The organism is Tetzosporium hominis (genome assembly GCF_002265435.1).
Lineage (GTDB): Bacteria > Bacillota > Bacilli > Bacillales_A > Planococcaceae > Chryseomicrobium > Chryseomicrobium hominis.
The window spans coordinates 287,299-344,969 of record NZ_NOKQ01000134.1 but is presented as its reverse complement, the minus strand read 5'-3'; the positions used below and the strand labels follow the sequence as shown (position 1 = coordinate 344,969).

Genomic DNA, 57,671 nt, shown 5'->3' with positions numbered 1-57,671 from the left:
TTCATGACGCTCTTGTTCTATTAAGACAAGGGTGACATCTTCCATACCTATCTTTTGATAGTCTCGGGCAAGAAGGCGAACCCCTTTACCATAATTTCCAACGGGATCGTCAGTTCCTGCAATGAGTAAAATCGGTAAGTCTTTCCGGACGCGTTCCAGTTCTTTTTTAGAATGAATCGTCTGAAGACCGTCTAGTAAATCGACATAGAGCTGATTTGTAGGAACAAATCCGCAAAAAGGGTCTTCCTCGTAAGCTCGGACCGTTTCTGTGTCCGTTGACAACCAGTCAAATTTAGTAGAAGGCGAAGTAATTCGTTTGTTGTAACTACCAAACGTCAACTTGTTCAGTAAGTCACCTTGCTCTGTTGCACCGCCTCCTCTTGATTTCCACGAGGCAATACGACTTCCGATTTTGCCCATAAATCCTGGGTCTCCACCTGTTCCAACCAAAATAAGTTGGTCTACTACTTGAGGGTACTTTTGCACGTAACGTCTAGCAAGAAAGGAACCCATACTATGTCCAAGTAAGATGACTTTCTTGTCACTTCGATCACCAGTGTGCAAATGAATCAATTCATTACAATCGTCAACTACTCGTTCAAATCCTAGTTCGTCTGCAAAATAACCAAGCTTTCCAGCCTGCATCCCTGTTTCCCCGTGCCCCCGGTGGTCAGGAACAACGACTTCGTAGCCTTTGTCACCTAAAAATTGTGCAAAATCATCGTAACGTCCTCCATGCTCTGCAAGTCCATGAAGAATAAAGACAATAACTTGTGCATCTGGTTTTGGATACACTCTAGCAAATAAAGATGTTCCGTCGGTCATCTCTAACCATTTCGTCTCCATCAACTCTCCCCCTTGGCATCTTGAATCAATCGAAGCAATTCTTGTTGTTGCTGGTTCTTTTGTTCTTCCGAAAGATTTAATTCTTGAGTAAGGATTGCACTTACATCATTCCAAGTATACTCAACATGCGCAATATCAAAATAGAGAGCTCCTGTGCGACGAACGAAGAAATCTGCTAGACTCGTGACCATCTCGTTGTGAATCGTGTAGTACAGGAGGAGTCGGTCTTTAATGTTCAGTGTAGGAGCTTCCCATTTCTCGACATAGGAAAGGTAGCCAATTGCAGATTCCACATTCTTACCTAAGAACCTTACAGCTTGTTTTGCTTCCGTCAACGAAAGTCCATAATAGATCAATTGTTTGGATCTTTCATATAAGTATTCATCAAAATCTAATAACCCAAAGTCTCCTCCTGATAGTGGTAGCTGCTTCGTTGGAGAAGGGGGAAGTTCACGGTCAAAGTTTTTTGCAATCGTGTCGATGACATCCTCAGCCATTTTGCGGTATCCAGTTAGCTTCCCACCAGCAATAGTAACGAGCCCAGAACTTGAAACCCAAATTTCATCTTTACGTGAGATTTCGGAAGCGGACTTCCCATCCTCAGAAATCAGAGGACGTACACCAGCCCAAGTGGACTCTACGTCATCTGCAGTGAGCCCGACAGAAGGGAACAGACCATTCACCGCATCTACGAGGTAAGCAATATCTTCTTTCGTAGCGACTGGGTGCACTGGGTCTTGATCGTAAAATGTGTCCGTTGTTCCCACATACGCTTTCCCATCACGTGGTACAGCAAAAATCATCCGGCCGTCTGGCACATCGAAGTAGACCGCTTGTTGGAGTGGGAATTTCTTTTGATCCACGACGATGTGAACACCTTTAGTCAGTTGTAGGTGTTTATTATTATCGATTACATCCTTTTCACGAACTTCATCGACCCAAGGACCAGCCGCATTGATTATAGTTTTAGCATGAATGTCAAACAGTTCATGGGTCATTTGATCAAGTGCTTGAACGCCTATGACTTTTTCGTCTGCATAAATAAATTCATCTGCTTTGACGTAGTTCAGACAAACGGCACCGAGTTCAATCGCTTTCTTCAAAACTTCGATTGTCAAACGTGCATCATCTGTTCGGTATTCTACATAATAGCCGCCGCCTTTTAATCCTTTTGGCTTAAGCAACGGTTCAAGACCGAGCACTTCTTGCTTCGAGAGCATTTCACGGCGCTCATCTTTTTTAACGCCAGCCAAGAAATCATACACTTTTAAGCCTAGAGAAGTGGATAACGGTCCAAATGTGCCATCTTTATAAAAAGGCAGCATCATCCATTCGGGTGTTGTGACATGTTTGGCATTTTGATAAACGATGTCTCGTTCTTTCCCAACTTCACTGACCATCTGTACTTCAAACTGCTTTAAATAACGCAAGCCACCGTGAACCAATTTCGTTGATCGAGAAGATGTACCGCCTGCAAAGTCTTGCATCTCGATAAGTGCTACGGTCAACCCTCGGGAAATAGCATCAAGCGCAATGCCCGCTCCAGTAATCCCTCCGCCAATCACCAATACATCAAACTCATAACTGTCGAGAGTGTCTTTTAAGTAAGCTCTGTCTAAATACGATTTCATACCGGATCCGTCCCTTCGTTCGGTTTAAAAGCACGTGCAGCTGATACGGCCATATGCCAGCCTTTATAAAGCGCGTCACTAGTTTTTGTTTGCATGTTTGGCGTATAGGTGTGAGAAGTGACGTGGAGGTCGGAAAGTTCTTCTAATGATTCCCAGAAACCAACCCCAAGTCCTGCTAGATACGCTGCGCCAAGAGCCGTCGTTTCATTCAGACCTGCTTTTTCTACATCTGCTTGCAAAATATCCGACTGGAACTGCATCAAAAATGCGTTATCGACAGCCCCACCGTCTACACGTAAGGATTCAATTTCCATACCAGCCGCTTGCTGCATTGCAACTAAGACATCTTTCGTCTGATAAGCAAGTGACTCAAGAACCGCTCTTACAAAATGCTCTTTTTCTGTCCCTCTCGTTAATCCGAAAATGGCACCTCGTGTATCTGAATCCCAATAAGGTGTTCCAAGACCAACAAATGCGGGTACCACATAAACGCCTTCAGTCGAATTGACGCGCGTCGCGTAACTTTCAGAATCAGAGGCGTTGCGTAACATGCGCAGACCGTCTCGAAGCCACTGGATGGCCGACCCCGCAACGAATACGCTGCCTTCTAAAGCGTAGTGCACTTTACCATCAATACCCCAAGCAATCGTAGTCAGGAGACCGTCATCTGATTCAACAGCGTCTTGTCCTGTATTGAGTAGCATGAAGCAACCCGTACCATAAGTATTCTTAGCCATTCCTTTTTCGAAACAAGCTTGTCCAAAGAGAGCGGCTTGCTGGTCCCCTGCTGAACCAGTAATCGGAATCTCTTTTCCAAAGAATACCGATGGGTCTGTTGCTGCAATAGATCCTGAACAGTCTACCACTTCTGCTAACATCGAAGAAGGAATGTTCATTTTTTCAAGCAACTCATCGTCCCACTTTAAATCGTGGATATTATAGAGTAGCGTTCGAGAGGCATTGGAATAATCGGTAACGTGAGTCTTGTTTCCGCTTAGCTTCCAGATCAACCAACTTTCAATTGTACCGAACAGCAATTCACCATTTTCAGCCGCTTGGCGTGCGCCTTCTACCTCATCTAAAATCCAGGCAATTTTACTTGCAGAGAAATACGGGTCTAGACGAAGGCCCGTTTTTTTTCTAACTACTTCTTCATACCCTTTATCTTTCCACTGTCTAATGATGCCAGTCGTTTGACGAGATTGCCAGACGATGGCATGGTAAATTGGCTTACCTGTCTTTTTGTTCCAGACAACGGTCGTTTCCCTTTGATTGGTGATTCCAATAGCTTTTACTTGCTCAGGCTGAGCATTTGCTTCCGTCAGGACACCTGCGATACAAGACAAGACAGTACCCCAAATTTCTTGTGCGTCGTGCTCGACCCATCCGGATTTAGGAAAATGCTGCGTAAACTCTTTTTGAGAGGTATGTACCGGCTTCCCTTTTTGGTCGAATAAGATCGCTCGAGAACTTGTTGTTCCCTGGTCAATTGCTAAAATATAGTCCATGTCAACACTCCTTTACATGACGCGTTTGAACATCTTTTCTACTTCATAGCTTGAAAAATGAATGACGACAGGGCGCCCGTGCGGACACGTATAGGGCTGTTCACATTCACGAAGATCGTTTACTAATACGTCCATTTGCTCTTTAGACAAATAATGATTTGCTTTAATAGACAATTTACAGCTCATTAAAATAGCCGCTTCTTCTCGTAACTTCGCGATATCTAGTTGTTTTTTATCAAGGACTAGCTGCAACAGCGTCTCTACGATTTGTCGTTCTTGATTTTTAGGATACCATGAAGGATGCTCGCGAATGATGAAACTTGAATTTCCAAATTCCTCGAGTACAACCCCTACTTCTTCTAGCTCAGCTAGTCTTTCTTTAATTCTAAGCGCCTCGTCGAGCGTAAAGTGAAACGTCAAAGGTAACAATAACAGCTGACGCTCTTCATGATTTACTTCCCCTACTTTCGTACGGTAAAACTCATACTTGATACGTTCTTGAGCGGCATGTTGATCAATCAGGTAAAACCCATCTGCTGTTTGTCCGACAATATAAGTTCCGTGAATCTGTCCGACAATATCCATTTCCGGTAATTCAGGTACTTCTGGTCTTTCTGGTTCTTGATGAACCGGCTCTTTAATTTGCATGTCATTGCCTAAATCAACCGGTGGCTCAAGTACCCACTCTTCATGAATGACTTCTTGGTTTGAAATAGGAACTGATTGTGTGAATTCTTTCGTGAACAACTGCGGTTGTTCTGATGTGTGTACTTTTTTGGGTGCTTGAACTTTCGGAATTTCTTGACGAGCGCGAATCGCCTCTCGAATAGTCTTTGTAACAAACAATTCGAGTTCCTTCTCTTTACTGATCCGGATCTGATGCTTTGCAGGATGCACATTGACATCGGATAACAACGGATCTAACTCAATTGAAAGCAATGTAATCGGGAACCGTCCTATTGGCAAATACGTATGATAAGCTTCTTCAATTGCACGGTTTAATCCAAAGTGTTTGACCCATCTTCCGTTTACGAGCACGGTCAAGTAGTTTTTTGATGCACGAGTGATAGATGGTTGACTCGTCAGTCCCGAAATTTTGAAATCTTCATTTTCCGCTTCGAAAGCGACTAATTGTTTAGCGGTTGCTGTACCGTAAATGGCAGCTGCCACTTGTTGCAAACTACCCCTCCCCGAAGTTTGGAGCAGTGTTTGTCCATTATGAATCAGCGTAAATGCAATATTTGGGTAACTCAGTGCCAGACGGTTGATCAAATCAATGGAATGCCCAAGTTCGGTTTGAATAGATTTGACGTGTTTCAAACGAGCAGGAGTGTTAAAGAACAGCTGCTCTACTTTAATTATAGTGCCTTTACGTAACGGACCGTCTTGTAAAAGTATCCGTTTGCCGCCTTCCATCGTAAGAACCGTCCCTTGATCCATTCCGGTAGATGTTTGCATCCAGATCTTTGACACTGCAGCGATACTTGCTAATGCCTCGCCGCGAAATCCTAACGAGCGAATTCGAAACAGCTCATGTTCACTGGATAGTTTAGAAGTCGCGTGACGGGAAAACGACAGTTCTGCATCTTCTCGAACCATCCCGTCTCCGTTATCAGTCACTTCAATTTTTTGCAATCCCGCTTCCACTAGCTCGATTTGAATAGATGTGCTGTTCGCGTCAATTGCATTTTCTACGAGCTCTTTAACAACACTTGCTGGACGCTCCACAACTTCGCCCGCAGCAATTTTATTGGAAAGCAATTCATCCATTACTTTGATTTTGGCCATGAATGAATCACTCCTTTTTCGCGTCTTTTTGAAGTTGATACAGGGTATTAAGTGCCTCTAGAGGCGTCATTTCTAGTACATGCAACTCTTTTAACTGATCTAGTACAGGATGAGTCCCTTCAACTACAGCGACTGGTGTCGAATCCACTTTCTGAACCGGTGAAGACGTCTCGAAATCAAAAATTGATAACTGCCTGTCTTCCTGCTCCTCGTAATCGTCTAGAAGTTGTTGGGCCCTCTCGATAATCGCTTGCGGAAGTTCGGCGAGCTCTGCCACATGGATTCCATAACTTTTATCTGCAGCTCCGTCTTTCACCTTGTGTAAAAACACCACTTTACGGTCTTGTTCAGAAGCTGCCACATGAACATTTTTGAGTCTGTCTAGGCGCCCTTCTAATTCCGTCAATTCATGATAATGCGTAGAAAATAGAGTGTTCGCTCCAATATGGTCATGAATGTATTCCATCATAGCTTGAGCTAAACTCATTCCATCATAAGTAGATGTTCCTCGCCCAATCTCATCAAATAACAACAAACTCTTCGAAGTAGCTCCGATAATAGCATTGCGAGATTCAACCATCTCGAGCATGAATGTACTTTGTCCTCCTGCTAAATCATCAGCCGCTCCAATACGTGTAAAGATTTTATCTGTAATCGGAAGTCTCGCTGACTCAGCGGGTACATAGCTTCCCATTTGTGCCATGATCAATGTAATGGCGATCTGTCGCATATACGTACTCTTACCAGACATATTGGGTCCTGTAATCAATAACATATTTTTATCGTTCGTTAACACGCAGTCATTGGCCACATAGTGATGGTTGTTCATCATCTTCTCTACTACTGGATGACGACCTTCTCGAATCTCCATATGTTGTCCCTCTGAAAATTCTGGTCGTGTCAGTTGATAGCGATTCGCGCAAGTAGCAAAGGCTTGTAGAACATCTAATTCACTCAGTGCATCTGCAAGTTTCTGCAGAGAAGAGATATGTGTTTGAAGTTCTTTACGAAGGTCTTCAAATAACGCAGTTTCTAATACGAGCGCTTCTTCTTGAGCATTCAGAATCAAGGTTTCTTTTTCTTTTAACTCTTCGGTAATAAATCGTTCAGCATTAGCAAGCGTTTGTTTTCGAATGTAGCGAGAATCATCCGCCAGATGCACCATTGATTTGGTTAACTCAATGTAATAGCCAAAAATTCGGTTGTAGCCGATTTTCAAATTTTTGGCACCCGTCTTTTGCCGTTCGCTCTGTTCGAGTTCCGCTAACCAGTCTTTACCATTTGTATCTAAGTAGCGCAGTTCATCAAGCTTTTCTGAATACCCTGCTCGGATGACGCCTCCTTCCTTTAACGTAAGAGGCGGGGAGTCCGCAAGTGCTCGCTCAAGAAGCTCTCGGCAAGCTATAGGATCTTCTAGACGTTTTCCAAAACTAGTTAGTGCTGGATGTGCTGCTTGTAACAGAAGTTCTTTTAGGAGCGGCACCTGTTGCAGGGTTCGGCGTAACTGGGCCGCATCTTTTCCTGTCAAAGTGGCAAAACTGACTTTTCCTAAAAGACGTTCCATATCATAGACTTGCGTGAGTGCTTCTTTGATTTCTTCATGTAGTAAGAATTCACTGAGAAACGCATCGACATAATCGAGACGCTGTTCAATAAGGGTTTTGTCAGCTAGTGGTTGGTGAATCCACTGCTTTAATTTGCGAGAACCCATGGCTGTCTTGGTCTCATCTAAGAACCAGCTTAAAGTTCCTTTTTGTTCTCCTGTGCGAATGGATTGGATGAGCTCTAGATTTCGTTTTGAAGCACTGTCAATACTTAAATATGCCGTCTCTTCGTAATGAGAAAACGGTTGAATATGGGAAAGTGTACGTTTTTGTGTCGCTTGCAAATACGCTAGTAGCAACTCGCTTGCTTCGTTTGTTACGAGTTCTGAATTTAGCAAGTGTTCTTGTGTATAGACAGATAAATGAATGTCATACAACTCGCTTAACTCTTCTAATAGTAAAAAATCCTGCTCAGCAACAACTAACTCTTTAATATTCAGTTCCTGCGCTTTTGCAATTAAACTCTTTGCGTCATTTTGAATTGACGTAGAGCGAGCCTCTCCTGTAGCCAGATCAACATATGCAAGTTGTGTCGGCCCTCCTAAGAGCGCTGCTCCTATGTAATGGTTGGTAGAAGAAGAGATCGTCTTCCCTTCTAAAAGTGTTCCCGGAGTAATCACTTGAACTACTTCTCTTTTGACAATTCCTTTCGTGAGTTTCGGATTTTCTACTTGTTCACAAATAGCTACGCGATGTCCTTTGCTTACTAAAGTCTCTATGTATCCAGCGGCTGAGTGATAAGGCACTCCACACATAGGAATTCGCTCCTTAGCACCGGCATCTTTTCCAGTCAGCGTAATTTCTAAAATGGCTGCTGCTCGTTTCGCATCTTCAAAAAAGAGTTCATAAAAATCCCCTAATCGAAAAAATAGGAACTCGTTCGGATAACCTTCTTTTATAGTTAAGTATTGTTGCATCATCGGTGTATACGTCATCGTTCATTACCGCCTTTAATTTCTATCAATGTAGTGTTAGTATAGCAGACTTTCAGGAGTCATTAAAAAAGGAACCTATTGCTAGGTCCATTAAAAAGGTGAAGAACTTTCATCTGGCTCATGTCGTTGGAATGTCTCCACACAAATGGACGTCTCACCTATTACTTCTACATGCATACAATGCACAGTTTCCACACATACCTCCTCTCTAGCACTATATGCAAGAAAGCAAAAAACGTGCACCTCAATTGAGGTACACGTTTTGAATTATGCTTGTACTGGTTTTTGTTCGAACTTGTCTTTTGTCATGAACTGAATCGCCAGTAAAATAATGAACAACACCAATCCGATAGTATCAGAAAGGCCTTCTGGGTAAATCAATAAGAGTCCTGTTGCAATCGCAATTAAACGCTCATACCAGAATACTTTTCTGTACCAGAAACCAATGATACCTGCTCCGATAGCAATCATACCCGAAATAGCTGTAAATAGTACCCACGCCACTTCAAGAGGCGTCGTATCAATCATCAACAGTTCCGGTGAGAATACGATCATGTACGGAATGATGAAAGCGGCGATAGCAAGCTTCGCTGCCGTCACACCTGTCTTAATTGGATCTCCACCCGATACGCCAGATGCTGCGAATGCAGCAAGTGCTACTGGAGGTGTGATGTCTGCAACAATTCCAAAGTAGAATACGAAGAAGTGAGCAGATAATGCAATCGCCAATGGAACAGCTGCTCCAGCCGGCTCACCAACCATAAGAAGCGTGATGATTGCTGGTGCTGCAATTGTTGACGTGATGACATAGTTCGCTGTAGTAGGTGATCCCATACCAAGAACAAGAGAAGCAAACATAGTAAATACTAAAGTAAGAAGTACACTTCCTCCAGCAGCATCGATCAAACCATTTGCAAGACCTAGTCCTAGACCGGTTTTCACAACTACCCCTACAATCATACCTGCTGCTGCAGTTGCAGCAGCTACAGCAAGCGCTGTGCGCGCCCCGTCAACCAAAGCATCGACAATATCTCTAAAACTCATACGAGTTTCTTTGTTTAAAGCACTTAATACTACTGCAAGTACAATACCCCAAAGAGCTGCTTGCATTGTTGGAATCCCAACGAAAAGCATTACGATGATGGCTAAGATCGGCACTAATAAGTAAATCTTTTTCAACACTTCTTTTCGGTCTGGCATTTCTTCAGGCGGGAGCCCTTTAAGTCCAACCCGTTTTGCTTCAAAGTGCGTCATGATCCAAATTCCTGAGAAGTAAAGAACAGCTGGAATAGCTGCGGCTTGTGCAATTTCCCAGTAAGAGACACCGCCAATAAATTCAACCATTAGGAATGCTGCAGCACCCATGATCGGTGGCATGATTTGTCCGCCTGTAGAAGCCGCGGCTTCTACACCACCAGCGAATTCTTTGCGGTACCCTAGTTTTTTCATCATAGGAATCGTATACGAACCAGATGTTACTACATTTGCTACAGATGAACCTGAAATCGTCCCTTGTAACGCACTGGAGAAAATAGCTACTTTTGCTGGTCCCCCAGTTAGACGACCTGCAATTGTAACGGCCAAATCATTAAAATACTGTCCAACTCCGGTCTTCACCAAGAATGCTCCGAAAAGTAAGAACACGAAGATAAAGGTTGCAGATACACTAATAGGAGTTCCTAAGATACCATCTGTTGTAAAGAACATAACTTGAACAATCGTATCGATATCTTGACCACGGTGAGCTAAGAACCCTGGGAAATAACGACCATAGTATGCATACACGAGGAAGACAGCAGCAATGATCGTGATTGGTAATCCAACAGCACGTCGTGCAGCTTCAAGTGTTAAAACAATAGCCAATGCACCTACAATTAAGTCAACAGTAGAAAGGCTACCTGCTCTAAAGACAATCTCATCGTAGAAAATTGGCCAGTAAAGTCCTACCCCAATTGATAACAATGCAAAAATGTAATCATACCAAGGTATCGAGGGTTTATGTACCCAAATTCTTCGAGCTGGGAAGAGCAAGAAGATTAAAGAGAGCGCAAATCCAAGGTGAATGGAACGCTGGATGTATGCTGTGAATTGTCCATTAATCGCTGTGTATAATTGGAATAACGTAAACGCTAACAAACCGAAATACACTACTTTGCGCATGACGCCTTGATGGTTACGAGTATTTGATTCCGGATCATACTTTGATAAAATGGCTTTTTGTTGTTCTTCAGAAAGTTGTTCTGTTGATTCAATTTCTGGTTTCTGTTTGTTTTCTTCCATCCATCTTTTCTCCTTTCAAACTATCAATCCAAGAGTACGTATCAATTTGTACTCGAAACGAACGGCCTGTTGGCAATTCCTTCTTCAAATCGAAGATTGTATTATCGTATCCTACTTCAAGTTTTTTGTGAATGGATGAATTATACAATGTAAAAAAATCTGTGTATGAATCGAATGTAGTCAAGACCCATTTCCCATCGATTTGTTCAAATGTTTGGTTTTCTTCTGCTGCTCCTGGCATCCCAATCGCTAAGTCTTCATAAATCATTTGGTAGAACTGGATCTGTTCAGAATCTGTTACTTTGTATATCTCTGTAACATCTGAAAGATGAATAGAATGAGTAAATGTTACAGAAAATTCTTCTTCAGAAATTAAAGGGATATAATACGTGCTTCCTTTTGTTGGCCGAGATTGCTCCAATTCAATAACGCGTTGATAAGGAACAAACGCCAAAAGAAGGAACAAGATACTAATAGGAAGCAGATAAATGCCCGTCTTCATGCTATTCCCTACCTTTAGGGACATAAGCCCAAATCCAAAACTAGTTTTCGAGTTTCGGCTTATGGCCTAGTCTCAAGAGATGGAAAAAGCAATGGTCGAGACCATTGCTTTTATCACTTATTTCTCGTCGAAGTAACGCTGAGCTCCAGGGTGAACATCGATGCCGATTCCGTCAAGAGCCGTTTCCGCTTTGATGTATTCGCCTTTCGCGTGTGTGATTTGGTCTGTGTTGTCATAAATAGCTTTTGTAATTTCGTAAACAAGATCTTCTGGAAGATCTTTTGTTACAGCTAACATAGCAAGTACAGATACAGTTGGCACGTCTTCAGTTAAACCATAAGTCCCGCTTGGTACTTTATCTTCAGCATAATATGGATATTTTTCAATCAATTCAGCTGCTTTTTCAGGTGCTACTGGAACGATATTTACTTCAGCAACTGCATTTAATGCTTCTACAGCTGCCGTAGGTGTTCCAGAAGTAATGAATGCTGCATCAATTTGACCTGATTGTAAGCTCTCTTGAGATTCACCGAAGTCTAACGCTTGAGCATCGATATCATCCATTGTCATTCCGTGGATCTCAAGGATTTGCTCAGCATTTGCATAAGTACCTGAACCTGGTGCTCCAACTGAAACTTTTTTACCTTTTAAATCTTCTACAGAAGCAATTCCTTTGTCAGCTAGAGTAACAATTTGGATTGTCTCAGGATAAAGTGCCCCGATAGCTGCGATGTTTTCAATTGCTCCGTCTTCAAACATGAAAGTTCCTTCTGTTGCATAGAAAGCCACGTCTGTCTGTACGAAAGCGATTTCAGCATTGCCGTCTTTTAAAGCCGTCATGTTCGCTGCCGATGCTTGAGAAGATTCTGCTGTAGTTTTGATTCCAGTTTCATCTGTAATCAAGTTTGCAAACGTACCACCAAGCGGATAGTATGTACCCTGTGTTCCGCCGGTTACGATGCTAAGAAAATCGTAATCTTCTTTAGATGTTTCTCCAGAAGATTCTCCTCCGCCTTCTCCGCCTCCACAAGCTGCCAGCAATAATGCTGAAGCTGCGAAAGTAGTTCCTAGAAACTTCAACTTTTTGTTCATCTTGTTTCCTCCCTTTTCTCGAATAGGTTTTGGACCCGCTTTCATTTTACCATAAAAAAAAGGCAGTGTGTCGAACTAACTAAGACACACTACCTAAGCTATTAAGAACAGCTTCCAGGTTTAGCATTTTTAACGGCTGAACCCGTTTCTCCACGAAGCAAGTCGCCGCCTGTAGATTCAATGATTTCATTCGTTACTTTATTAGAAATAGAGTGAGCTACCAATTGAAGGAGGTTGTTAACATCTCCTTGAGATTGTTTAAACTCTTGAACGATTGGAAGTTCATCGATTTCCGCTTCAATAGCAGCAATCTTTGACTCAACCAGTTTCAATGCTTTTTCTTTCCCTAAGTGCTGGAAGTTTACAGCTTGTTTTTGAAGACTCTTCAAGCTTGCAATCTTCTCTTTAACTTTTTGATTGGCATTGATCTGCGCTTCTGCACGTTTGAAGAATTCAACTTCTTCTGTTTGCGCAATCATAGAAGCAATCTCATGTGCTTTTTCAATGATCTGTTGTTTTGTATATTGACTCATACGAGTTCCACCTTTTCTGTTTTTGCCAGTTCAACGAATTCACCATTTAGCGACCACGTTTTAGCATCTGTAATTTTAACAAGGACTAGTTTTCCAATCAACTCTTTTGGACCGGTGAAGTTGACTAACTTACTTTTTCGAGTATATCCAGCTAGAACATCCGGATTTTTTTTACTCTCACCTTCAACCAAAACTTCTACAATCTCACCTTGATGTTTCAGCATGGCTTGCGCAGACAATTCATTGACAACTGCATTCAAGCGCTGAAGGCGTTCTTTCTTCACTTCCATTGGCACATTATCTATCATCTTCGCTGCAGGGGTTCCTTCTCGTGGTGAGTAGATATATGTGTATGCCAGTTCGAAGCCTACTTCTTTATAAAGAGAAAGTGTTTCTTCAAACTGTTCTTCTGTTTCATTAGGGAAACCTACAATGATATCGGTAGATAATGATAGGTTTGGAATACGTTCTCTCATTCGACGTACCAGATCCAAATACTGCTCGCGTGTGTATTTGCGCGCCATGATTTTCAAAATGTCTGATGAACCAGATTGAACAGGCAAATGGATATGTTCCACAAGGTTGCCACCTTTTGCGAGCACATCAATCAAATGATCATCAAAATCACGAGGGTGACTCGTTGTAAATCGAATGCGCGGGATGTCAATCTTATGAAGATCATTCATTAAGTCACCAAAGCGATACTCGAGATCTTCAAAATCTTTGCCATAAGCATTAACATTCTGACCAAGCAAAGTGATTTCCTGATACCCTGCTGCCGCAAGCTCTCGAACTTCTTGGATAATATCTTCTGGTCGTCTGCTGCGTTCCTTACCGCGTGTGTACGGAACGATACAATATGTGCAAAACTTGTCACAACCGTACATGATATTGACCCAAGCCTTGATCTGACCTTTACGGTTCCGTGGAAGATTCTCAATCACATCTCCCTCTTTAGACCATACTTCGATGACCATCTCTTTAGAAAGATACGCTTCATTTAAAATGTGTGGCAGGCGGTGAATATTATGCGTTCCAAAGATCATATCTACTTGATCATATGTCTTTAAGATTTTCTTCACCACAGCTTCTTCTTGAGACATACAGCCGCAAACCCCGATTAAAATATCTGGATTTTGACGTTTCAACTTTTTGAAATGCCCCAGTTCACCGAACACTTTATTTTCAGCATTTTCACGAATGGCACATGTGTTTAGCAGCAACACATTCGCTTCTTCTACATTATCCGTAGGCTCATAGCCTAGACTCAAGAATATTCCAGCCATTACTTCCGTATCGTGTTCGTTCATTTGACAACCGTAAGTACGAATGTAAAACTTGCGGTTTTGCCCCATACCTTTGAATTGTTCGTCAATGGCGAAGTCTGTGTGATATGAAATCGATTCCTTGCCCCTTTTCTTTGCATCTTTCAAAGAAGGAGGTTGGTAAACCGTTTGGAAATACTGACTATAATCCTTTTCAGGTTTAGCTGATGGGTTAATTTGAGAGCTATGTAACCGTGATTCTTCGTTCATGGATACGGCCTCTCCTTTCTAAACAGTTTCATCCTCTCATTATACCGAAAAAGAATAGGGGTGCCTACTTTGTTCACAGGTTTGTGCGGAGTTAAAAAAAGACCGCTCGTTAGGAGCGGCCTGTGATGTTATAGAAATTCAGCTTGTAACGCTTCGAATTGCTCACGAGACATCGTCAAGTTCTCTTCTACAAGAGGGGTCGTTGCATAATTGTTTAACTGATGTTGATAAGAAGCTGTTTCTTTGTCTTGATAAATGATGCCTGTAACAAGTCCTTCAGTTTCCATCACGACTTGCATCGCCTGTTCACGGTTTGTTGAATCATAGTCTTCTCGCTCAGAAAGCTTGACTAGGTTTTCTTTAAACCAATCGTATGTGTTGATCTTGTTGTAAGTCACACAAGGACTGAATACATTGATGAACGAGAATCCTTTATGTTGAATACCCGCTTCGATAATCGCTGTCAATTCCTTGATATCTGAAGAGAAGCCTTGAGCAACGAACGTAGCACCAGCTGATAAAGCCATCTCCATAGGTTTTAACGACGGTTCGATTGCTCCGCCTGGAGTTGATTTTGTTTTAAAACCTGCTGCTGAACGTGGAGACGTTTGACCTTTTGTCAGACCATAAATCTGATTATCCATGACCACATACGTCACATCGATGTTTCGACGAATGGAATGAATCGTGTGCCCCATCCCAATAGCAAACCCATCGCCGTCACCACCAGAAGCGATAACATGAAGATCACGGTTGGCCATTTTTAATCCTTGTGCAATAGGTAATGCGCGTCCGTGAATTCCGTGGAAGCCGTAAGAATTGATGTATCCTGAAATCCGACCAGAACATCCAATTCCGGAAACGACTGCTAGTTCATGCGGTTCAATACCGACGTTAGCAGCTGCACGCTGAATGGCAGCCTGAACAGAGAAATCGCCACAACCTGGGCACCAGTTCGGTTTCACATTATTCCGAAAATCTTTAAATGTAGCCATTTAGAGCATCTCCTTCACTTGGTTCTCCAATTGACGAGGTAGGAATGGCGTCCCGTCATAACGTAATACATTTTTAATCTTTTGGTGGCCTCCTACGTTCATCTTCACAATAGAAGCGAGTTGACCTGTTGCGTTGTTTTCTACAACCAATACTTGTTTAGCTGAATCTACTAAAGCTTGCATCTCTTCTACTGGGAATGGATGCACTAACCGAATATGTGCATGGTTCGTTGTAATCCCTTGACCATTTAATGATTCTTGAAGTTCTTCTAACACTCCACGAGTTGAGTTAAAACCAACCAGCAATACATCTGGTTGTTCGTATGGTGTATTTTTATAGACAGGTTCTTGGAACTGAATCGTTTGCAGTTTACGCATCCGTTTGTCCATCTGATGTTTGCGGTTCCCTGCTGCTTCAGAAGGCTTACCTGTCTCATCATGTTCAACACCTGTGACGTGGTGAATGGCATTCTTCATCCCAGGCAATACACGTGGTGAAACGCCATCTTCTGTTACTTCGTAACGTTTGAAATATGACTTGTCTTCATTTTCCGGAACAGCGTCTCCAGAAAGCAACTTTCCACGAGTCACTTGAATCGAATCGTAATCAAAAGGCTCTACCGTTTGTTTACCTAAAGAAAGTTGAAGATCCGAGAGCAAGATGACCGGACACTGCAATTCTTCTGCTATATTGAAAGCTTGAATCGTATCATAGAATGCTTCTTTTCCTGTACTTGGTGCGATGACCACTTTTGGAATGTCTCCATGAGTTCCGTAAATCATCTGCATTAAATCAGATTGTTCTTGTTTAGTCGGAAGGCCTGTTGAAGGTCCTCCACGTTGTGTGTCGACTACTACTAGAGGTTGCTCTGTCATACCGGATAATCCGATTGCTTCCATCATCAATGACAATCCAGGTCCTGCTGAAGCTGTAAATGCACGAACACCACCATAGTTTGACCCAATGGCCATGGTAGCTGCTGCAATTTCATCTTCTGTTTGGATAACCGTGCCTCCGAATAGCGGTAATTTCTTGATCAGGTATTCCATGATTTCAGACGCTGGTGTGATTGGATAGGCAGCCATGAAACGAACGCCTGCTGCAAGAGCACCTAATGCGATTGCATCATTCCCAATCATATAAAGGCGACGCTTTCCATCAGCTGGTTGTAAAACGTAAGCTCCTGATTTTTCAGGTGCCATCTCTTCAAGCTTCGCATACCCCTGCTCGATGGCTAACATGTTTTTAGCTACGACTTCTTCACCTTTTTTAGAGAAGATTTCTTTTACAACGTCTTCAAATACAGCAACATCCAGTTTCAGTAAAGCTGCTGATGCTCCAATAGCTACCATGTTCTTCATAAGAGATGTGCCTAATTCAGAAGCAATCTCCGTAAAAGGAATGGCAATCACAGGAGCTAAAGAATCTTCCGGTTGTTCGGGACTGAACTTAGCATCCGCTAAAATGATGCCACTTGATGTCAGTTCTTTATAATTTAAATCAATCGTTTCTTGATCAAATGCAATCAGAATATCTAAGTCGTCCGCAATAGTACGCACTTCTGTAGGACGAACTGTAATTTTGTTATTCGTATGTCCACCTTTGATTCGGGATGAAAAGTGGCGGTATCCGTACAAATAATAACCAAGGCGATTCATCGCCATTGAGAATATTTCTCCTGTACTTTCAATACCTTCCCCTTGTTGCCCTCCAACTTTCCAAGCGAGCTGCTGCAACATGTTAATCTCTCCTTAATGGTTACATGATTTAATCCTTCATTAGTTTATCACGAAGCGTTTGTTTCCTCTATGTATAGTAGCTTAAAACAGTGAATTTCAGTCTAATGGCGGATAAAAAGCAGAGGGAAATCCCTCTGCTAAGGTCATTTATTCTTCTTTTCCACGAGCAACTTGAGCGCCGTGCGTTCTTCTCCACCAATTTCGATACCTGCAAAAGCAGGTCGACAGGATAAGTCTTGTCCGCTTGGTGCAACAAATCCACGGGCAATTGCAATGGCTTTCACAGCTTGATTCAAAGCTCGTGCCCCCACTGCTTGCATTTCAGCGTAGCCTTTTTCACGGATGACTGCCACTAGAACTCCCGCCACCAAATTCGGATTTGATCGTGATGAAACTTTGAGTGAATCCATTTTTCGTTTCCTTCTTTCCAAGCTTTGGACATGGTCCATACTGCAAGGTAAGCGGAAACTTCAAACTCTATACTACTGAACAAACGGCTGGTCGTCATTGATATAGATACGTTCTTGATGAATGGCTTTTCCAGCTTGGTTCAATTCCACAAAATAGCCACTTAAAACCGCACGTCCTGTTTTCGGAACTTCAAATCGAGCCGGTAGGTTGGTTTTAAACTTATAGAGAACATTTTCTTTGCCCATGCCTAAAACGCCGTCATAAGGACCTGTCATACCGACGTCCGTAATGTAGGCAGTTCCGCCTGGGAGAATCCGATTGTCTGCAGTTTGGACATGTGTGTGCGTACCTACCACGGCAGAAGCACGACCGTCTAAGTGCCATCCAAATGCGATTTTTTCACTCGTTGCTTCCGCATGAAAATCAACAAAGATATACGGACTGATTTTTTGTGCTTCTTCTATCATCTCGTCTACTTTTTTAAATGGACAATCGTGTGGAGGCAAGAAGACGCGACCATGCAAATTCATGACAGTAAGTTGTTTACCGTTCTTAGTAATGGTCACAGATCCTTTTCCGGGAGCATCTTCTGAAAAGTTGGCAGGGCGAATCAAGTAATCGGCATCATCTATAAAGTCGAAGATTTCTTTCTGATCCCATGTATGGTTCCCCATCGTGATCACATCCACACCCATAAATAACAGATCATCGTAAATCTTCTTTGTTATTCCACGACCAGCAGCTGCATTTTCACCATTTACGATTACAGCATCTGGTTTGTATTTTGATTTTAATCGTGGCAAATACGATTGTAGGGCGTCGCGTCCGATAGACCCGACGATGTCCCCAATAAATAATAGTTTCATGCAATTCCTACTCTCTAACATGATAAAACCATACGCAGGATGGCCTGCGTATGGTCCTTATTTGGCATATTCAACAGAACGCGTTTCGCGAATGACTGTCACTTTAATATGACCTGGATAATTTAACTCTTCTTCAATTCGTTTTCGAATATCTCGAGCCAGACGATGTGCCGAAATATCATCGATAATATCTGGTTTAACGATGATTCGAATTTCGCGTCCTGCTTGAACAGCGAAGGACTTTTCTACACCATCGTAAGATTCAGAGATTTCTTCTAACTTTTGAAGACGTTTAATGTAATTTTCGAGTGTCTCACTTCGTGCACCTGGACGTGCCGCAGATAAGGCATCAGCAGCAGCTACTAATACTGCGATGACAGACGTTGGCTCAGTGTCTCCGTGGTGAGAAGCGATACTGTTGATGACGACTGGGTGCTCTTTGTACTTCGTTGCAAGCTCTACCCCAATTTCCACGTGGCTACCTTCCACTTCATGGTCGATAGCTTTCCCAATATCATGAAGAAGACCTGCTCGGCGAGCCAGTGTTACATCTTCGCCAAGCTCAGCAGCAAGTAATCCTGCCAAGAAGGCAACTTCAGTAGAATGTTTCAAAACATTTTGTCCGTAACTTGTACGGTAACGAAGACGACCTAAAATTTTAATCAGATCCGGGTGAAGGTTATGAATACCAACATCAAATGAAGTTTGTTCTCCCACTTCACGGATGTACTCATCGACTTCACGACGAGACTTATCTACCATCTCTTCAATACGAGCTGGGTGAATCCGTCCGTCTTGGACTAATTTTTCTAGAGCTAGTCTTGCTGTTTCACGTCGTATAGGATCAAATCCGGATAGGATAACCGCTTCTGGAGTATCATCGATAATTAAATCGATTCCTGTCAGAGTTTCAATTGTCCGGATATTTCGGCCTTCACGACCGATGATACGACCTTTCATTTCATCATTCGGAAGATTTACTACTGAAACGGTCGTTTCAGCCACATGATCGGCAGCAAAACGTTGAAGAGCTAACGATAAGATTTCTCTAGAACGTTTATCCGCTTCTTCTTTTGCACGCGTTTCAAATTCCTTCGTCATTACAGCAATATCAGTGGATAGTTCGTTTTCTACTTCACGTAAAATCAATGTACGTGCTTCTTCACGAGTTAAAGCGGAAATACGCTCCAACTGATGTTGTTGTTCTTGCACCAGCTCTTCCACTTTACTTTCTTTTTGTTCAATATGCTGTTGTCTTTCCGCCAACGCTTCTTCTTTACGTTCTAAACTGTTTTCTCGCTTATCGAGTGTTTCATCTTTACGATCAAGATTCTCTTCTCGTTGGACGAGTCGATTTTCTTGTTTTTGCAGTTCAGCACGTCGTTCACGAATGTCGGCTTCTGCTTCTGTGCGCAATGTGTGTACTTCATCTTTTGCTTCTAGAAGTGCTTCTTTTTTAAGTGCTTCCGCTTCACGCTTTGCTTCTTCTAGAATCAGTTCAGAGGACTGTTTGGCTCCAGTGACCTTGGAATCATTAAGTTTTTTAAGATACCAATACCCAACAACGGCACCGACAAATAGACCAAGCAAAGCGGAGATGATGATTTCAATCATGCAGACACCCCCTCTTGCTATTTGATGTTTCAGTCGGCTGACACTTGTCTGCCTGTTTTTACGTTTTGCATGAAAATAAGAGAAAATACAAATTCATTGTATCGATATAAAAAATCACTGTCAAGTTGATGGAAAAAAGCGCACGTCAAAAGACGTGCGCCAGTTGTCTTACTCCTCGTCTGCAAGCAGGTCAAATTCTTCCTCTTCTTCTTCATGTGCAGCAATTGTGTAAGAGCTCGCTGCCATTCCAAGAGATTGACGAATCTGAGAAGCAATTGTATGTTTAATAGCTTCATTTTCTTTTAAGAATTGTTTTGCATTTTCACGACCTTGACCTAAGCGGTCATCGTTATAAGCGTACCAAGAACCACTTTTTTGAACGATATCCAGATCAGATCCCATATCGATGATTTCTCCTTCTTGAGAAATCCCTTCTCCGTACATGATATCAACTTCAGCTGTACGGAATGGTGGTGCGACTTTATTTTTCACAACTTTAATCTTCGTTTTGTTCCCCATAATGTCCGTGCCTTGTTTAATAGCTTCTGCACGACGCACTTCAAGACGAATCGTACTATAGAACTTTAGTGCGCGTCCCCCAGGAGTTACTTCTGGGTTCCCGAACATAACACCGACTTTTTCACGAATCTGGTTGATGAAGATAGCAATAGTATTTGATTTGTTGATAGCACCTGATAATTTACGTAGCGCTTGAGACATCAAACGAGCTTGAAGACCAACGTGAGAATCTCCCATTTCCCCTTCAATTTCCGCTTTTGGTACTAATGCCGCCACAGAGTCAATTACAAGAATATCAACAGCACCACTACGAACTAATGCTTCTGCGATTTCAAGAGCTTGTTCCCCTGTATCTGGTTGAGAAAGTAGTAACTCATCAATGTTGACGCCTAATTTTTGAGCATAAACAGGATCTAGTGCGTGCTCGGCATCGATAAATGCTGCTGTACCACCAGATGCTTGTGCTTCTGCAATGGCATGAAGAGCAACAGTTGTTTTACCTGAGCTTTCTGGTCCATATATTTCAACAATACGGCCGCGTGGATATCCGCCCACACCAAGTGCTGCATCCAGCGCTAATGAACCACTTGAAGATGTCTGGATTTCACGATCCGTCTTCTCACCAAGTTTCATAACGGAACCTTTACCGAATTGTTTTTCTATTTGTTTGAGAGCCATATCTAAGGCTGCTTTACGATCTGCCAAATGAAATTCCTCCTAAGAAATCAAATGTTGTTTCTATACTTACTATACTCTTTTAATGAGAAAAATACAAGCAAAAAGCGAACGTTTATTCGTATTTTTTCAAACAACTCGATTTTACCAAAATGGAGTTTTGTGCAAAGAAAAACTCATGGACACGTCTGTCCATGAGTTAGTTTTAGACATCGATTTGATTGTGTTCTCGCAGCAATTGTAATAAGTAGTGAATCGTGAACTTAACTGCGCGTATCCGGTTCGTATTACGCATACCCGACAGATGCAGCTCGTAGCTATACGTATTACCTTGAAATGCAATTCCGATCCACACCGTGCCTGCAGGCTGTCCACCATGTTCGTCAGGACCCGCAGCTCCAGTAATACCGACACCAATATCTGTCTTGAATAGAGCTTGAATCTTCCGTGCCATATCTTCAGCACATTGACTACTTACAACAGAGTGCTCATCAATAATCACTGGGTCGACACCAAGTTGATTAATCTTGACGTCTTCGTTGTATGCGACGATTCCGCCAACAAGTGTTTGGGCCATACCAGGAATCGTAGCAAGCTCTGCTTGAAAGAGACCTGCCGTCATACTTTCAGCTGCAGCAATCTTCAAATTTTGATTGATTAGCATCTCTTTCAACTTCAGTGGAAGTGAGTCATTGTTATAGCCATAAACGTATTTTCCAACGCGATTCAATATTTCTGCTTGTACTTTTTGAATCGCTTTCCATGCTTCTTCCTCAGTTTCTCCAGTAGCCGTCAAACGAATGGTAACTTCTCCGTCTGACGCAAGAGGTGCGATTGTAGGATTTGTTTGCTGATCAATCAAATCCTCTAAACGAGTCTCAAGTTCTGCTTCTCCAATTCCATAGAAACGAATGACATGAGAATAGATCATGCGATTATTCAACACTTGTTTGGCAATGAGCGGTTTCGCTTCATACTGAAACATAGGTTCTAATTCTTTTGGAGGTCCAGGCAAAAGGATATAAGTATGTTTGTCTTTTTTATAGTACATTCCCGGAGCCATACCATTATGATTCTTTAAAACCGTGGCGCCTTCAAACACAAGAGCTTGCTGCTTATTGTTTTCTGTCATTGGACGTTTTCGCTGTGCAAAGAACTCTTCAATGAACTGAAGCGCGTCTGCATCGAGTACAAGTGATGTTCCTAGATGCTCTGCAATGGTTTGTTTCGTCAAGTCATCCTTTGTCGGACCAAGTCCTCCTGAAAACAATAAAATATCCGCACGTCTCTCTGCTATTTGTATTGCATCTAATAGCCGTCCTTTATTGTCTCCCACCACAGTATGATAGTGGATGTTGATTCCCATCTCCGCTAATTGACTGGATAAGAACTGGGCATTGGTATTGACGATTTGACCTAGTAATAATTCGGATCCTACTGCAATAATTTCAGCGCGCATGTGTATCTCTCCTTACTTGGAGTCGAGTAAAACACGACGATTTAAATAGAAGTAATCATAACCTGACCAAACTGTAAATACAAGACAGACATACAGCATGATTGTAGCGAATGGGAAACCAATTAGGGCAAATCCAATGTTTCCTAAAAGCAATGCCGAAATCGCAACAGTCTGTGTCCACATTTTAATTTTACCTAGTTGATTGGCTGCCACGACTTCTCCACCACCAGCTAAAATCAAACGTAGGCCTGTGACTGCAAATTCACGACTAATAATTATTATGACGACCCATGCTGGAGCCATATCAAATTCTACAAGAAGAATTAAGGCTGCTGAAACTAATAGTTTATCGGCAAGCGGATCTAAAAATTTCCCCATATTCGTTACAAGATTGTGCTTACGTGCAATATAGCCATCAATAAAGTCTGTGATGGATGCAAAGATGAAAATAATGGCACCGATCAAATGACCCACAGGAAGTGTAGCCCCTAGTAAAGAAAGTTCTCCAAACCCGAAGTCCACCAGCATAAACAACATAAAAATAGGAATTAAAAAAATGCGAAATAAAGAAATCTTATTCGGTAAATTCATAATCATCGCTCCTTTCTATAAGAAAAACAGGCCTTGTCCAAAACGGACAAGGCGTTTATTCAGTCGTCCAATTGAAATATAAGTTTTCTGTCACACGACCAGTTTGGTAGTTCACGGGTACATCATTGATGCTTACTGAAGCAGCCGAAGTCACACCAATTCGCACACGATAACTTCCCTCTTCAGGAAGAGGGAAAGATACGTCACCGTCAGCCGCATTATATACTCGTGCGACCGGTAACAATTCTTGACCAGCTGCATTTTGAATTGACAACCAAGAGTCTCCCGTAAAGGTGATATTTACTGTTACTCCGTCTGTTCCGGACACGTCATAATAGGAATCTTCTCCACTTATACCTGATTCGGTAACCACAACCTCATCTTCCGGTTCCTCTTCTGTTTCTTCTTCTGATGTGGTCTCATCTGCTTCTTCATCCTCAGCAGGAGCAGCAGGTTCTGGATCCTGTGTCTCAATGATAATCTCCGTTTCTCCTCCATCTTCAACTGGAGGATCTACTGGTGCTCTTTGGGACAGCACGTAAGCAATTGCAAGAATCGCAATGACAAAAAGTGCTACTAGAATCATCGGGAATATTTCCATTAAACGGTTGCCACCACTAACCCCCCCGCCTAAACGGTAGTTACGTGACCGCGATGCGGTAGAAGCAGCTAATGGTGGAGAACTTGTTCGGGTAGCTGCGGGAATTTCATTTTTATACTGCTCTAGTAATTCATCACCATGCAAACCGACTGCATCTGCATATTGCCGAATGAATGCGCGGACATAAAAGGGTCCCGGCATCGCTTCATAATTTCCTTCTTCAATTCCGTGTAAGTAACGCTTTTGAATCTTAGTTAAAGCTTGTATATCATCAATAGATAAGTTTTTTTCAGTTCTCGCTTGACGAAGACGAGCACCTAATTCTGACACAGCATTCACCTGCCTTCTTTAAAATTCAAATCCGCCAAATCCTCCGAACCCACCGAAATCATTATTTCCATGATTCTTTTCCATCATTTCATATGTGATTTCTTCATCCGGTGTATGACGCAGCTCTATAATATAATCAAAATCATCAATCGAATATTCCGAGTGTTGCACAAACATATCGGGGTGTTCAACCACTTTAATGGTCGGCATACGCATCATTTCTTTAACCAACTGATGATGTCGCTCATCAGAAGACTTGCGTGTGACGATTCCGTCTAAAATGAAGATGTTTTGCTGACTGAACTCGTCTCCCATCAGTTGATTTCGCACGGTCTGTTTGATCATCGTGGAAGAAAGAAAAATCCACTTCTTGTTCGCACAAACACTTGCAGCCACGACGGACTCTGTCTTTCCGACACGGGGCATCCCACGAATCCCAATCAACTTATGTCCGTCCTGCTTAAAGATTTCTGCCATGAAATCGACTAGAAGACCCAAGTCGTCTCGAACAAACCGGAACGTTTTGCGGTCATCTAAATCTCGTTGTATGTAGCGACCGTGACGCACAGCCAAACGGTCTCGCAATTTCGGCTCACGGTATTTTGTCAGTTGGATGGTTTCCATAGTTGAGATAATATGTTCAAAGCGATCAATGCTCGCTTTAGACTGAGCATTTAACAGCATGCCCCGACGCCCTTCATCCACTCCATTGATTGTAACGATGGTAATCCGCAACATCCCTAATAGCGAGGCGATGTCTCCTAATAGACCCGGCCTGTTGATTTGAATCTCGTATTCAAAGAACCACTCCGTCGTCATTGACCTTCCCCCTCATCTACTTCTTTATGATAACGAATTTTTTACTATACGAAAAGAATCATCCTATTAAATTCCATCCACCATCCACTGCAATCTGTTGTCCCGTAATAAAACGACTATCTTCTCCCACTAAAAAACAGACAGCATGCGCAATCGCATCAGGGTGCCCTTTTCGTTTAAGAGGAATAGAAGCAATCGTCACTTTTTCATCTTCTTCTGTTAAATGACCGTGTATCCCTGAATCAATAAAACCCGCTTGCACGCTATTTACTCGCACGGGAAGTGTTGCCCATTCCCTCGCTAAACTTTTAACCAAACCGTTTTGAGCGGCTTTTGCCGTACTGTAAGCTACTTCCCAGGAGGCGCCTTTATCTCCAAAAATGGATCCAATAAAAACGATACTGGAGTCCTTCAATTTAGGATAAAGAGCCTGTAACAATTTCTGTGGCGCTAAAATATAAGTTTCAAGTAGAGCACTGCTTTCCTTTAGTGAAGTTTCAATCCACTCTTTATAAAGAGTACCTCCGTGAGCAAACACAATTGCATCCAGTTCAAACACAAAAGAAACATCCATCTCAGCTTTTGTACTCATTTCAAAAGAATGCAACGAGAAATGCTGAGCTGGATAGAATTCTCTCAGTTCTTGCAAAAGAACCTTTCCTTTATCATGCGAGCGGTTGCAATGCAGATAGATATTCCAACCTTCTTTAGCCAAACGTCTAGCTGTTGACGAACCAATCGCTCCAGTGGCTCCGACAATCAAAGCAAATTTACTTTGTGCCATTTGTAGGTCGGATTACAAATTGAGTTTGGGCAGTCTCCACTTGCAGTTGTTCATAGACTTTTTTCAAGTCATCCATAGTCAATGTCTCGACGACAGGAAGTACTTGGAATAGTTCCATATCATTGAAGCGATATCGAGTGAATTGGTTGGCAATATATTCAATAGAATTAAGCGAACGTAAAAACATTCCGATTTTCCGTTTCTTAGCTCGCTCCAGCTGCTGTTGTAAAGACGTATAGTCTTCAAAAGGAGTTGCAAGCTGTTGTTTGATTGCTGCAATCAACTCTTCAGGTCGATCGGTATCTGAACCAATCATAGAAAACCCGTAAGTATTCTCTAATGAGAAGTCCGCAGAGTATGACTCATCAATCAAGCCTTGTTCATAAGTGGATTCAAAGAACGCAGACGAGCGACCAAACACGCTGTCTAGAATCGTTTGCATAGCGAGTTCATAGCGCAACATTTCTTCTCCAGCTAACTGATGCACAGGTGCTTTGATTCCGAATAAAACTTTCGGTTGTACGACATCCATGCTCATTTCACGGTAAGGTGTTGCTACTGTATCTGGTTCTGAAGGTACTAAATGAATAACGTCTGGCTTGTCTTGGAACTGCTTTTTCTGTTGATTGTCTTTGACCAGTTCAATGAATGCTTGTGGATCCACAGCTCCTACAGCAAAGAGAACCATATTCGACGGATGGTAGAATGTCTCGTGACATGTATAGAGGTGCTCCGCCGTAATGTCTTGAATCGATTCAACAGTTCCCGCAATATCGATTTTTACAGGGTGATCATGATACATATTTTCAATTGTACCAAAATACAATCGCCAATCTGGCATATCATCATACATTGTAATCTCTTGCGCGATGATTCCTTTTTCTTTGTTCACAGTAGCTTCAGTAAAATAAGGTATCTGTACAAAATCTAAAAGAGTCTGCGTATGCGTGAAGATGTTATCCGTCGCAGAAAATAAATAAGACGTGCGTGTGAATGACGTGAACGCATTTGCGGACGCTCCTGCTTCACTAAACTTTTGGAACACATCGCCATCTTCTTTTTCAAACATCTTATGCTCTAAAAAGTGCGCAATCCCGTCAGGAACTAATACCTCTTCTTTACCAGGAGGAATGAAATGGTTGTCGATAGAACCATATTTTGTCGTGAATGTAACATACGTTTTAGAAAATCCAGACTTCGGAAGTACATAGACTTCTAAACCATTTTCCAGTTTTTCATGATAAAGTGTTTCTTTTAGCTGGTCATAAGTGATTTTATGCATGTTGCTCCTCCTTTGTAGTGAGGAAGTAAGTGTGAATCTTCTGCACGGAATGAGCGAGTTGTTGAACATCTTGTTTTGAAATAGTCTCCCATTTCTTTGCCCACCCATCCAAAGTAAAGTCTGGATCGATTTCTTGGTAGGACTCATATACTTCAATCAACCCACGTGCAGAATCTTTAATCTCCATGAGCTGATTCTTTAACATAGACTTTGTTTGAAGAAACTCTCTATCAGAAATGTTGCCATTTTTTATTTCCTCTAGTTGCTGATCGATAAGAGATTCTGCTTTGTTTTTCTGCGCCGGGTCTATTCCACTCACAGCAAACAGCAAACCGTAGGATGAAGCAAACGAACTCGATGCATAATAAGCAAGACTTTCTTTTTCGCGGACGTTCGTAAAGAGCTTCGAGTGTGGATAGGCTCCTAAAATCCCATTAAGTATTTGCATAATAGGAAACTCAGGTGATTGTGCAGTGACAGGTGTTTCATAAGCTATATGCAATTTCGCTTGTTTCATATCCATGTACTCTACTGTTTCTTCAAAAGAAGAAGTCTCAGGCTGAATAACACCACGATCTGTGATTTCGCGTCCCTCAAAACCAAAGTACGAAGTGACCAAGTCGCTATAGTTAAAAGTATCGATATCTCCTACAACATAAATCGAGATTTCATCATTTGCAATCATAGAGTGATAGGCTTCAATTACTTGTTCTAAAGTGACTTCTTGTACTAGCTCTTTGTCACCCGTAGCCGATATGGAAGCGGGGTGATGTGGGCGAATCAATTCCATCAGACGGTGTTGGGCATAACGAGACTTGTCTTCATAAAGTGACTCGATTCTTGTCTGTACTTGTTTCTTTTCTCGATCAAAGATACGAGCATCAAAAGTAGCAGTAGTAAGAAGTGGCTTAAATAACACGGCTTGGATTAGCTCCAAAACTTCTTCTGTCAAGTTATGCTCAGCTAAATATGCGTCGTTCACAAAGTCCGCATTTAAATAGACCGTATGACGATCGGCACGCTTCATTGTATCGAGATAGATCGAAGTACCATAAAGTTCGTCGAGTTTCTGTCGGAATGCACTGTTCGTAGGTGTAAGCTGGTTGCTGAACTGTAATAGGTTGGAGAGCACAGTACGGACTCCTGCATTTTCCTCGGTAAGTTGCGTTGTAAATTTAATAGAAAGTGTAATGGTTTTAAATTGCTTGGTAGGCAATGTATAAAGACGCACACCAGGTGCGAGTTGTTGTATCGTAAACAAAATAAAGGCCCCTTTCTCTACCGTTTAGTGTACCACTATCATGTGCATACGACTATCGTTTCAGTATGAAAAAAAGGCCTCCAAATGGAGACCTTTTTGAGAATTAGCGTTTTCCTTTGATGTACGGCTGTCCGATAGCCTTTGGTGCACTTGCTTTTCCAATAAATCCAGCAAGAGCAAGAATCGTCAACACATACGGTAAGATGTCTAAGTAGACCGTTGGTACTTGGTCGATGAAGTCGATAGAACCTCCGACAATCTTTAAAGATTGAGCGAGTCCGAAGAACAACGCTGCACCCATCGCACCCAGTGGATGCCATTTACCAAAGATCATAGCTGCTAAGGCCATGAAACCTTGTCCGTTGATTGTAGAGTGTGAGAACTCGTATGAGATCGATTGAGCATATGCCGCTCCACCAATCCCTGCCAGCATACCAGACAACACAACGGCAATATAACGCATACGATTTACTTTAACACCCATTGTATCTGCAGCCATTGGGTGTTCCCCAACAGCACGTAAACGCAGTCCAAACGGCGTTTTATAAATCACAAACCAAGCAAGAATAGCTACTGCAATCGCAAGAATGGAAGTGCTATAGACATCCGAAAAGAACATAGGACCGATGACTGGAATATCACTCAGTACCGGGATATCAAATCGAATAAACTGCTCTGTAACATAGTCAGTTTGCCCTTTATCATAAATCAATTTTACAGCAAATAAGGCAATTGCCACACCTAACATGTTAATTGCAACCCCAGAAATTGTCTGGTCCGCTCGGAAACTAATCGATGCTACTGCGTGTAGAAGAGAGAATATCCCGGATACTACCATGGCCGCTAGTAACGAGAACCAAATGGTACTACCACCCAATTGATCCGCAAACGTCAAGTTGAATACAATCCCGACGAATGCTCCCATTACCATTAGTCCTTCTAGTCCGATGTTGATAACTCCGGATTTTTCAGAGAACACTCCTCCGATTGCAACGAAAATAAGTGGTGCCGCATAAGCAATCGATACAGGAACAATAAAGTATAGAGCTTCTAGAAAGGCGCTCATTTATTTCGCCTCCTTTTTACTACTGATCTTCTCAAGGAACAGGCGAAGTACATAACCTGAGGCCACGAAGAAAATAATGATGGCAATTACAATGGATACGATTTCAACAGGTACACCTGCTTCGTTCGGCATGTTTAAAGATCCATATTGCAGGGCTCCAAACAAAGTAGCTCCAAAAACAACACCAAGTGGTGTATTGGCACCTAATAGGGCTACTGCGATACCATCAAATCCAATCCCCGTAAATCCACCTTTAACGTTTGCATATTGGAATGTTCCAAGAGCTTCCATAGCTCCAGCAAGACCTGCAAAAGCACCAGCGATAACCATAGATAAGATAATATTGCGACTTACGTTCATACCTGCATACTCGGATGCATTTTGGTTAAAACCAACTGCTTTTAATTCAAAGCCAGTTTTTGTTTTTTCAAGAATAAACCACATAACAAAAACCATAGCTAGGGCAATAAGAATCCCATAGTGAAGACGTGAGAAATCTGTTAACCCTTGTAAGAAAGGCGATCCTAGTGATGCACTTTCTGCAATAAGTCCCGTGTTGTCTCCACCGTCTGATACATAGCGGATTAAAGCGTTTGTAACAAATAGTGCAATGTAGTTCATCATAATTGTGACGATAACTTCATGGACTTTTAATTTTGCTTTCAATAACCCTGGAATGAAACCCCAGAAAGCACCAGCAACAGCAGCTGCAAGAACTGCAAGTGGCAAGTGAATAAATGCCGGTAGATCTGTAAAGGCAACTCCAACCCAAGCTGCAGCGAACCAACCTACAATAAGTTGTCCCTCAACCCCGATGTTGAATAACCCTGTACGGAAAGCAAATGCCACCGCAAGTCCAGCTAAAATATAGGGTGTAATTTGACGAATGGTTTCCCCAATCGCATAGATGTCCCCGAAAATCCCGTTCCAAAGTGCCGCGTATCCTTCAATTGGATCGTACCCAGTAAATAACATGATGAGTGCACCAACTAGTAACCCTAACACGACTGAAACAGCGGGCACGAGAATGTTAATCAGTCTATTCGACATGTGCTGTCTCCCCCTGCTTTGATCGTCTCTGTTTTGCTTGTCCAGCCATTAATAAGCCAAGTTCTTGTTCTGTAGTTTTCTTTGGATCAAGCGTATCGATAATATAGCCATCATACATAACCGCAATACGGTCCGATACGTTCATAACTTCATCTAATTCATAAGAAAGTAAAAGAACGGCTTTCCCATTATCTCGCTGTTCAATTAGACGTTGGTGAATGAACTCAATCGCTCCAACATCGAGTCCGCGTGTAGGAAGAGCAGCAATCAATAAATCCGGGTCACGGTGCACTTCACGACCAATGATCGCCTTCTGCTGGTTTCCTCCAGATAATGAACGAGCTAAAGCATCTTCTCCGGTAGTTCGCACATCATAATCTGCAATAATTTTCTTCGCAAGCTCAGAAACTTTGCTGTAATTCATAATGCCGTTTTTAGCAATCGGTTCTTTGTAATACGTTTGAAGAGCGATGTTATGACCAATTGGGAAATCGAGAACCAATCCGTGTTTGTGGCGGTCTTCGGGAATATGACCAATTCCGCTTTCCGTCACTTTACGCGGTTTAAGATTCGTAATCTCGTTGCCATTGATAAACACAGTTCCTGATTTTGTTTTACGAAGCCCAGTAATAGCTTCAATTAATTCACTTTGTCCGTTCCCGTCAATTCCCGCAAGACCTAGAATTTCGCCTTTACGAACAGTAAGTGACAAGTTTTTCACTTTGTCGATGCCTCGGTAATCTTGTACAACGAGGTCTTTGATAACAAGTGCATCTTCTCCAGGAGTCGCATCTTTTTTCACAGTTTTGAATTCTACTTGACGTCCCACCATTAATGAAGCAAGTTCATTAGGATTCGTCTCAGCAGTAGTGACTGTTCCAATTCCTTGTCCTTTACGGATAACTGTTACGCGATCAGAAACTTCCATAATTTCTTTAAGCTTATGAGTGATCAAGATAATGGATTTTCCTTCAGCAATTAGACGCTTCATGATGCCAATCAAGTCTTCAATTTCTTGAGGTGTCAAAGAAGCAGTCGGCTCGTCAAAAATCAAAATTTCAGCACCGCGATAAAGTGTTTTCAAAATTTCTACACGTTGTTGCATACCAACTGAGATATCTTCAATCTTTGCTGTTGGATCGACATCTAAACCATACATCTCTGAGAGTTCCGTGATTTTTTTTGCAGCTACTTTTTTATCAATCACACCACCCTTAGTATATTCATTTCCAAGGATGATATTCTCCGTTACTGTGAAGTTCTCAACAAGCATAAAGTGTTGGTGAACCATTCCAATACCTAAATCATTTGCGATATTAGGATTAGCAATATCTACTTTTTGCCCTTTCACTCGAATCTCTCCAGCTTCAGGTTGGTAAAGACCGAATAGAACGTTCATCAAAGTCGATTTACCTGCACCATTTTCACCAAGAAGCGCATGAATCTCGCCTTTCTTCAATTGAAGGGTAATATTATCATTCGCAACGAAGTTACCAAACTCTTTTCGGATGTTTAGCATTTCGATAACATACTCCATCTATCTCACTCCAATTCTATCTAAATAACACATGAAAGATTTAGGATTTCTAAAATCTTTCATCTATTATTTGGAAATTAGTTAAAAAAAGAACATAAAGACCGATGCATATCGGTCTTTATGATTCTTCAGTATTTACTACTCACGTGTTTCAGGTACTGTGATTTCACCGTCAACGATTTGTTGCTTGAATTCTTCGATTTGAGCCATGATGTCATCTGGAATAGCTCCACGAGAATCAGCTAGGCCAACACCGTCTTCAGCAAGACCATAAACAGTAGACTCTCCACCTGGGAACTCTCCGTTCATAGCTGCTTCAGAAATACGGATAACTGCTTCGTCAACGCGCTTCAACATAGAAGTTAAAGTTACGTTTGTATCGCCAACAGCACCCTCTTCGTATTGGTCAGAGTCAACTCCGATTACCCATACGTTTGCATCTGGATCTTTAGTTTTACGCTCTTTCGCTTCTGCGAATACACCATTCCCTGTACCACCAGCAGCGTGGAAAATGATATCTACGCCTTCAGAGTACATGCGGTTAGCTGTAGTTTTACCAAGTTCCGCTTTATCGAATGCGCCAGTGTACTGAACGTCTACTTCGATAGATGGATCAACTGCTTCAACTCCAGCTAAGAAACCAACTTCAAAGCGCTCGATTACTGGAATTTCCATTCCACCAACGAAACCGATTTGTTTTGATTCAGACATTAATGCTGCAGCAACACCAGCTAGGAATGCACCCTCTTGTTCTTTGAAAAGAACAGAAGCTACGTTTGGCTGATCTACAACTGCATCAATGATTGCAAGTTGAGCATCTGGTTGTTGTTGAGCGATATCATTAACCGCAGCTTCCATTAAGTAACCAATTCCGAATACCACGTCAAAGTCACGACGAACTAGGTTGTTTAGGTTTGTTACATAGTCAGCATCTGAAGCTGATTGTAGGTAATCGTAACCACCGTCACCTTGAGCTAGGCCGTTGTCTTTACCAAACTTTTGAATACCTTCCCAAGCTGATTGGTTGAATGATTTGTCATCAACGCCACCAACGTCTGTTACCATAGCTACTGAGAAATCTGCTTTTTCTTCTGTTGGCTCTGTACCTTCGCCAGAATTACCGTTTGTTTCTTGTGTTTCTTCATCAGAACCACATGCTGCAAGTAAAGTACCTGCTGCTAACATTACAGAAAGACCTAAACCATATTTGCGTTTTGACACGTTAAAAACCCCCAAAATTAATTTCTTATTAGTAGGAAGTGACGATTACACCCGTTTACGAATCACATGGAAACTGAACTTATCTGCTCGGAAATAGTTTTTCGAGTACAAGACAACTCGGTCCTGTTCATCGTAATGAAGCTGCTTCAACACAAGAAGGGCAGTTTCTGGCTCACAGTTAAGTGTCGGTGATGCCACGTCATGATAGCCCATTGGATCAATAAATGTTACTGCATGTGAAACACGTAACTCTCCAGATTGTTCAAGTGCTGAGAATAAAGAACCTTCTCTTCTACTCAAGTAATCTTCAGGTAGATATTTAGCAGGTACTTTGTCTACACAATAAACCACTGGATCACCGTTTGCGGTGCGAACGCGTTCAATCGTAACGATTAAATCTTCCTCTGAGCAATCAAAACGCTCCATGTCTTCTTCTGTTGGAAGCGATTGCAAAGAACTTAAATAAATAACTCCAGGTTCCATGCCACCTTGTTTAATCATGGATGAAACACTGGATAATTGTTCAATACCAGAGGTAAAGACAGGTTTTGAGTTAATAAATGTCCCTACCCCGTGGCGTCTGACAATTATGTTTTCCTCTTCGAGTAAGCGAAGAGCTTCTCGCAAAGTGGCTCGGCTGACACCGAGCATTTTTGCGAGTTCGAATTCAGAGGGAAGCTTTTCCTTCTCTTTGAAAACTCCATTGTCGATATCTTGTTTGATACGATCAATTACTTGCAAATATAAATGCCGTTGATCAACCTTAATTGACACTTGCTACACCACCAATAACCAAAGAGATCAGACCTCTGATGTAAAACATTCCTACTAATCAGTCATACTATACCATTTAAAATCTTAAAAATAAATAGTTTTTTCACGTTAATCGCAAAACTTTTAATGTTTTTGTAATCATTTTGTCATACTTCTTCCGTATCGTATGTCCCACGATTCATTAAAACCTGACGCGGCTTGGAACCTTCATATGGGCCAACAATACCAGCAAGTTCCAATTGATCGATAATTCGAGCTGCCCGTGAATACCCAACTCGGAAACGTCGTTGAATCATAGAAACAGATGCTGTCTGCATCTCCATCACTAGATTTGCAGCATCATCAAACAGGTCATCTCTCTCTTCTTGGTGAACGGTCTCTTCTACTTCTGAAGGAATCATTTCTTCTACATAATTTGCTTTTTGTTGTTCGACGACTGCATCTACGACACGTTCCACCTCAGCGTCTGACACAAATGCTCCTTGAACACGAACGGGCTTCGAGTTGCCTGAAGGATGGAACAGCATGTCGCCACGACCGAGCAACTTCTCCGCTCCTCCCATATCCAAGATCGTTCTTGAATCGATAGCAGATGAAACGGAAAACGCGATACGAGATGGGATGTTTGCTTTAATGATCCCTGTAATGACATCTACACTTGGACGCTGCGTCGCAATAATCAAGTGAATACCCGAAGCACGAGCCATCTGTGCAAGTCTTGTAATGGAGTCTTCGACATCGTTTGAAGCTACCATCATCAAGTCAGCAAGCTCATCTACAAATACCACAATGTAAGGAAGTTTGGCGTGTTGCTCTTCATTTTCACTATTCCACTTGTCTACAAAGTGATTGTATCCTTCCATGTTGCGAGTTCCAGTGTGAGAAAACAGGTCATAGCGACGCTCCATCTCTGAAACGATTTTTTTAAGTGCCTGCGATGCCTTACGCGGATCGGTTACAACTGGTGCTAAAAGATGCGGAATCCCGTTGTAGACATTCAACTCTACCATCTTGGGATCGATCATCATCATTTTTACTTCATGAGGCTTGGCACGCATCATCAAACTGACAATGATGCCGTTCATACACACACTCTTCCCAGACCCTGTCGACCCTGCAACAAGAAGGTGAGGCATTTTGTTCAGTTCCGCTACAACCGCTTTTCCCGTAATATCTCGGCCGAGTGCAACAGCGAGCTTCCCTGGGTTCCCCATACTTCCCTCTTCTAAGACTTCTCTTAGACTTACCATAGCAACTTCTGAGTTCGGAACTTCGATTCCAATAGCTGACTTTCCAGGAATTGGCGCTTCTATACGAATGTCCCTGGCAGCAAGAGCAAGAGCTAAGTCATCACTAAGACTGACAATACGGCTCACTTTCACGCCGACGTCTGGTAACACTTCATATTTTGTTACAGCTGGACCTAAATGAACTTGAGTCACTTTTGCTTTAACACCGAAGCTCAAGAAGGTTTGCTCCAGTTTTTTTGCATTGGTTTGTATGGCACCAAGCTCCGAACTTTGGTCTGCATGCGGACTCGGTGTCAATAACTCAAAACTCGGTAATATGTAAGCTTCATTCTCAAGTTCTTGTCCAGCCAAGTTGATTTCCACTTCTTTTTCTGGCGGCTCCACTTTTTCCGGTTTTGGACGCTCGTTAAATGCTGAAATAATCGGAGCTTGTGGTGGTTCTTGAGTCGGTACTTCTTCTAATACCGTAGTGACTGACTCTTCCTCGTATGTTGGAGACAACATTTCTACTTCAGTTTGTTTCTCTACTTTTGTGCTTCGTCTTGTTTTAGCCGGTTTAGCTGCTGGAGGTTGGTTCTTCCAATTTTTAAACGTCTCCACGCCACTCGCTCCCAGTGCAGAGGATTGTTTAGCAAGCCAAGGCAATAAAGCTTTTCCAGTAATCAAGATGATTCCAATAGAAATCAAAATCCATGCGAGAATCAAAGCTCCATTAGCAGCTAATAGGGCACGAGACGCTGCATAGAGTAGTCCTCCAATCAGTCCTCCCCCTTCATTGGATGTCGTTGTCTCAGAAAACAACACGTTCCACGTTTCCTTCATAACCGACGGAGATACATCAAATCCGATTTCTTGACGCTGAGTAAACATTAGATGATGACTAACCATCAGAATACCCGCGAATGATAGGATGGCCCCTGATGTGATACGATTGGTCCACTTCGGAAAGGCTTGTTTGATCATCATCCAGAGTGCATACAAAATAAAGAAAAAGGGAAGTGCTGCATGCCAGTTTCCAAACAACGTGGTGCCAATTGCATGAAGACCACGACCCACAGGGCCATATTGGAACAGAGCAATAATTGCTAGTCCTATAAGAATAAGTCCAAAAATCTCAAAAAGTAAGGGATGGAGCGTTTTCGTTTTTTTCTTTTTTGTTGGTTTTCGTTTTGTTTGTTTCCGTGCCACTGCTGACGCTCTCCTTTCGTAAAGCTCCTCTACATTCCTTAGTGAAAAAAGGGCTTCCTCCCCGAAAGGTGGAAACCCTATCTTTTTTAATACTCCATAATAATTGGAATAATCATTGGTCGTCTCTTCGTCTGTTGGAACAAGTACGAATGCAACGTGTCTCGAATTTCTTGTTTGATGTTCGTCCACTCGAAAGATTCTTTTTCTGTGTACTTCTCAACAACAGCTTTTACTTTTTGCTGTGCTTCTTGGAGCAATTCTTCTGATTCACGTACATAAACGAACCCACGAGATAACACTTCAGGTCCAGATGCGATCTTACGCTTTTTGCGGTCAAGTGTGACGACGACAATGAAGATACCGTCTTGTGAAAGCAATTTACGGTCACGAAGTACGATATTTCCGACGTCACCGACGCCAATTCCGTCAATCAGAACGTTACCAGCCGTAACACGTCCGCTCATACGTACTTTGCCATTTTTATATTCTACAATATCCCCTTTATCAGCGATAAAGATTTGGGATTTTTGCATTCCAGTTTGCTGCGCAAGCTTCGAGTGCGCAATAAGCATGCGGTATTCCCCTTGTACTGGGATAAAATACTTTGGCTTTAAGAAGTTGATCATCATTTTCAAATCTTCTTGACTACCATGACCTGAAACGTGAACATTTTTTGCAGAAGTTAGCACGCGAGCACCAGCTTTAGCAATGTTGTTCATCGTATGATACATGCTCACTTCCATACCAGGAGATGGGGTGAATGTGATCAATACTGTATCATTTTCATTAATTTTCACTTCACGGTGTTGTTTACGAACCATCTTTTCTAATGCTTCAAGCGGCTCCCCTTGTGTACCCGACACAATGATGACGAGATTGTCTTCATCAACTGTTGTCGTTTCTTTTAAAGGAATTAAAACCTCTTCGCCTACTTCCATATACCCGAGGTCAATTGCAATTTTCATCGTAGTCTCTAAAGTCTTCCCTGCAAACGCGACTTTTTTTCCTGTCTCTTTTGCTTTATCTAACACCTGTTGAATACGGATGAAGTTCGACGCATATAGAGCTACAATGACACGCCCTTTAGCAGCGTAAAATGTCTCGGATAACTGATTAGCAATCACAGTCTCTGACGTTGTATAGCCCGGGCGTTCTGCTTCTGTAGAATCCGAAAGTAACATAAACACGCCTTGCTCACCTAGAAGAGCTAATTTAGCAAGGTCCGGAGCATATTTGCCTTGTGCGGATTGATCGAACTTAAATTCACTTGTGTAAACAATTGGACCCTCTGAAGTGTGAAACACAATCCCTAGTGTATCTGGAATACTATGCGTCACATGGAAGAACGTAACGTGAGTGCGGTTAAAATTCATGCGACTTGCATTCGTTACTTCAAAGAATTTTACTGGTTGTTTTGGTTTTAACTCTTTCAGATGCGTCTTAGCTAGAGCAATAGTTAACTTAGAACCGTAAACTGGAGCTGAAATTTTTTGTAGTAAATACGCAATCGAGCCGATTGCATCTTCATGACCATGTGTTAAAAAGATTCCTTTTACACGGTCTTTATTTTCTTCTAAATACGTTAAGTCTGGAATGACAATATCAATCCCGAGCATTTCATTTTCAGGAAATAATAATCCGCTGTCGACTACGAAGATCTCATCATCGATCTCGACAACATACATCGCCTTTCCAATTTCTCCAACTCCACCGAGTGGAATGACTTTAATCGTTTCGTTAACTGTTTTCAATTGATTTCCTCCTAAATAAGTACCCGTACCTTCTCACTAAATTTCATTATAGCCTACTCACTCATTTTTAGAAAGTATTGGTGGCATAGAAAAAAGACTGAGTTTCCTCAGTCTTGGTCGGTGTTTAGCCAATTATTCTGTTTTTCAGTGAAGTCGGCCCATACCTCATCAAATTGTGCTTTCTCGGATTCTGTTAAAGTCAATAAAGGGAGACGGACAGTATCTGAAAAACCATGAAGTTTCGATAACGCATATTTAACAACCGTCGGGTTCGGCGCTGTGAACAACTGATTGAATACCGGTAACAGCAACTTGTGGTAGTTCGCAGCTTTTTCATGCTGACCTTCTCGGAATGCCTTTAGCATCTGTTGCATTTCATTTCCGACAATATGAGAAGCGACTGACACGATACCTGCTGCACCAATTGTGTATAAAGGAAGCGTAAGTCCGTCATCTCCACTGTAAACAGTAAACCCAGATGAAGACTTCGATAGTACTTCTGCAATTTGCTCCATATTCCCGCTAGCTTCTTTCATCCACTCGATGCGAGGATGCTGACTCAAAGTGGCTGTTGTTTCTGCTGTCATATTGACAACGGATCTGCCAGGAATATTATAAAGCATCAATGGTTTTTCGGCACTGTCCGCGATGGCTGTAAAGTGTGCCACTAAACTTCGCTGGTTTGGTTTATTGTAATAAGGGACGACGACCATGCAGCCATCGACTCCTAAACATTCTACTTCTTTTGTAAAAGCTATCGTCTGTGCTGTATTGTTAGAGCCGGTTCCTGCGATAACAGGAACTTTTCCATTTACTTCGTTGACGACCGCTTGAATTACTGCAATCTTTTCTTCATGAGTCAGAACAGGTGATTCACCTGTTGTCCCATTGACTACAAGACTTTCAGAACCCGTTGCAAGTAGATGACGCACGAGTTCTTGTAATTGATCATAATCTACTTCCCCATTTTCCGTAAACGGTGTGACAAGAGCAGTAGAAACCGTTCCTAAATTCACTGTGACACCCCACTAACTAGCTGCATCTCTACCATTTTCTCTGCGATTTGAATGGAGTTCAGTGCGGCACCTTTTAATAAATTATCCGATACGACCCACAGGTGAATTCCAGTCTTCTCATGCAAGTCTTTTCGGATGCGTCCCACAAAAACAGGGTCCGTGTCTTCTGCATACAGCGGCATTGGATACAGTTGCTCTGCTGGATTGTCTTGAAGGACCACTCCTTCTGCAGAGCCTAGAATGTCTCGAATCTCAGCAAGTGAAAGTTCTTCTTCCGTTTCAACATAGAGAGATTCTGAGTGTCCTGTGATGACAGGGACGCGAACGCATGTCGCTGCGACTGAAAGTTCCGGCATTGACAGTATTTTTTTCGTTTCATTGATCATTTTCATTTCTTCAAATGTAAATCCGTTATCTTCAAATACATCGATTTGAGGTAGTAAATTGCCTGCAATCGGATAATGCTTCGGTTGACTCTTGACCGGTAGCACCTGTGGGTCAGGCTTTTTTTCTAGGAAGTCCCTGCTTTCTTTCTTTAGTTCATCGATTGCTGCAGCCCCAGAACCAGACACCGCTTGATATGTCGAGACAATCACTTTTTTTAGACCTGCTCTTTGACGAAGTGGTTCTAACACACAGACCATTTGAATCGTCGAGCAGTTTGGATTCGCTATGATTCCCGAGTGCTGTTGAAGAGCATTTGGATTTACTTCTGGAACGACGAGCGGCGTATCTGGATCCATTCGAAACGCACTCGTATTGTCGATGACGATCGCACCTCGAGCTGCAGCTTCTTTCGCAAGCTGGCGAGACACATCACCTCCAGCTGAGAAGAAAGCAAAATCGACACCTTCAAATGCCTCAGGAGTTGCTTCTTCGATTGTATAGTTTGTATCATTTAATGTGACTTGCTGCCCAGCCGAACGCTTGGATGCAAGTAGTTTGATATCGGAGTAGGGAAAGTTCCTCTCAACTAATTTCTCTGCTATTTTCTGTCCTACAGCTCCAGTCGCTCCAACAATAGCGACAACAAAGTTCTTGCTCATGTGGTTTTCCCCTTCCTGCATTCATAATGGCGATATTGTAACACAATCCGTATGATAATTCACTAGATTAAATAATTATTACTATAAATTATATTTTGAAAGGGATTACACGTAAGATATGAACAAGGGTTGCAGTTGTCGCCTTTCAATTGCTTCTACAACGGTATCAGCAATTTTAGAAAAATCACCATACAATCAAGCGGGGTAATCGGTCCAAAATGCTCTGCATCCTCCATCCCATGAATATGCGGTGATTCGAGACGAGAAATAGCGTTCATCAGCACCTATAACAGCTATTGTCATGGCGTTTCCTTCTCGATTAGCACATATTCATCACCAATGACTTGAATGGTGTTCCACGGAATAAAAAATAACGTCTCGCGACTCAAGCACCAACTCTGCATGCTGCAGCAGACCGTATTTTTTTCCGTCTTTCATTCCTACTTACTCTTTTCGTTCAAGCTCGGATAAACGCATAAAACCCCCCTTACCTTCTACTATATGAGTAGAGGGAAGAGGAGTTTCATGATTTTAGGATGAATAAGGTTGAATGATGGACTTGGCAGGCTTCTTAGTAAACATCTGACTCACTCGTAAAATGTCCTCACAAGAAACTGCGCGATATTTCTCTAAATAAGATTCGACGTCCTGTTGCGTACCGTAAAGGATTTCATTACGAGCCAGACGGTTCATCCAGGTTGTTGAGCTCTCGAGGGATAAATACAGATTGGCTTCAATTTGCGTCTTGGCATCTTCAAGTTCTTCTGCAGTAAAGCCGTTTGTCGCTACTTCATCTAAACACTCGTGGACGGCTTCTAACAATTCGTTTAACTGATCTTTAGAAGTTCCTCCGTAAATGGCAAATACTCCACTATCCACATACGATGTTTGGTAGCAGTAAATCGAATAGGCAAGTCCTTTTTCTTCTCGAATGGATTGGAAAAGTCGAGATGACATAGACCCTCCTAACATCGTCTGCAGTAAGACGATTGCATAAATGTCTGCGTCTAAGACAGACGGAGATGGCCAAGCAAGTGTTACGTGAACTTGTTCGATTTCACGTTCTTTTTGGATTTCCCCTACATGGAATGTTCCAGGAGTGATAGTAGGCAATTCCTGACGCTCCCAATTTGGTGTTCCGAACTGCTTCTCTAAATGATCCAGGAGCGCATGATCCACATTACCTGCAATAGAGATGATCACTTTTGATGGGTGATAGGCTTTTTGGTAAAAATCCACTACTTGTTCTCGAGTGAAAGAAGCAACCGTCTCTTGCGTACCTAAAATAGGTTGCGCTAATGGATGCGACTGAAAAATCGTTTCCCACAAATATTCATGTACGCAATCATCTGGTGTATCTTCCACCATATGAATTTCCTCTGCAATGACTTGTTTCTCTCGCTCCATCTCTTCAGGATCAAAGACTGAATTCCACAGCATGTCCGCGAGCAGGTCAATCGCCTGTATCGCATAGCGGTCGAGTACTCGGGTATAATAACAGGTTTGCTCTTTCGATGTATAAGCATTGCTATTGCCTCCGATGCGGTCAAAGGCTATCGCTAAGTCTTTTGCCGAACGAGTCTTTGTTCCTTTAAAAAGCATATGCTCAATAAAATGAGCCATTCCTGCTTGTTCGGGAGTCTCATAGCGCGAGCCCACTTCAATCCAAACACCGATGGATACGGAACGAGTATGGTTCATGGGATGAACAACGACGCGCACGCCGTTTTCTAGTGTTTGTTTCCTCATGCTGGTACGACCTTTCTTATTGACTATAAAAGCTGCATGCCTAGGCATGCAGCTCGGGTATTAGTTTTGTTCAGCGCGTTCTTTCTCTTCTTTCAAGACCACTTTACGTGATAAGTTCACACGTCCTTGGTTATCGATCTCAATAACCTTTACGAGTAGTTCATCGCCCATTTTCAAGACGTCTTCTACTGCTTTTGTGCGCTCTTCTTGGATTTCAGAGATATGCAGTAAGCCATCTTTACCAGGGAAAATCTCTAAGAAAGCACCGAATTTTTCAATACGTTTTACTTTACCTAGATAGTATTCACCTACAACAGCTACACGCACGATATTTTCAATCATGCCCCGTGCTTTTGCAATCATCTCTTCATCCGCAGAAGCAATGTAGATCGTTCCATCTTGCTCAGTATCAATTTTGACACCAGTTTCATCGATGATTTTGTTGATTACTTTACCACCTGGTCCGATTACATCACGAATCTTATCAGGATTGATTTTAATCACATCGATTTTAGGTGCATATTTAGAAAGCTTATTACGAGATTCTGGTAATGTAGCGAGCATGCTCTCCAAAATCTGTAGACGGCCTTTTTTCGCTTGTTCTAAAGCTTCTTGTAGAATGTCACGAGACAATCCATCAATTTTAATGTCCATTTGAAGTGCTGTAACACCTTCAGCTGTTCCAGCTACTTTGAAGTCCATATCGCCAAGATGATCTTCCATACCTTGGATATCAGTTAACACTGTGTAGTGTTCACCTTTTTTAATAAGACCCATTGCGATACCTGCTACTGGTGCTTTGATTGGAACCCCAGCGTCCATCATCGCAAGTGTCGATGCACAAATACTTGCTTGTGAAGTCGATCCATTAGACTCTAAAACTTCCGATACAAGACGCATCGTGTATGGGAATGTTTCTTCGTCAGGAATAACCGCTTCTAGTGCACGTTCACCAAGAGCACCGTGACCAATTTCACGACGACCTGGAGCACGGATTGGTCCTGTTTCCCCTACGCTGAATAGTGGGAAATTGTAATGATGCATGAAGCGTTTTGACTCTTCCACACCTAAGCCGTCGATGATTTGAACATCGCCAAGTGGCCCTAATGTACAGATGCTAAGTGCTTGTGTTTGCCCACGAGTAAATAGACCTGAACCGTGAGTACGAGGAAGGATTCCTACTTCAGAAGAAAGTGGACGAATCTCGTCTTGTTTACGACCGTCTGGACGGACTTTTTCTTCTGTGATTAAGCGGCGGACTTCTTCTTTCACGAGCATATCTACTGTTTGACGAACTTGTTTTAACGTATCGTCATTTGCTTCTTCAGCTTCAAATGTTTCAATAACGCGAGTACGAACTTCATTGATTGCCTCGTCACGAGCTGCTTTTTCAGCAACTTGTACAGCTGTGTTGACTTCAACTTCAGCCAGTTCACGAACTTTTGCAACGATGTCTTCATTCAATTGGTACAAAGTGACTTCTGTTTTTGGTTTCCCGATTTCTGCAACAATCTGTTCTTGGAAAGCAATTAACTTCTTAATTTCATCGTGACCGAACATAATAGCTTCTAACATGATTTCTTCAGAAACTTCTTTAGCTCCTGCTTCTACCATGTTGATTGCGTCTTTTGTACCAGCAACAACAAGATCCATTAAAGACTCTTCCATTTGTTCAGTAGTTGGATTGATTACAAATTCACCATTCACATAACCTACTTGAACACCTGCAATAGGACCTTCAAACGGAACATCTGAAATCGACAAGGCTAATGAAGACCCAAGCATAGCAGCCATCTCAGAAGAGCAGTCTTGATCAACGGACATCACGATTGAGATTACTTGTACCTCATTACGGAAACCGTCTGCAAATAGAGGACGAATTGGTCGGTCAATAAGACGGCTTGTTAAAATAGCACGCTCTGATGGACGACCTTCTCGCTTGATAAAGCCACCTGGAATTTTACCGACAGCATATAATTTTTCCTCATAATTCACTGTTAATGGGAAGAAATCTAAGTTCTTCGGTTGTTTTGAAGCAGTTGCAGTTGATAACACGGTTGTGTCACCATAACGTACTAGGGCTGCACCGTTCGCTTGTTTAGCTAGTTGGCCTACCTCAATAGTTAATGGGCGACCTGCCCATTCATACGTATACGTTTTCTTTTCGGTCATTTGTGTACTCCTCTCAACATAGAAATCTATGGTATGTATCCTCTTGTAGTGTATCAAACTCCTACACTGCATGAAAACAACTTTCTATTAGCAGAAAGACTCAACCTGTATCACAAGTTGAGTCTACTAAATTGAATATTCGAATTAGCGGCGTAAGCCTAATTTTGCAATCAATTCACGGTAACGTTGAACTTCTGTTTCACGAAGATATTTCAAAAGGTTACGACGACGTCCAACCATTTTGAAAAGACCGCGACGTGAGTGGTGATCTTTTTTGTGAGTGCGTAAGTGCTCGTTTAAAGAGTTGATCTCTTCAGTAAGCATTGCGATTTGGATTTCTGGTGATCCAGTATCACTCTCGTGAGTACGGTACTCAGTGATTAGTTCATTCTTACGTTCTTTTGTAATTGCCATGTTGGTTTCCTCCTAATAATAGATATATCCCCTGTACCCGAGCAATCGTTGGAGACTCGAAAAGCCAAGATAAGGTTTAGTACAAGACGTACTGACTTATTATAGCAGACTGCTATTCCTATTACAAGGGACGAGCTGCCAAATAAGCGATGGCTTGGTCCTTGTCTTTAGCAATCTGTTCTTTCAATGCCTCTAAAGATGGAAACTTCTGTTCTTTACGGATTGGTTCATACCAGTGAATGCGAACTTGTTCTCCGTAAATGTCACGATTGAAATCAAACAAATGGACTTCGATAGAGACTTTCTGGCTGTTTTGGACTGTCGGTTTGTACCCTACATTGCAGACACCATCAAACCACTCATCTTGTACTTGCATCCGGACTGCATAAACACCAACTGCCGGGATAAACTGTCCCTCATCTGGTTCTACATTAGCAGTAGGGAACTGTATCGTCCGCCCACGTTTATCTCCGTGAACAACGACGCCATCCAGCTGAAACGGTCGACCAAGCAAGTCGCATACCAATTGCATATTCCCAGCTTTAAGTTCATTACGAATCCGAGTCGAACTTACTTTTTCCTCATCTTTTGTGAATTTTGGGATGACCGTCACTTCAAGAGTGTCAGATGCATACTTTTTCATCAGCTCCATGTTGCCTTTACCAAAAGCACCAAACGAGAAATCGAAGCCAGCAATAACATGTTTGACGTTTAAATCTAAAACAAATTGTTGAATAAAAGCTTCAGGCGTCAAGCTTGCGAAATTAGAAGTAAAACGCACAACAAAGACGTCATCGACTCCTTGCTGTTCTAGCAGCTCAAGCTTTTGATTTAGAGGTGTGATATAAAATATGTCTTCTTTTTTCCCTCCAAGAACGACAGAAGGGTGAGGATCAAACGTCATGACCGCTGCACGCAAGTTGTTCTTTTGTGAAGAACGAATTGCTTCACTGATCAATTGTTGATGCCCTTTATGTAATCCATCAAAAAAACCAACCGCCAGCGCATAACCACCTGCATCTGGAACTGGCAATTTGGAAGGATAAGTAATATGGTGAACCTTCATGAGTTTTCCATCTCCGAACGTATAAACATTTTTTCAGGCTTCATGAAACCAGGTTTCTCAGGATGCGCTCGGTATACTGCATGCGCCACTCCCTGTTTTCCAATTACAATCTTATCATGAAACTCAAGGTCCGTGTGTGCAGGAAGTACTTGGCCGTTCGAAAAGGCTTTTTCCAGTTCCTGTGGGATTTCATGATAAGGCCACTGTTCAAGTGCTCGTTCGATAGGCTGCAAAACTTCTGCAAACATATTTTTCTCTAGCATCTCCGTAAGCTGAGAGAGCGTCTTTGCTTCTTCAGAGTTAAAGCCACCTGCTTTAGTTCGTACCAGTTTTTTCATATGAGCTGGCACTCCAAAGATTTCACCAAACTGAACAGCCAAAGTTCGGATATAGGTTCCTTTGCTACAGCTGACATCGATTGTAAAGTCAATGGTCTCCCCCGTCCATTCAAGAGGAGCTTCCACTAGATCTAATTGGTGAATGGTCACTTCGCGACTTGGTCGCTCAATGACTTTTCCTTCACGTGCATACTCATAGAGACGGCGACCGTCAACTTTGACAGCGGAATACATGGGAGGTGTCTGGATAATCGTTCCTGTTAATTGTTCGCAAGCTTGTTGCAAGTGCTCTTTTGTAATTGAAAATGGAGCTGGCACTTGGTCTACTACCTCGCCTGAAGCATCTTCAGTAGTTGTGGATGTTCCTAATGAGACCACTGCACGGTAGGACTTCCCTTGTGCCATGACATATTCGGCAACTTTTGTCGCTTGGCCTAAGCAGATAGGCAGCACGCCTTCTACATCAGGATCTAATGTACCGGTGTGGCCAATACGCTTCATCTTAAGGAGCTTTCTTAATTTAAAGACACAATCATGTGAGGTCATTCCTGCTTCTTTCCATAAGGGAAGAATCCCTTCAAATTCAGCCATACTCTCTCTCCTTGCAAAAAAGCCTACCTCGAGTGGAGGCAGGCTTCAGATTAATCTTGCTGATTTAGTTTGCGTAACAAGTCATCAATATGATTTCCATACGCAATCGATTCATCGATTTGGAAAGCAAGTTCCGGTGTCTTGCGTAAGCGAATGCGCTTCCCGACTTCAGAACGCACAATCCCTTTCGCTTTCTCTAAGCCTTTTAAAGCTTCCGCTTGTTTGACTTGTTGCTCCAGTACAGTTACATATACCGTCGCTTGTTGCAAGTCTCCTGTCACTTCCACATCTGTTACTGTGACAAATTCTACACGTGGATCCTTCACTTTTCGTTTCAGGATATCCGCGATTTCTTTCTTCATTTGCTCAGCTACTCGATTTGATCTTGTCGACATAATCTTCACCTCAATTACAGCTCGTGAATAGTGTACGACAGGCACTCCCATTCCGAGTTTGATTCTAAAAAGTTTAGAACATAATGCAGTTCTCGCTCTGAATGGCGACGGTCTGATGAGACCGTCACGATTCCAAGCTTTGTGCGCTGCCACAGATCCTGGAATTCCAGTTCACTAACAGCCACATTGTATTTTTGACTCGTGCGTTTCAACATCCGCTGCAGTACAGCCCTTTTTTCTTTTAGGGTGTGCACATTCGGCAAAATAAATTCACACTCGAGATAAAGGATCATTTACGTACGATTTCTTGCATGATGTAGGCTTCGATAATGTCGCCTTCCTTCACATCATTAAACCCTTTAATAGTAATACCACATTCGTATCCACGAGCGACTTCTTTAGCATCGTCTTTGAAACGCTTCAATGTATCTAGCTCACCTTCAAAGATAACGATACCGTCACGAATGACACGAACGCCAGAGTCACGAGTAATTTTCCCTTCAGTTACGTATGAACCTGCAATTGTACCCACTTTCGATACTTTGAACGTCTCACGAACTTCTGCTTGACCGATGATTTTTTCTTCGAACTCAGGATCTAATAGACCTTTCATCGCTGACTCGATTTCTTCGATCACTTTATAGATGATGCGGTGCAAACGAATATCTACGCCTTCTTCTTCAGCAGCACGTTTGGCATTCGTATCTGGACGCACGTTGAATCCGATGACGATAGCGTTTGATGCAGCAGCAAGTGAAATATCTGATTCCGTGATAGCCCCAGCGCCTGTGTGAATGATTCGTACATTAACGCCTTCCACTTCAATTTTCATTAAAGCAGCAGCCATCGCTTCAACCGTACCTTGAACGTCTGCTTTGACGATTAAGTTCAGTTCTTTCATTTCACCTTGCTTCATTTGATCGAATAAGTTATCAAGTGTCACACGTGTTTTTTCAGAACGTTGCTCTTGAATCGCTGTAGATGCACGAGACTCCCCAACTTGACGAGCTGTCTTTTCATCTTCGAAGACTACGAAACGGTCGCCCGCTTGTGGAACTTCATTAAGACCTGTGATTTCAACTGGAGTTGAAGGACCTGCTTCTTTTAGACGACGACCATGTTCATTCACCATAGCACGTACACGTCCGTAAGCATGCCCAACTACGATAGGATCTCCAACATGAAGTGTTCCATCTTGAACTAGTAGAGTTGCAACAGAACCGCGACCTTTATCAAGTTGCGCTTCAATCACAGTACCGATTGCTTTACGTTTTGCGTTAGCTTTCAGTTCTGCTACTTCAGAAACTAGAAGGACCATTTCTAGTAGTGTATCAATCCCTTCGCCTTTAAGAGCTGAGATTGGTACGAAGATTGTGTCGCCGCCCCAATCTTCTGGAACAAGACCATGTTCAGTCAGTTCTTGCATGACGCGGTCTGGATTTGAAGATGGTTTGTCCATTTTGTTGACTGCAACAATGATTGGCACTTCAGCAGCTTTTGCGTGGTTGATGGCTTCAACCGTTTGAGGCATAACGCCGTCATCCGCTGCTACAACTAAGATTGTTAAATCTGTCACTTTAGCTCCACGTGCACGCATTGTTGTGAAAGCGGCGTGACCAGGTGTATCTAAGAAAGTGATTTTCTTGCCGTTTTCATCTGTTACTTGGTAAGCACCGATATGCTGTGTGATACCGCCCGCTTCACCAGAAGTAACTTTTGAATTACGAATAGAATCTAGAAGTGTTGTTTTTCCGTGGTCAACGTGACCCATGATCGTAACAACTGGTGGACGCTCTTTTAAGTCCGCTTCGTTCTCTTCTTCGTTTTCAAAGTGCACTTCTAGATCTGTGATGTCGACTTTGATTTCTTCTTCAACCTCTACACCGTAGTCTGCACAGATTAGCTCGATTGTATCTTTATCTAATTGTTGGTTAATGTTTGCCATGATACCAAGCATGAAGAGCTTTTTGATCAGTTCTGCTGGCTCTCTACCTAGCTTTTTAGAAAGCTCTTGAACAGATAAAGACTCTGTGAACGTGATTTTTGCTGGCAGTTCGCGCTCTTTACGAGGCACTGGTGGTTGAACTGGTGTTGAATTCTTTTTACGACGGTGTGGGCGATTGCCGCCTGGACGTCCTTGGAATCCACCACGGTTGCCGCCTGGACGGCCTCCGCCACCTGCGTTTGGACGGTTCTGTCCTTGAGGCCCACGGTTTTGTCCTTGACCCTGACCTTGTCCCTGAGGACGATTTTGATTAGCCGCTGGTCTCGCTCCTTGTGTTGAAGTTGATGACGTAGCTGCTGGACGGTTTTGTCCTTGACCCTGACCTTGTCCCTGAGGACGATTTTGACCTTGTGGACGATTTTGTCCTTGGCCCTGGGGACGCGATTGTCCCTGACCTTGTGGACGGTTCTGTCCTTGACCCTGAGGACGATTTTGTCCTTGGCCCTGAGGACGCGATTGTCCTTGACCCTGAGGACGGTTTTGTCCTTGGCCTTGTGGTCGGTTTTGTCCTTGACCTTGAGGACGCGATTGTCCTTGGCCTTGCGGACGTAATTGCCCTTGACCGCCAGGACGGTTTTGGTTGTTTGCTGCAGCTGGTTTTGATCCTGCTGTAAACTTAGAATCCAATTGTTTTACTGCGTCTGGTTCAATCGTTGACATATGATTTGTTACTTTCACGTTCATTTTCTCAAGCTCCGTAATGACATCTTTGCTTGATTTATTTATTTTTTTGGCGTATTCATGAACTCTGATTTTCGTCATTCGCTCACCCCCGGTTATATTCGTTGATTAGTGATGCCAATTTTTTCGCAAAACCATAATCCATAATTGCTAAAACAACGCGGGCTTCTTTCCCGGTTGCGTGTCCTAAATCATATCGATTCCCGAAGACACCTAAATCAACGTTGAATGATGCACACTTATCCGTAACTTTTTTGGCTGTATTAGCTGATGCATCGTTCGCTAATATAACAAGCTTCGCTTGCTGCCTTCTTACTTCTCTTACTACCAATTCTTCACCCGTGACAATTTTGCGTGCCCGAGTAGCAAGTCCAATTAGATTGATGATTTGTTGTTCTAGTGTCATTTTAGTTTTTCACGCTCAATCAACACGATAAGCTCATCATAAATCTCAGCTGGAATCTTTACTTCAAGTTGGTTGCCTAACGAGTTTTTCTTTTTAGCTGCTTCCACAGCTTCTATAGATTTGGACAAGTAGGCACCGCGGCCTGATTTTTTGCCAGTTGGGTCTACAGAAACGTCTCCTTCTTTTGACCGCACAACACGAATCATTTCTTTTTTCGGAAACATTTCATTCGTTGCCACACATTTACGCATGGGGATCTTTTTTTGGATTGCCATATGCAGACACCTTCTTCACTTAATCTTTATAGAAATCGAAGTCTTCTTGTGGTTCAAAGTCTTCGTAATCTTCTTCAACAGTTTCTTCAAATGCGCGTGGGTAGATTCCTAGCTCACGTGCGTCTGTTTCACTTTTAATATCGATTTTCCAACCTGTAAGTTTAGCTGCAAGACGTGCATTTTGACCACGTTTCCCAATAGCTAAAGACAATTGGAAATCTGGTACGACTACAGTCGTCGATTTGTCGTCGTCACTCACTTGTACATCTAATACTTGAGAAGGGCTTAGTGCATTTGCAACAAATTGCACAGGATCTTCTGACCATTCTACGATATCGATTTTTTCTCCACCTAGTTCATTAACGATGGTTTGGACGCGAGCACCTTTAGCACCTACACAGGCACCTACCGGATCTACATCTTCATGATGAGCGACAACTGAGATCTTAGAACGATCTCCCGCTTCACGTGCAATCGATTTAATTTCAACGATCCCATCATAAATTTCAGGAACTTCCATCTCAAAAAGACGACGAAGTAACCCAGGATGCGTACGAGATACAAATACTTGAGGCCCACGAGTTGTGCGCTCTACTTTTGTAATGAATACTTTGATGCGATCATGTGGACGGTATGTTTCAGTTGGAATCTGCTCATTTGTTGGAAGAACAGCTTCTACTTTTCCAAGACCTACGTAGATGTTACGAGCATCTAGACGCTCCACAATGCCGTTAACAATATCTTCTTCACGGTCTACATACTCTTCATAAATTAAACCGCGCTCTGCTTCACGCACACGCTGAGTCACGACTTGTTTAGCTGTTTGCGCAGCGATACGACCGAAGTTACGTGGTGTCACTTCTTCTTCAATCACATCACCCACTTGATAGTGAGGATTGATCACTTGAGCATCTGCTAGAGATACTTGAAGGCGCTCATCTTCCACTTCTTCTACGACATCTTTGCGAGAATAGACAATCATTGAGCCAGAATCTAGATTGATGTCGACACGTACATTTTGTGCTTGATTGAAATTGCGTTTGTAGGCTGTAACTAAAGCCGCTTCAATCGCCTCAATTAACACATCCCGTTTAATACCTTTTTGTTGTTCAAGAGCCGTTAAGGCATCTAATAGTTCGCTGCTCACAGCAATCACTCCTTATTTTACCTAGTATGCTTAAAAATCAATTGCTAGACGCGCGAGTGCCACTTTGTCACGAGGAATCGTTACTTGGCGGCGACGCGTTTTGTCTTTGTATTCAATCACAGCACCCTCATCTTTAGAGTAGCTGAGGAGTGTTCCTTCAAATTCTTTACGGCCGTCAATCGGTTCATAAGTTTTGAAAAACACATACTCACCCACTGCTTGGACATAATCTTCTTCTTTTTTGAGCGGGCGCTCTGCTCCTGGAGATGACACTTCTAAAAAATAGTTTTCTTTAATTGGATCTTTTTCATCTAATAGTTCACTGACACGTTCGCTAACACGTGCGCATTGTTCGATGTCGATGCCGCCACCTGGCACATCTACATAAATACGTAAGAACCAATCTCTGCCTTCTTTAACGTATTCCACATCTACTAGTTCAAGGTTCAAGTCTGCAATGATGGGAGCCACCATCTGCTCGATTTTTGTAACGATTTCCTGCATAAAATCCTCCTTGCTTTTGTCTTTAAACAACAGAAAAGAGCGGGAAATCCCACTCTTTGCGCAAAAGTTATCTACCATTCGTATGCCAATCATACCATATATGGCGACCAGAAGCAAATTGTAGCTAAAATAGTGACAATTGATTCGCATCAGGCATGCCTTCAAGGCAACCAAGTGAATCTAAGTAGTCAATTATAGTACGTGAAACCTTACCTCGCTGCTGTAAATCTTCTTTCGATAAGAACTCTCCGTTCTCGCGTGCCCGCACTATTTGAAGGGCTACGTTTGTTCCAAGGCCCGGAACTGCATTGAACGGAGGAATCAATGTATTGCCTTCAATCACGAATTCAGTCGCTTTCGATTTATAGAGATCGACTTTTTGCATACGAATCCCTCGTTCAGACATTTCTAATGCAATTTCCAACACGGTCAATAAGCTCTTCTCTTTCGGACTTGCATCTAGCCCTTTTGAGTTAATTTCCTGCAGGCGCGCGCGAATAGTTTGAGAACCATTGATCATTGCTTGCAAGTCAAAGTCGGACGCGCGGACAGTAAAGTACGCTGCGTAATAAAGTATTGGAAAATGCACTTTAAAGTAAGCAATACGCACTGCCATCAACACATAAGCCGAGGCGTGTGATAGTGATAGGTAAATCCATCCTCGACCTCACTCGTTAGGACTTCATTTTCCCCCACTTCAAACCGTACGTGAACCTTTCGATTCATACGGCTTTCCATCAAGTTCATTTGCCGCTAAACTCATTTTCACAACTGTAATTTTTCCCTAAAGTTAAGAATCTTTTTTACCGAGGTTTTAGTGTAACATAGATTGACAAGTGCCGTTTCATCAACAGTGATGTTGTGTAGTATTGTGTGGCAAGAGTCATGTAGTGAAGCAAGGTTAGAGACCTTATTCACTTTATCTACTGTCAGTTTTGGATTTATGTGATGAGTGTTAATCTCATGTGGTGCTATTTCGCTTCCACAAATCCTACAATTGCCTTTGTCGCGGTTGAACGCGTACGCTCTATTCAAGTAGAATTCAAAGTTGTATAAACCACTTTTTCTTTTCTTAGTTGCCAATAATCTTTTGGTTGCTGTAGCGTCTGAGCCGAAGATGAAGTCCAGTCTGTGTAGTCTGTTCTTTTTCCGAGTCCTCGCTAGGTGTAATTCTTGTCCTATTGAGGTGAACGGGGTTTCTAGTTGATTGAATAGTCTTGGTGGAGTGAATTGGCAGAATGCCAGGTCAGTTATACCTATGATATGTTCCTTATACTTCACTGCCGGTAGTGCTGTTGTGTATTTCTTGTGCAGTTCTGTAAGGTTGGTACATTCATTGGCTTTTACCCAGTCAACTTTCTTATTCTTGCCTTTCGCACTCGTGGGTCCCATTCGTCGTCTAAGTGCTCTATAAGCCGCCCAGCGTATCCTCTGATTGTATTTCTTCATGGTTTCCGAACCCCAAGTTGTTACTTGATAGTAGTTAACCAACCCTCTGATTTTGGAGTTGATAATGTTCATATCAGAGATTAATGTTTCAGTATCTCTACACCGTTTGAGCATTTTTATATCCTTAATGAGTTCCGTAATTTTCATATCGAATTTTTCGGGTATTGGTTTGGTTCTAGTTATATAACCTTTGGTAGCATTACCACGAACCTGTTTGTACTTATACCCTAGGAATTCAATTGATTTTGACCTGATATTCGTTATTTTCGTTTTTTCGGGAGAGAGTTCAAGTTTCAGATAGTCTGACAAGTACCTTTGATATTTGAACACTAGTTTTTCTGCGTTTTCTTTGGTGTCAGTGATGACGACCCAATCGTCTGCGTATCTAACTAGATATGCTGGTACTGGTTTGATTCTTGGTTTGCCAGATAACCCTCTTAGTATTAAACTCCTTTGTCCTGAAGTGTACTCTCTTCGGAGTTTCTTCTTTTCGTATTCCCTAGTAACGAAGTTGTCGAATGGTGTCAGGTAAACGTTTGCCAACAAGGGAGATATTATCCCGCCCTGTGGTGTACCCATTTCGTTTAATGCTGTTTCGCTCATAATACCGGCTCGTAACATTTGTTTTACCATCATTAGGATTCTTCTGTCATGAATGCCAAAGGACCAAAGTATCTTTAGTAGTTTTGAGTGATTGACTTTATCGAAGAATTTTGAAATGTCTCCCTCGATGACCCAGTGAAATCCTGTTTTTTGTGCTATATCCGTTACCCTAGCTAGAGCATTTTCTGTGCTCCTCCATGGTCTGAAACCATAAGAGTGTTCGAAGAATTGTGCCTCGCAGATTGGTTCGAGTATATTCCTAATACATTCTTGGATAACTCTATCTACGATTGTTGGTATTCCTAGAGGACGTGTATCACCGTTTCCTTTTGGAATATTTACTCTCCTAACTAAGTCGGGTTGGTAGTTTTTGAATTCTGCTTTTACCATTCGGATTATCTTCTTAAAATCTTTTTTCAGGATGTTCTCAGCCATAGTTTCTCCATTTACTCCGGGTGTATTGCTACCCTTGTTGCTTTTAAGTTTATGGATGGCAGAAAGTATAACGGGTTCACTACTCGCTACTTCTAAGATGTTGGTGAAGTGTGGTTGTTTTCCTTCTTCAAGATAGTTGCGTGTTTTGGCAAAGATTGTTTCTTTCAGTTTTTGTGTTTCTTCCTCGGTTTTAGGTATGCTAAGTTTCATATGACAATTCACCTCTACAATTCAAGATTGTTTCGGTTTACACTGCCTTTGTAATTGATTCTCAACGGAGATTCTCAGCAATTTTCGTTGTATTGAGTTTGATTAGAACTTGACTATGCCCCTTCGCTCCGCACCCATTACGGTGCTTCAACGCTACTACGGGCTGCTGTCAGTCAATTTAAGAGAGTCATTTCCTACTCTCAAGACTTCACCGGGCTCCTCCCTCAGTCTGCTGACCTTCCCACGTTCCACATCTCACTATCCTTTTATTATAGTCGTTTTAGGTTCTCCCTCTGACCCGCCTCCAGGCACATCGAAAACAGTTTAATCGATATACTGAGTATCCTACGAATGGATACCCGCAGTTACACCCCCAAAAGATAGGGTAACCGCTAGAGGTCTACCGCAAGCGGTAGCCATCACCTCGCGATGATATTGTCCTTACGAGCCTTTCCCAACGGGAGTTCGTGTTCCTAACCATGACAACTTTTACAGGACCCCCACCCTTACTAACATCTACTTGAGATGCTTCCAGGATGTCCTTAGCGAGCTCTCTGACTCTTCCTCTGTGAGAGATTTAGAGCCAGTCGCGGTGTTCAGGGCTTTTCACTCATTACTGTTCTGAGTGGAAGAGGTTTTCACTCTTCGTGTCGTGTGATGTAGTTCTCGTGATGAAATCACTTTGACTACTGTCTTTGTTATTTCTTCACGGGATGGTTTTATTCGTCATTTCTGACGAGGTTGTCCATCAACGTGGCGCACCTTTCGGGAACATGTACTTGATCTTTTTACACGACTCGATATACCATGCCGGCACACTGTTCTTTTTCATCTCTTCTTCAAATTCAGGCGTTAAGCCTTTTCCTTTACGCACAGACTCCATAATTTTGAACGCGAGGGATGGTTCAAGTCCTTGATAGATCAAGTAAACCATGATGTCATCTCGACAGCCGATTACATCGCTCAGTTGACAAGTTCCTGCTTGAATTAGTTCCTGTGCGTTACCAAGCCAGACGTCTGTTCCGTGGGACAGACCTGAGATCTGTACCAGTTCAGAAAACGTAGAAGGCTTCGTCTCTTCTAACATCTGTCGTACAAAGCGGGTTCCAAACTCAGGAATTCCAAGCGTCCCTGTCTTACAGTCGATTTGTTCCTGTGTGACCCCAAGTGACTCTGTGCCACTAAAGATTTTCATCACTTCAGGATCGTCGGTTGGAATCGTTTTTGGATCAATGCCTGATAAGTCTTGAAGCATTCGAATAACCGTTGGATCATCGTGACCAAGAATATCGAGTTTCAATAGATTGTCGTGGATGGAGTGGAAGTCAAAATGTGTTGTCTTCCAACTAGAATCCTGTGCATCTGCAGGGAACTGGATTGGCGAGAAGTCGTAAATATCCATGTAATCGGGTACTACGATGATTCCCCCTGGGTGTTGCCCTGTGGAACGTTTGACTCCCGTACATCCTTTTACTAGACGGTCTACTTCGGCCCCGCGCATTACAAGATTGTGATCAGACGCATATCCTTTCACGTATCCGTAAGCGGTCTTCTCAGCAACCGTACCAATTGTCCCGGCACGGAACACATTGTCTTCTCCAAAAAGTTCCTTCGTATAATTGTGAGCTGTGGGCTGGTACTCTCCACTAAAGTTCAAGTCGATATCGGGAACTTTATCTCCTTTAAATCCTAAGAATGTTTCGAAAGGGATATCCTGTCCGTCTTTTTTATAGAGAATGTTGCAGTCGGGACATTCCTTATCCGGTAAGTCATAACCAGACCCTACAGAACCGTCTTGGAAGAACTCAGACTTTTTACACTCCGGACATACATAATGCGGAGGCAATGGATTCACTTCCGTGATGTCTGTCAAGGTAGCTACCAGAGAGGAACCAACCGACCCACGTGAACCAACTAGATAGCCATCATCCAGTGATTTTTTAACAAGCTTATGAGAGATCAAATAGATGACTCCAAATCCATGCCCAATAATAGATGTCAGTTCTTTTTCAATTCGAGCTGAGACGATTTCAGGTAGTTCGTCCCCGTATATCTCTTTCGCACGAGTATAGGTCAATTCTTTGATTTCATCATCTGCTCCTTCGATTTTTGGAGCAAACAAGTCATCTTTAATTGGTTTAACGTCACCGATTCGATCAGCAATGGCTTGTGAGTTTTCAACCACAATCTGATGCGCCGTCTCTTTTCCTAAGAAATCAAAAGCTTCAAGCATTTCATCAGTTGTCCGGAAGTGAACTTTTGGAAGTTCATGACGGTTTAGAGGATTGGCTCCTCCCATCCCGCTAACTAAGATCTTTCGGTAGATGGCATCATTCTCTGTAAGATAATGCACGTTCCCAGTGGCCACAACTGGCTTATTAATGCGTTTACCAAGTTTGATCATTTTACGAATGATGTCTTCTAAGTTCCATTCATCACGAACAAGTTCCAATTCAATAAGGTGTTGGTACACATCCTTTGGATGCACTTCTAAATAATCATAGAACTTCGCAATCTGCTCCACTTGTTCTAGTGGTTTTTGCATGAGCCCCTCAAAGACCTCACCTTTGTCACAACCGGAACCGATCAGTAAGCCTTTGCGGTATTTTTGTAGTGTTGAACGTGTAATTCGAGGTACACGATAAAATGTTTTTACATGAGATAGCGAAACTAAATGGAAGAGATTTTTCAAGCCTTCGTCATTTACTGCAAGAATTGTACAGTGCGAAGGTCTCCCTCGCTTGTAGGCATCGCCTTCACCCACATAGTCATTTAATTGATTGTGATTGGTAATACCTCTTTGTTCCGCTTCTTTTAATAAGTGTAAAAGTAAATATCCAGTAGCTTCACAGTCATAAATTGCTCGGTGAGCCTGGGTCAATTCGATGTTGAACTTTTTAGCAAGCGTTCCTAACCGGTGATTTTTCATCTCTGGATGCAAAAAGCGCGCAAGCTCTAATGTATCGATGATGGGATGGTCGGACGTTTCAATCCCTGTCTTACGATACGCTTCGTATAAAAAGCCCATATCAAATGAAGCATTATGAGCTACGACAATCGCATCTCCAATGAATGCATGAAACTCTTTTGCTACTTGATCCAGTTCAGGAGCATCTCGAACCATGTCATCT

The 57,671-nt window shown here is 42.4% G+C and carries 45 protein-coding genes and 2 pseudogenes (2 of these 47 only partly in view); all 47 read right to left on the bottom strand.

Annotated features, from left to right (window positions below; translation table 11 throughout):
* Positions 1–846: the 5' portion of an alpha/beta hydrolase gene (locus tag CF394_RS02610; protein WP_094941707.1), read on the bottom strand. 66 nt of this gene lie to the left of the window's left edge; only the first 846 of its 912 coding nucleotides appear in the window; its start codon is at positions 844–846; its stop codon lies beyond the left edge, outside the window.
* On the bottom strand, positions 846–2,477 hold the full coding sequence (locus tag CF394_RS02605) for a glycerol-3-phosphate dehydrogenase/oxidase (RefSeq protein ID WP_094941706.1): 1,632 nt from the start codon (positions 2,475–2,477) through the stop codon (positions 846–848). Before CF394_RS02605 ends, CF394_RS02610 begins: the two co-directional genes overlap by 1 nt.
* A complete protein-coding gene (gene glpK, locus CF394_RS02600) occupies positions 2,474–3,985 on the bottom strand; it encodes a glycerol kinase GlpK (RefSeq protein ID WP_094941705.1) in 1,512 nt (503 codons plus the stop codon). Before glpK ends, CF394_RS02605 begins: the two co-directional genes overlap by 4 nt.
* A 12-nt stretch (positions 3,986–3,997) precedes the next feature.
* Positions 3,998–5,773 (bottom strand): DNA mismatch repair endonuclease MutL, encoded by a 1,776-nt coding sequence (gene mutL / locus CF394_RS02595; protein WP_094941704.1) that lies wholly within the window; start codon positions 5,771–5,773, stop codon positions 3,998–4,000.
* 7 nt (positions 5,774–5,780) lie between these two features.
* Positions 5,781–8,312 (bottom strand): DNA mismatch repair protein MutS, encoded by a 2,532-nt coding sequence (gene mutS, locus CF394_RS02590; protein ID WP_094941703.1) that lies wholly within the window; start codon positions 8,310–8,312, stop codon positions 5,781–5,783.
* Between the two features lie 267 nt (positions 8,313–8,579).
* Positions 8,580–10,592, bottom strand: a complete 2,013-nt coding sequence (locus tag CF394_RS02585) for a TRAP transporter permease (protein ID WP_094941702.1) — start codon at positions 10,590–10,592, stop codon at positions 8,580–8,582.
* Positions 10,561–11,094: a DUF1850 domain-containing protein gene (locus CF394_RS02580; RefSeq protein ID WP_165767432.1), complete on the bottom strand. Its 534-nt coding sequence runs from the start codon at positions 11,092–11,094 to the stop codon at positions 10,561–10,563. Before CF394_RS02580 ends, CF394_RS02585 begins: the two co-directional genes overlap by 32 nt.
* 117 nt (positions 11,095–11,211) lie before the next feature.
* On the bottom strand, positions 11,212–12,186 hold the full coding sequence (locus tag CF394_RS02575; protein ID WP_094941700.1) for a TAXI family TRAP transporter solute-binding subunit: 975 nt from the start codon (positions 12,184–12,186) through the stop codon (positions 11,212–11,214).
* A gap of 101 nt (positions 12,187–12,287) precedes the next feature.
* Positions 12,288–12,719: a YlbF/YmcA family competence regulator gene (locus CF394_RS02570; protein WP_094941699.1), complete on the bottom strand. Its 432-nt coding sequence runs from the start codon at positions 12,717–12,719 to the stop codon at positions 12,288–12,290.
* Positions 12,716–14,254, bottom strand: coding sequence for a tRNA (N6-isopentenyl adenosine(37)-C2)-methylthiotransferase MiaB (miaB, locus tag CF394_RS02565; protein WP_094941698.1), 1,539 nt, complete (start codon positions 14,252–14,254; stop codon positions 12,716–12,718). The genes CF394_RS02570 and miaB overlap by 4 nt, the downstream gene beginning before the upstream one ends.
* Before the next feature lie 128 nt (positions 14,255–14,382).
* A complete protein-coding gene (locus CF394_RS02560) occupies positions 14,383–15,249 on the bottom strand; it encodes a 2-oxoacid:ferredoxin oxidoreductase subunit beta (RefSeq protein WP_094941697.1) in 867 nt (288 codons plus the stop codon).
* Positions 15,250–16,989 (bottom strand): 2-oxoacid:acceptor oxidoreductase subunit alpha, encoded by a 1,740-nt coding sequence (locus CF394_RS02555; RefSeq protein WP_094941696.1) that lies wholly within the window; start codon positions 16,987–16,989, stop codon positions 15,250–15,252.
* A gap of 143 nt (positions 16,990–17,132) precedes the next feature.
* Positions 17,133–17,399, bottom strand: coding sequence for a stage V sporulation protein S (locus tag CF394_RS02550; RefSeq protein WP_094941695.1), 267 nt, complete (start codon positions 17,397–17,399; stop codon positions 17,133–17,135).
* A 72-nt stretch (positions 17,400–17,471) separates the two neighbouring features.
* A complete protein-coding gene (locus CF394_RS02545) occupies positions 17,472–18,266 on the bottom strand; it encodes a TIGR00282 family metallophosphoesterase (RefSeq protein WP_094941694.1) in 795 nt (264 codons plus the stop codon).
* 57 nt (positions 18,267–18,323) lie between these two features.
* The gene (rny, locus tag CF394_RS02540; protein WP_094941693.1) at positions 18,324–19,880 is read right to left on the bottom strand and encodes a ribonuclease Y; all 1,557 of its coding nucleotides are present in this window, start codon (positions 19,878–19,880) and stop codon (positions 18,324–18,326) included.
* 168 nt (positions 19,881–20,048) lie between these two features.
* On the bottom strand, positions 20,049–21,104 hold the full coding sequence (recA, locus tag CF394_RS02535) for a recombinase RecA (protein ID WP_094941692.1): 1,056 nt from the start codon (positions 21,102–21,104) through the stop codon (positions 20,049–20,051).
* A gap of 175 nt (positions 21,105–21,279) precedes the next feature.
* The gene (locus CF394_RS02530; protein WP_094941691.1) at positions 21,280–22,533 is read right to left on the bottom strand and encodes a competence/damage-inducible protein A; all 1,254 of its coding nucleotides are present in this window, start codon (positions 22,531–22,533) and stop codon (positions 21,280–21,282) included.
* A 12-nt stretch (positions 22,534–22,545) separates the two neighbouring features.
* On the bottom strand, positions 22,546–23,124 hold the full coding sequence (pgsA, locus tag CF394_RS02525; protein ID WP_094941690.1) for a CDP-diacylglycerol--glycerol-3-phosphate 3-phosphatidyltransferase: 579 nt from the start codon (positions 23,122–23,124) through the stop codon (positions 22,546–22,548).
* A 55-nt stretch (positions 23,125–23,179) separates the two neighbouring features.
* A complete protein-coding gene (locus CF394_RS02520; protein ID WP_165767431.1) occupies positions 23,180–24,055 on the bottom strand; it encodes a helix-turn-helix domain-containing protein in 876 nt (291 codons plus the stop codon).
* Between the two features lie 18 nt (positions 24,056–24,073).
* Positions 24,074–24,874 (bottom strand): DUF3388 domain-containing protein, encoded by an 801-nt coding sequence (locus CF394_RS02515; protein ID WP_094941688.1) that lies wholly within the window; start codon positions 24,872–24,874, stop codon positions 24,074–24,076.
* 58 nt (positions 24,875–24,932) lie between these two features.
* Positions 24,933–25,658 carry an SDR family NAD(P)-dependent oxidoreductase gene (locus tag CF394_RS02510; protein WP_094941687.1) on the bottom strand — a complete coding sequence of 242 codons (726 nt, stop codon included), beginning with the start codon at positions 25,656–25,658 and terminating at the stop codon, positions 24,933–24,935.
* Entirely contained in the window at positions 25,645–26,940 is a 1,296-nt protein-coding gene (gene yfmH, locus CF394_RS02505) for an EF-P 5-aminopentanol modification-associated protein YfmH (RefSeq protein WP_094941686.1), read from the bottom strand. The genes CF394_RS02510 and yfmH overlap by 14 nt, the downstream gene beginning before the upstream one ends.
* Positions 26,933–28,201, bottom strand: a complete 1,269-nt coding sequence (gene yfmF / locus CF394_RS02500) for an EF-P 5-aminopentanol modification-associated protein YfmF (protein ID WP_094941685.1) — start codon at positions 28,199–28,201, stop codon at positions 26,933–26,935. The genes yfmH and yfmF overlap by 8 nt, the downstream gene beginning before the upstream one ends.
* A 103-nt stretch (positions 28,202–28,304) precedes the next feature.
* The gene (locus CF394_RS02495) at positions 28,305–29,267 is read right to left on the bottom strand and encodes an ABC transporter permease (RefSeq protein WP_094941684.1); all 963 of its coding nucleotides are present in this window, start codon (positions 29,265–29,267) and stop codon (positions 28,305–28,307) included.
* The gene (locus tag CF394_RS02490; protein ID WP_094941683.1) at positions 29,268–30,317 is read right to left on the bottom strand and encodes an ABC transporter permease; all 1,050 of its coding nucleotides are present in this window, start codon (positions 30,315–30,317) and stop codon (positions 29,268–29,270) included.
* The gene (locus tag CF394_RS02485; protein ID WP_094941682.1) at positions 30,307–31,854 is read right to left on the bottom strand and encodes an ABC transporter ATP-binding protein; all 1,548 of its coding nucleotides are present in this window, start codon (positions 31,852–31,854) and stop codon (positions 30,307–30,309) included. Before CF394_RS02485 ends, CF394_RS02490 begins: the two co-directional genes overlap by 11 nt.
* A 138-nt stretch (positions 31,855–31,992) precedes the next feature.
* Positions 31,993–33,075: a BMP family lipoprotein gene (locus CF394_RS02480; protein ID WP_094941681.1), complete on the bottom strand. Its 1,083-nt coding sequence runs from the start codon at positions 33,073–33,075 to the stop codon at positions 31,993–31,995.
* 45 nt (positions 33,076–33,120) lie between these two features.
* A complete protein-coding gene (locus tag CF394_RS02475) occupies positions 33,121–33,849 on the bottom strand; it encodes a GntR family transcriptional regulator (protein WP_094941680.1) in 729 nt (242 codons plus the stop codon).
* Between the two features lie 146 nt (positions 33,850–33,995).
* Positions 33,996–36,287 (bottom strand): DNA translocase FtsK, encoded by a 2,292-nt coding sequence (locus CF394_RS02470; RefSeq protein WP_094941679.1) that lies wholly within the window; start codon positions 36,285–36,287, stop codon positions 33,996–33,998.
* Positions 36,288–36,373: 86 nt separating this feature from the next.
* Complete coding sequence (locus CF394_RS02465; RefSeq protein ID WP_094941678.1) at positions 36,374–38,038, bottom strand: ribonuclease J; 1,665 nt, start codon at positions 38,036–38,038, stop codon at positions 36,374–36,376.
* 107 nt (positions 38,039–38,145) lie between these two features.
* Positions 38,146–39,054, bottom strand: a complete 909-nt coding sequence (gene dapA / locus CF394_RS02460) for a 4-hydroxy-tetrahydrodipicolinate synthase (protein WP_094941677.1) — start codon at positions 39,052–39,054, stop codon at positions 38,146–38,148.
* The gene (locus CF394_RS02455) at positions 39,051–40,100 is read right to left on the bottom strand and encodes an aspartate-semialdehyde dehydrogenase (RefSeq protein ID WP_094941676.1); all 1,050 of its coding nucleotides are present in this window, start codon (positions 40,098–40,100) and stop codon (positions 39,051–39,053) included. The genes dapA and CF394_RS02455 overlap by 4 nt, the downstream gene beginning before the upstream one ends.
* A 531-nt stretch (positions 40,101–40,631) precedes the next feature.
* Complete coding sequence (locus CF394_RS02450) at positions 40,632–41,849, bottom strand: M16 family metallopeptidase (RefSeq protein ID WP_165767430.1); 1,218 nt, start codon at positions 41,847–41,849, stop codon at positions 40,632–40,634.
* A gap of 60 nt (positions 41,850–41,909) precedes the next feature.
* Positions 41,910–44,021, bottom strand: coding sequence for a polyribonucleotide nucleotidyltransferase (pnp, locus tag CF394_RS02445; RefSeq protein ID WP_094941674.1), 2,112 nt, complete (start codon positions 44,019–44,021; stop codon positions 41,910–41,912).
* A 144-nt stretch (positions 44,022–44,165) separates the two neighbouring features.
* Complete coding sequence (gene rpsO, locus CF394_RS02440; RefSeq protein WP_094941673.1) at positions 44,166–44,435, bottom strand: 30S ribosomal protein S15; 270 nt, start codon at positions 44,433–44,435, stop codon at positions 44,166–44,168.
* A gap of 121 nt (positions 44,436–44,556) precedes the next feature.
* On the bottom strand, positions 44,557–45,501 hold the full coding sequence (ribF, locus tag CF394_RS02435) for a riboflavin biosynthesis protein RibF (RefSeq protein ID WP_094941672.1): 945 nt from the start codon (positions 45,499–45,501) through the stop codon (positions 44,557–44,559).
* Positions 45,498–46,430 carry a tRNA pseudouridine(55) synthase TruB gene (truB, locus tag CF394_RS02430; RefSeq protein ID WP_094941671.1) on the bottom strand — a complete coding sequence of 311 codons (933 nt, stop codon included), beginning with the start codon at positions 46,428–46,430 and terminating at the stop codon, positions 45,498–45,500. The genes ribF and truB overlap by 4 nt, the downstream gene beginning before the upstream one ends.
* A 50-nt stretch (positions 46,431–46,480) precedes the next feature.
* Positions 46,481–46,825, bottom strand: a complete 345-nt coding sequence (gene rbfA / locus CF394_RS02425) for a 30S ribosome-binding factor RbfA (protein WP_094941670.1) — start codon at positions 46,823–46,825, stop codon at positions 46,481–46,483.
* 14 nt (positions 46,826–46,839) lie between these two features.
* Positions 46,840–47,118 (bottom strand): DUF503 domain-containing protein, encoded by a 279-nt coding sequence (locus tag CF394_RS02420; protein WP_094941669.1) that lies wholly within the window; start codon positions 47,116–47,118, stop codon positions 46,840–46,842.
* Complete coding sequence (gene infB / locus CF394_RS02415) at positions 47,115–49,592, bottom strand: translation initiation factor IF-2 (RefSeq protein WP_094941668.1); 2,478 nt, start codon at positions 49,590–49,592, stop codon at positions 47,115–47,117. The genes CF394_RS02420 and infB overlap by 4 nt, the downstream gene beginning before the upstream one ends.
* Positions 49,593–49,596: 4 nt before the next feature.
* Entirely contained in the window at positions 49,597–49,917 is a 321-nt protein-coding gene (locus CF394_RS02410; protein ID WP_094941667.1) for a YlxQ family RNA-binding protein, read from the bottom strand.
* Positions 49,914–50,192, bottom strand: a complete 279-nt coding sequence (rnpM, locus tag CF394_RS02405) for an RNase P modulator RnpM (protein ID WP_094941666.1) — start codon at positions 50,190–50,192, stop codon at positions 49,914–49,916. Before rnpM ends, CF394_RS02410 begins: the two co-directional genes overlap by 4 nt.
* A 19-nt stretch (positions 50,193–50,211) precedes the next feature.
* Positions 50,212–51,339: a transcription termination factor NusA gene (gene nusA / locus CF394_RS02400; protein ID WP_094941665.1), complete on the bottom strand. Its 1,128-nt coding sequence runs from the start codon at positions 51,337–51,339 to the stop codon at positions 50,212–50,214.
* Between the two features lie 30 nt (positions 51,340–51,369).
* Positions 51,370–51,843 carry a ribosome maturation factor RimP gene (gene rimP, locus CF394_RS02395; protein ID WP_094941664.1) on the bottom strand — a complete coding sequence of 158 codons (474 nt, stop codon included), beginning with the start codon at positions 51,841–51,843 and terminating at the stop codon, positions 51,370–51,372.
* A 124-nt stretch (positions 51,844–51,967) separates the two neighbouring features.
* A pseudogene (locus CF394_RS02390) lies at positions 51,968–52,483 on the bottom strand (helix-hairpin-helix domain-containing protein); the annotation flags it as partial.
* Positions 52,484–52,608: 125 nt separating this feature from the next.
* A complete protein-coding gene (gene ltrA, locus CF394_RS02385) occupies positions 52,609–54,540 on the bottom strand; it encodes a group II intron reverse transcriptase/maturase (RefSeq protein ID WP_094941663.1) in 1,932 nt (643 codons plus the stop codon).
* Between the two features lie 763 nt (positions 54,541–55,303).
* Positions 55,304–57,671 (bottom strand): annotated as a pseudogene (locus tag CF394_RS02380) (PolC-type DNA polymerase III) (its annotated part continues 1,430 nt past the right edge of the window); the annotation flags it as partial.

What these genes read in the sequence shown, in the direction of transcription:
- CF394_RS02605 (WP_094941706.1), bottom strand. Translation starts at nt 2,477, where the DNA reads ATGAAATCGTATTTAGACAGAGCTTACTTAAAAGACACTCTCGACAGT.
- glpK (WP_094941705.1), bottom strand. Translation starts at nt 3,985, where the DNA reads ATGGACTATATTTTAGCAATTGACCAGGGAACAACAAGTTCTCGAGCG.
- mutL (WP_094941704.1), bottom strand. Translation starts at nt 5,773, where the DNA reads ATGGCCAAAATCAAAGTAATGGATGAATTGCTTTCCAATAAAATTGCT.
- mutS (WP_094941703.1), bottom strand. Translation starts at nt 8,312, where the DNA reads ATGACGTATACACCGATGATGCAACAATACTTAACTATAAAAGAAGGT.
- CF394_RS02585 (WP_094941702.1), bottom strand. Translation starts at nt 10,592, where the DNA reads ATGGAAGAAAACAAACAGAAACCAGAAATTGAATCAACAGAACAACTT.
- CF394_RS02580 (WP_165767432.1), bottom strand. Translation starts at nt 11,094, where the DNA reads ATGAAGACGGGCATTTATCTGCTTCCTATTAGTATCTTGTTCCTTCTT.
- CF394_RS02575 (WP_094941700.1), bottom strand. Translation starts at nt 12,186, where the DNA reads ATGAACAAAAAGTTGAAGTTTCTAGGAACTACTTTCGCAGCTTCAGCA.
- CF394_RS02570 (WP_094941699.1), bottom strand. Translation starts at nt 12,719, where the DNA reads ATGAGTCAATATACAAAACAACAGATCATTGAAAAAGCACATGAGATT.
- miaB (WP_094941698.1), bottom strand. Translation starts at nt 14,254, where the DNA reads ATGAACGAAGAATCACGGTTACATAGCTCTCAAATTAACCCATCAGCT.
- CF394_RS02560 (WP_094941697.1), bottom strand. Translation starts at nt 15,249, where the DNA reads ATGGCTACATTTAAAGATTTTCGGAATAATGTGAAACCGAACTGGTGC.
- CF394_RS02555 (WP_094941696.1), bottom strand. Translation starts at nt 16,989, where the DNA reads ATGTTGCAGCAGCTCGCTTGGAAAGTTGGAGGGCAACAAGGGGAAGGT.
- CF394_RS02550 (WP_094941695.1), bottom strand. Translation starts at nt 17,399, where the DNA reads ATGGATTCACTCAAAGTTTCATCACGATCAAATCCGAATTTGGTGGCG.
- CF394_RS02545 (WP_094941694.1), bottom strand. Translation starts at nt 18,266, where the DNA reads ATGAAACTATTATTTATTGGGGACATCGTCGGGTCTATCGGACGCGAC.
- rny (WP_094941693.1), bottom strand. Translation starts at nt 19,880, where the DNA reads ATGATTGAAATCATCATCTCCGCTTTGCTTGGTCTATTTGTCGGTGCC.
- CF394_RS02530 (WP_094941691.1), bottom strand. Translation starts at nt 22,533, where the DNA reads ATGCGCGCTGAAATTATTGCAGTAGGATCCGAATTATTACTAGGTCAA.
- pgsA (WP_094941690.1), bottom strand. Translation starts at nt 23,124, where the DNA reads ATGAATTTACCGAATAAGATTTCTTTATTTCGCATTTTTTTAATTCCT.
- CF394_RS02515 (WP_094941688.1), bottom strand. Translation starts at nt 24,874, where the DNA reads ATGACGACGGAGTGGTTCTTTGAATACGAGATTCAAATCAACAGGCCG.
- CF394_RS02510 (WP_094941687.1), bottom strand. Translation starts at nt 25,658, where the DNA reads ATGGCACAAAGTAAATTTGCTTTGATTGTCGGAGCCACTGGAGCGATT.
- yfmH (WP_094941686.1), bottom strand. Translation starts at nt 26,940, where the DNA reads ATGCATAAAATCACTTATGACCAGCTAAAAGAAACACTTTATCATGAA.
- CF394_RS02495 (WP_094941684.1), bottom strand. Translation starts at nt 29,267, where the DNA reads ATGAGCGCCTTTCTAGAAGCTCTATACTTTATTGTTCCTGTATCGATT.
- CF394_RS02490 (WP_094941683.1), bottom strand. Translation starts at nt 30,317, where the DNA reads ATGTCGAATAGACTGATTAACATTCTCGTGCCCGCTGTTTCAGTCGTG.
- CF394_RS02485 (WP_094941682.1), bottom strand. Translation starts at nt 31,854, where the DNA reads ATGGAGTATGTTATCGAAATGCTAAACATCCGAAAAGAGTTTGGTAAC.
- CF394_RS02455 (WP_094941676.1), bottom strand. Translation starts at nt 40,100, where the DNA reads ATGAGCAAGAACTTTGTTGTCGCTATTGTTGGAGCGACTGGAGCTGTA.
- CF394_RS02450 (WP_165767430.1), bottom strand. Translation starts at nt 41,849, where the DNA reads ATGAGGAAACAAACACTAGAAAACGGCGTGCGCGTCGTTGTTCATCCC.
- pnp (WP_094941674.1), bottom strand. Translation starts at nt 44,021, where the DNA reads ATGACCGAAAAGAAAACGTATACGTATGAATGGGCAGGTCGCCCATTA.
- rpsO (WP_094941673.1), bottom strand. Translation starts at nt 44,435, where the DNA reads ATGGCAATTACAAAAGAACGTAAGAATGAACTAATCACTGAGTACCGT.
- ribF (WP_094941672.1), bottom strand. Translation starts at nt 45,501, where the DNA reads ATGAAGGTTCACCATATTACTTATCCTTCCAAATTGCCAGTTCCAGAT.
- truB (WP_094941671.1), bottom strand. Translation starts at nt 46,430, where the DNA reads ATGGCTGAATTTGAAGGGATTCTTCCCTTATGGAAAGAAGCAGGAATG.
- rbfA (WP_094941670.1), bottom strand. Translation starts at nt 46,825, where the DNA reads ATGTCGACAAGATCAAATCGAGTAGCTGAGCAAATGAAGAAAGAAATC.
- CF394_RS02420 (WP_094941669.1), bottom strand. Translation starts at nt 47,118, where the DNA reads ATGATCCTTTATCTCGAGTGTGAATTTATTTTGCCGAATGTGCACACC.
- infB (WP_094941668.1), bottom strand. Translation starts at nt 49,592, where the DNA reads ATGACGAAAATCAGAGTTCATGAATACGCCAAAAAAATAAATAAATCA.
- CF394_RS02410 (WP_094941667.1), bottom strand. Translation starts at nt 49,917, where the DNA reads ATGACACTAGAACAACAAATCATCAATCTAATTGGACTTGCTACTCGG.
- rnpM (WP_094941666.1), bottom strand. Translation starts at nt 50,192, where the DNA reads ATGGCAATCCAAAAAAAGATCCCCATGCGTAAATGTGTGGCAACGAAT.
- rimP (WP_094941664.1), bottom strand. Translation starts at nt 51,843, where the DNA reads ATGCAGGAAATCGTTACAAAAATCGAGCAGATGGTGGCTCCCATCATT.
- ltrA (WP_094941663.1), bottom strand. Translation starts at nt 54,540, where the DNA reads ATGAAACTTAGCATACCTAAAACCGAGGAAGAAACACAAAAACTGAAA.